Raw genomic sequence first — 56,319 nt, 5'->3', positions numbered from 1 at the left:
ACCGACGTCAACCTGTCGGTTTCGGGGCTGGGGTCGCTGATGCACGGCTTCACCGGATTTCGGCGATTGCGTGCCCTCTTCACACATATGCGCGATAACGGGCAGCTGGGGGAGTGCACCGTTCTCGGACGGCTCGCCGGACATGCCGACCGTGGCCGGCTCAGTGAGGACGAATTGTTCTTGTTCGCCGTGTTGCTGGTGGTTGCGGGCCACGAGACCACTGCGAATATGATCAGCACCTTGTTCTTGACGCTGGCCGAATATCCAGACCAGCTCAGGCTCCTTGCGCAGCGACCAGAGCTGATCCCGTCCGCTATTGAGGAGCAACTTCGCTACCTGGCTCCGGTCCAAAACGTCTGCCGTACAACCCGTGTCGACTACCCCGTCGGAAGCGCCGTCATACCGGCAGGCTCCCGTGTGCTGCTGCTGTGGGGTGCAGCGAATCGAGACCCGCGTCAATACGATGATCCGGATGTCTTTCGTGCCGACCGTAACCCGGCCGGTCATCTCGCATTCGGCTCCGGCATACACTCCTGTCCTGGGACCCATTTGGCGCGGATGGAGGGCCAGGCGGTCCTGCGCGAGATCGTCAACAACCTCGATCGGATAGACGTGGTCGAGCCGCCGACGTGGACGACAAACGCCAACCTTCGCGGCCTGGTCCGGTTGCGTGTAGCCGTTACGCCCCGCGCGGCCGCGTAGAGCTCGTCCACGAGCGATGAAGAACCCCCACATGACATCTCGATTCTCCTGGTGGCACGAGTGGGCCGCGCCGGTGTGGATTGGTTGCAATTTCTCGGCGTGGGCGCGCCTGCTGATCCGTAACCGTTTCGCCGTGCACTGGAGCCGTTGGCACTACGCCGCCCTTTTTACGCTGGTCAGCGTGGTCAACTCCGGTTTGGGGTTGTTGCAGAAGATCTTGTTCGACAGGCGAGTGGCCGAAACGGTGATCGCCGAGCCGCCGATCTTCATCATCGGGCACTGGCGTACCGGCACCACATTGCTGCACGAACTGCTGGTGCTCGACGAGCGCTACATCGGTCCGACGGGTTTCGAATGCGTTGCGCCGCAGCATTTTCTGTTGACCGAGCGGTTGGCGCCGCTGGCGGGATTCATGGTGTCGAAGCATCGGCCCATGGACAACATGGATTCGAGTCTGTACCACCCGCAGGAAGACGAATTCGTATGGATCATGCAGGGGCAGCCGTCGCCGTATCTGACGCTGGCGTTCCCGAACCGCCCGCCTGAGCATGAGCGGTACCTTGATTTGGAGCAGTTATCGCCGCGAGAACTCGAGGCCTGGAAACGGCTCCTGTTCCAGTTTGTTCAGCGGTTGTTCTTCCGTCACCGCAAGACCGTCGTCCTCAAGAACCCGAACCACAGCTTCCGGATCAAGGTCCTCCTCGAGATCTTTCCGGAAGCGAAGTTCATCCACATCGTCCGGGACCCATACGTCGTCTATCCATCCAGCATTCATCTGCTGAAGTCGTTGTCGCGGGTGCACAGCCTGCAGCGACCTACCTTCGAGGGCTTGGACGAGAGAGTTTTCGCGACCTACGTCGACCTTTATCGCAAAGTGGACGAAGGGCGAAAACTTGTTGACCCGGCCCGCTTTTACGAGTTGCGCTATGAGGATCTGGTCGCTGATCCCGAAGGGCAGTTGCTTCGCCTGTACGAGCATTTGGGGTTGGGTCGCTTCGAGCAATACCGGCCGCGCCTGCGCCAGTACCTTGCCGACCATGTGGACTATAAGACGAACAGCTACCACCTGACTCCCGAGCAGCGCAAAGTCGTCACCGAGCGCTTGGGCGAAGTCATTGACCGCTACGGTTACCGTTCGGCTTGCGCGTCAGAGCCGAGCTCATAACGGCGGGGCGTAGTACGCGGTCGACGGATTACGCCCTGGTTTTCTCGAGCTTGCCGCCCACCAACGGGATTTTGACCTCCACCCTCAGGGCCGACAGGCTGCCGCGCCGTCCGGCACGGTGGGCCAGCTCGGCGTTGACGCATCACCGGTGGTTTGACAAGCCATCGCTGGCTAAACGTCGTAGTACAGCGCGTACTCGTATGGTGTCGGTCGCAGGTTGATCGGGGCGATCTCGTACTCGCGCTTGTAGCTGATCCAGGTCTGGATCAGGTCGGGGGTGAACACGCCGCCTTCGGTGAGGTACTCGCTGTCCTCCTCCAGGCGGTCGATGACCGCGGACAGTTGGGTCGGAGCCTGGGGAATCTCCGCTGCCTCTTCGGGAGAAAGCTCGTAGAGGTCCTTATCCACCGGGGGTGGTGGCTCGATCTTGTGCTTGATGCCGTCCAGCCCCGCCATCAGCATCGCGGCGAACGAAAGGTAGGGGTTGCCCGACGAGTCCGGGCACCGGAACTCCAGCCGCTTGGCCTTCGGGTTGGTGCCGGTGATCGGGATACGCACGCAAGCAGAGCGGTTGCGCTGGCTGTAGACGAGGTTGACCGGGGCCTCGAATCCGGGGACCAGGCGCTTGTAGGAGTTCACCGTGGGGTTGGTGAACGCCAGCAACGAAGGAGCGTGATACAGCAAACCACCGATGTAGTGCCGGGCGGTGTCCGAGAGGCCCGCATAGCCATCCTCGTCGTACAGCAGCGGAACGCCGTCCCGCCACAGCGACTGATGGCAATGCATCCCAGAACCGTTGTCGCCGAACAGCGGCTTGGGCATGAACGTCACGGTCTTGCCGGCCTGCCACGCTGTCTGCTTGACGATGTACTTGTACATCTGGTGGTCGTCGGCGGCGTGCAGCAAGGTATTGAACTTGTAGTTGATCTCGGCCTGCCCACCACTGCCCACCTCGTGGTGGCCCTTCTCGAGGTAAAAGCCGGCGTTGGTCAGGTGCGTGAGCATCTCGTCGCGCAGATCGACATAGTGGTCGGTGGGGGCGACCGGGAAGTACCCGCCCTTCGGGCGGACCTTGTAGCCGAGATTGGGGCTGCCGTCGGACTCCGTCTCCTCACCGGTCTTCCACCATCCGGACGTCGCGTCCACCTTGTAGAAGGACGTGTCCGTGCGCGAGTCGAAGCTCACCGAGTCGAAGATGTAGAACTCGGCTTCCGGCCCGAAGTAGGCGGCGTCCGCGATACCGGAGCTGATCAGGTAGTTCTCGGCCTTGCGGGCGACATTTCGTGGGTCGCGCGAGTACAACTCAAGCGTGAACGGGTCATGCACGAAGAAGTTCACGATCAGCGTTTTCGCCGTGCGGAAGGGGTCGATCGTCGCGGTCTCCGGATCGGGAAGCAACAGCATGTCCGACTCGTGAATCGACTGGAACCCGCGAATCGAGGAGCCGTCGAAGGCCAAGCCATCCTCGAACACGTTCTCGTCGAAGGCGTAGATCGGAATCGTGAAGTGCTGCATGGTTCCCGGCAGATCGCAGAAGCGGACATCGACATACTCGATGTGCTCGTCCATGGCGAGTTTGAAGATATCGTCGGGCGTCTTTTCGGGCACGGGATGCTCCTTTGCTCGGTAATCCGGGGGCCGGCACCACACCCGGGAGAACTCGCCTGTGTCAAGGTTTTTCACACCGGTGGCAGTTGCGCGAGAGTTTTCTACGCCTTCACGATTTCGTCCGCGTGACGATCTCAAGTCGAATATGTTGCTTACCAACGGTGTTGACGTCGTTGGTGCGGATTCCTCGGGTGGCGCTTTCCCCGGCGGTGGCCGATAGTCATAGGCATCGAGCGCACCCGCGTGTCAGCAGGGCAGGAGTGACTATGTTGACCACCATCCTACGAGAAGTCCCTGTCCCCGCTGCGGACGCGAAGGACGAGGCCTTTCATCGGGAAATCATCGTCAGCGGCGACGACGCGCTGTCCAAGACGATCGGTGAGGAACTACGCGGCGCCGGTGCTCGGATCATCAAGATCAGCACCGCCGCCGACCTACTCGGGGCGGGCGTGCATCGCGCTCGCGCCGTCGTCTGCGCCGGACCCAATGACGCCGTCAATCTCGAGATCGCCTTGCTGGCACGGGAATACAGCCCGAATGTACGAGTGGTGGCGCGCCTGGCCAACGATGTGCTGCGCGAAGCCGTCACCTCCGTCAACGGCCCGGGTGCCATCCTGGACGTCGCCGACCTCGCGACGCCGTCGCTCGTCGAGGCGGTGCTCTCGCGCAATACCCATCAGTTCGACGCGGCCGGGATCGAATTCGTTGTGTGGGGATCCGAGGCACCGTACAACGCGACGCTGCGCGAGATCTACGCCGACCTGGCACCGGTAGCCGTTGTGCACGGCAAGAACTCACCGTCGCCTGGCGTGGTGGTGCCGTGTCCGGGACGCGACCTGCCGGTCTACGTCGGCGACTGGACCTCGATGATCGGCGTCAAGGAAGAGTTGGAAGCTCGCGGAATCACCCTTCCTCCCACGACCGCGACGCGCTCACACCAATCCCGGGTGCGGCGCGCGATCGACGCCGCACGTGCCATGCGCGACGACGTCAACCCGATGGTGTTCCCCGCGTTGGCGTTCACGCTGCTGCTCATGCTGGGCTCGACAACCCTGGTCCGCTTCACCTACCAGAACCCCCGAATGTCGTGGATCGACGCCCTGTACTTCACCTCGGAAACCATCACAACCGTCGGGTATGGCGATTTCAGCTTCGCCCAGCAATCCCCTTGGCTGCGAGTTTTCGCCGTCGGGTTGATGTTCGGCGGCGTCATCGTCACTGCGGTCCTGGTGGCGTTCCTTGCCGACCTGCTGCTGTCGCGCCGCTTCATTCAACTCGCCGGACGCCGGCGGGCACGCCATATGCGCGATCACGTCGTCGTCGTCGGACTGGGTTCGGTCGGCATCCGGGTCGTGCGGGAGCTGACCACCGCGGGATGCGACGTTCTGGTCATCGAGCAGGACGAGAACAACCGTTTCCTGCCGACCGTGGCCGAACTCGACGTGCCGGTGATCTTTGGAGACCCGACCATGCGCCAAACGCTGGAATCGGCGCGAGTCGATCGCGCCCGCGGGGTAGCGGTCGCGACACAGAGCGACATGCAGAACATCGAGACCGGGATCGTCCTGCTGGAAATCCTGGGGCCCGAGACGAAAGTGCCACTGGTGCTCAGGGTTCAGGGCCGCGCCCTGGGCGCCGCGGTGCATCGCCGGTTCGGCTTCGAGAACGTGCGGTCCATCGTCGATCTGGCCGCCCCATGGTTCATCGGCGCGGCGATGGGCCTGCAGGTGCTGGGGACGTTTTGGGTGGGGCAGCGCTCCTTCATGGTCGGCGCAATGCTGGTGGCGGCGGGCAGCGAGCTGGACGGACTGCGCATGGTCAACCTGTCCACCCAGACGCGCGTCATCGCGATCACTCGGCCGGAAGGACCGGTCAGCCTGCGCCCCCGCCGCGACGCTCGCCTTAGAGCTGGGGACACCGCCTATCTCATCGGCCCGTACCGCGAGCTGATCGCCACGCTGCGCAAGGGCCAGCCCCCGCCGCAGACAGCGATCAACGGCGAGCGCGCGGCGGCGCTGGCCGCGGCGCGTTCCCCGCACCGGAAGCCTGTGCGCCGTCCACGATGGGCGCAGGATACCGACCTCTGACGAACGCGGGTAAGCCGTCGGGCGTGGGGTACCTCGTCTCACCAAGTACCGCCTGCGCGGCTACCCCACGCCCGACGGCGGATCAGAGGATGTAGAGCATCTCCTGGTATGTGGGGAGCGGCCACAAGTCGTCGGCCACAACGCTTTCCAGCGTGTCCGCAGCGGTGCGCACCGCCGCCATCGCCGGCAACAGCGACTGCTGTGCGTGTTCGGCCTCGGCGAGTGCCGTCTCCGCCGAGTGATCGGCCAGCGCCGTCTTCAGCGTCGCCAGCGCATCGGTGAGATCGGCCAGCGGAGCCGAAACCGCTTCCAGCGCAGTCATGTTCGCCTCAACGCCGGCCTTCTTCAAGGTCGCGGCGTTCTGCGCGAGTTCGGTCTGGTAGCGAATGGCGGCCGGCAGGATGATGGTCGTGCCGATCTCGAATGCAAGCTTCGCCTCGACGCCGATGGTCAGCGCGTACTGTTCCAGGCGGACCTCGTAGCGGCTCTGCAGTTCGCGTTCGTTGAAAACCCCGTATTTCTCGAAGAGTTCGACCGACTCCGGCTTGATCAGCTCGGGAATCGCGTCCAGCGTGGTCTTGAGGTTCGGCAGACCCCGCTCTGCCGCCTCAAGCTGCCACTTCTCGCTGTAGCCGTCGCCGTTGTAGACCACCGCGCCGTGCTCGGTGATGACGTCGGTGAGCAGCTTCTGCACCGCCTGGTCGAAGTCCTCGCCGTCGGCGACGGCCTCCTCCAAAGTCGTCGCCATGTAGTCGAACGAGTCGGCCATGATCGTGTTGAGCACGATTATCGGCACGGCCACCGTCTGCCCGGAACCCGGCGCGCGGAACTCGAACCGGTTACCGGTGAACGCGAACGGACTGGTCCGGTTGCGGTCGCCCGCGTCGGTCGGCAACGGGGGCAGCGTGTCGACGCCAATGATCATGGTGCCCTTGCCCTTTGACGACGTCGCCGCGCCCTTGGCGATTTGCTCGAACACGTCGGCGAGCTGCTCGCCGAGGAAGATCGAGATGATCGCCGGCGGCGCCTCGTTGGCGCCGAGGCGGTGGTCGTTGGTGGCGGAGGCCACCGAGACCCGCAGCAGTCCGGCGAATTTGTGCACGGCGCGGATCACCGCGGCGCAGAACACCAGGAACTGTGCGTTCTCGTGCGGAGTGTCGCCGGGCACCAGCAACGAGCCCAGCTCGGAGTTTCCCACCGAGAAGTTGACGTGCTTGCCCGATCCGTTGACGCCGGCGAACGGCTTCTCGTGGAACAGGCATTCCATCCCGTGCTTCTTGGCGATCGTCCTGAAGATCGTCATCAGCAGCTGCTGGTGGTCCGACGCGATGTTGGCCCGTTCGAACATCGGCGCTATCTCGAACTGACCCGGGGCCACCTCGTTGTGCCGCGTTTTGGCGGGGATTCCGAGTTTGAACAGCTCGCGCTCGGTGTCCATCATGAAGCCGAGGACGCGTTCGGGCACCGCACCGAAGTAGTGATCGTCGAACTCCTGGCCCTTGGGCGGCTTCGCGCCGAACACCGTGCGACCGGCGTTGACCAGGTCGGGTCGAGCCAGGAAGAAGTGACGGTCGACCAGGAAGTACTCCTGCTCTGGCCCGCAGAACGAGACGACGTGGTTGAGGTCCGTGTGGCCGAACAGCTTCAGGATTCGCTCGGCGTGGATGCCCATGGCCTGCTGGCTGCGCAGCAACGGCGTCTTGTAGTCCAGCGCCTCGCCGGTCATCGAGACGAAAACCGTTGGGATGCAGAGCGTGTTGCCGTTCGGGTTCTCCAGGACGTAGGCCGGGCTGGTCACGTCCCAGCCGGTGTATCCGCGCGCCTCGAAGGTGCTCCGCAATCCGCCCGACGGGAAGCTGGAGGCGTCGGGCTCACCCTGGATGAGCGTCTTGCCGGCGAACTCGGCTAGCGTCTGCCCGTCGGAAACGGGCTCCAAGAAACTGTCGTGCTTTTCGGCGGTCAAACCGGTCATCGGGTAGAACACGTGGGCGTAATGGGTGGCGCCCTTCTCCAGCGCCCAGTCCTTCATGGCCACCGCGACCGTATCGGCGACCGCGGGATCCAGTTTGGCGCCCTTCTCGATGGTCGCCACCACGGACTTGTACACCGACTTGGGCAGCCGTGCCTGCATTTCGGCCTTGGTGAAGACGTTGGAGCCGAAGACTTCACCGGGAGTCTCACCTGTCACGAAGCTGACGGCCGGGGGAACGTATGCCACGACTTTGTTGATCGCCTGTAGACGGACGGCGTTTCCGCTCAATTTGGGTTCCTATCGCTGAGGGGTCCGCGGCTTGCGCTTTCGGAAGACGGACGGCCCCACGATAGGGGGATTCGATGGCGGATTTATTGCGCGCACGTCAAAGGTAGTGACTCAACGGTTTCGAACGTGAGACGGCTTCCCGGACTCGCTCATGAGACTGAGGGCGCAGTTTTGCACAGCGGTGGGCGCGGCTTCGCCGACTGCGCTGGCATCGCGCACCTGCACCCTCGGGCTCATAACGGCGGAGCGTAATACGCGGTCGACGTATTACGTCTTAACTGTTCTCGATGATCCACGTGGTGGTGAAGCGCAGCATCTCGGGGATGCCCTTGGACAAATCGGATCCGATGGTTTTCTCCAGCTTGCCGCCCACCAACGGGATTTTGACCTCCACCCTCAGGGCTGAGTGCAGTTGTGAACCGCCGTCATCCGTCGGCGAAAGCCGGCTGTCCGCATGGCCCGACCCCAACCCGCCGGACGCCGAGACACTGACGTGCCCGCGGACCTGTCGGTCGCCGTCCGGTCGCCATGTCTCGGTTTGCACGATCTTCACGTCACTGGTGACGAATTTGGCCACCAGCCCGGGCAGGAGTTGACGGCCCAGATGCTGGGTGGTGCGCACCGTCACCGTGCCGTCGGCGTCGGTCACCAGCGAATCCAACGTGGCGTCGGCGGAGCCGGCCGCGATGCGGGCCAGCCAATAGTCCTCGCGACCGAACGCGGCATGTATTTGCTCAACGGTGGCGGACGACTCGGTCGAGACGTCGAATGAGCGAGACATATCCGCCCATTCTTGCAGAGGCCCGGCTCACGGCCGCTCAAAGTGCTGGTAGTCGACGGGCGACGTCCAATCGCCGCCCCACCGCCACCCCCGGTCGGTGAAGACGCGCACCGCGCGGTCCCCGTCGTGTAAGAGCCCAGGGTCGCTGCGGCCGCGGTCCAGATACTCCGCCGAGTTGTGCGGTTGGAAGGTGCCGTCGGCGTAGACGCACGGGTTGAGACGCGGATTCAGATCGATGGCCCGACCGTAGGCGTGTTGCGACCAGTGCTCGCTGCCCGGAATGCCTCGGCAGTTGAACGCCGACGTGTTGTTGTCCTGCATCGAGGGCTCATCGTCGGCGGCCGGATAGCGGTCGGCGGGACGGATCTTCTCGATGGGGAAGCCCAGCCGGTAGAGCTGCGCGAAAATCGCGATGACCTCCGGGACCAGGTCTTGGTGCACGATCAGTTCGCCGCGGTGGTTCTGGCCGTCGAAACCGATGTGGTCCACTTCGACTCGTCGTAGCCGCGCGGGGTCCACCGGACAGCCCGGCCGCCAGCTCGCACCGAGCTCCGCGGCGGTGACCGGTCGAACGTTGCCGCCGGCAGGCGCGGTCGGCGGGCCGGCCGCCGGCGCGGAGGTGGGCGACGGCACCGCCGCAGAGGGAGGTGGCGTGGCGCTGCATTGCGTCAACGTGATCCCGGCAGCCAACGTGCCCGCCAGCACGGCAACCGACCGCCTGACGGAGGCCAATCGGGGCTGGGTCCTCACCGCTTGCTCCATCACGACAGGACCGTCGCGACCAGATGTCGCGAGGCAGGTCCGGTTCAACGGTACTGCAAATCACTCCTAATCTGGTGCGTAGCAGTCGCTTTGCGCCGAAAACACAGTCATGGTGGATGCCGCCAGGCCGTCGACTTACGCTTTCCATATGCCGGTAGTCAGTAGCAGGTGGAAGTTCTGGCCACCCTCGCTACGCAAGACGGTCGTGGTCGCAATTGTGTTGCTCGCCCTCATCGCGGCTTTCCCGTGGGTCCTTACCGCCCATACCCCGGTGGCCGACCGCCAGCAACCCGCGCAGCGACCCGCACCGCAGCACACGCAGGCGCCCGCTGCGGCTCCCGCATTCGACTTCGCGGCCGTCTCCAAGCTGATGAACGATGCGATCGCGGCGGATGGGCTGCCGGGCGGCGTGGTGGTGGTCGGGCACGGCGGCGAGGTCGTCTTCCACCAGGCCTATGGGTCGCGCAAGCTCGCGGGCGAACCGGGGCTGGATGGATCACCCGCACCCGCGGAGCCGATGACCGAGGACACGATCTTCGACATGGCGTCATTGACGAAGTGCCTCGCAACGGCGGTGGCCATCATGCAGCTTTACGAGCAGGGCAAGGTCGCCTTCGACGATCCGGTGCAGAAGTATCTGCCCGACTTCAACGCGACGAACGATCCGCGGCGGGCACAGGTCACGGTTCGCATGTTGCTGACCAACACTTCGGGGGAGGGCATCGACGTCAGCCTTCAAGACCCGTGGGGGCTGGGTGCCCCCGACAAAGCGGAAGGGATTCGTCGCGCGCTCACCACGCCGTTGCAGTCGGGCCCGGGTGAGCTTTTCCGGTACTCCGACATCAACTACATCCTGCTGGGCGCGCTGCTGGAGAAGATCTCGGGCGAGGCTGAAGACGTCTACGTCCAACGCAATGTGTTTGCGCCGCTTGGCCTGGGAGACACCCGGTATCTTCCGGTGGCCAAAGCGTGCGGCCCGCACCTGGTGCGAGGGGCTGCGGTTGCCTGGGCCCCCGCGCCCACCGGAGGTGAGCCGACGGCGTGCCCCGCGGGGACATGGAGCACCAGCCTGCTGCCGCGCATCGCGCCGACGGCGCGTGATGAGGAAAGCAGAGACGACCCCGGTAAGAATCCGGATTTCTTTGCGCTGCTTCGTGGCACGGTGCATGACCCGACGGCGCGCCGGATGGGCGGAGTGGCCGGCAACGCCGGATTGTTCTCGACGGGGCACGATGTCGGCGTCTTTGCGCAGGCGCTGCTCGACCGCCTGGCCGGTCGCCCGAGTGAGTTTCCGTTGCGGCCAGAGACCCTCGAGCTGATGACGACTCCGCAGCAGCCCGGCCATACCGCCGAACAAGTGGCAGCGGCGAATCGTGCCGCGCGACAGGCTCGCACGCCGACCTATCCGGCGATCGCGGGGCAGAGCCTGTTTGGTTACGGCTGGGACATCGACACGGCGTTCTCCAGGCCGCGCGGGACGGTCTTTCCGGTAGGCAGCTTCGGCAACACCGGCTTCACCGGAACCACGCTGTGGATGGACCCGGGTTCGGATACTTACGTGATTCTGCTGTCGAATTCGATCCACCTGCGCGGCAGCCCGCCGATCTCGCACCTCAGGGGAGAGGTGGCCACCGCGGCCGCACAGGCCTTGCACCTCTATGGGGCCGCGCCGCCGAACCCCGCGCCTGCGCCACGGAAAACCCGTTAGCCGCCTGTCATTTCACGCAGGGAATGCCGTCGGCGGTCATGCGCGAGAGATTGGTCACGGCAGGTTCCTGGCCACCGACGCCGGTGGCGGGCACCGTGGTGACCGGCGCCGCGGCCGTGGTTGCCGTCGATTCCGAGGTGGCATTGCGGTGGCGGTCGAACCGGGAGAAATCGGTCCCGACGGTCAGCCGCACCGTGTTGTTGGCGATGGCCTCTGATGCGGTCGCCGTTATGTCGTACTGGTCGGCGAGCTCGGCGGCGGCCACCTTTGCGCCGGCCCCATAGGCGATGCTGCTCGTCTCGGTGGTGGCGTCGGCCGTGCTGACCTTGCCTTCGCTGAATTGCCCAGTTGCCAAGAGCATCTGGATGGTTGCGGCCTCGCCTTGCCGGCCCGATGCGTTGACGACGTCGAGCGCGACGCTGCCGGGGTTGCCCTGCGCGTCGCTGTCCGGTTGCGCCGCCGTGGTGGCGCTGCTGGTGGGTGTCGTCGACGAGTCGGCACCCACCAGGTTGTGCACGATGGAACGGATGGTCGGTATGTCGATGAAGTTCACATAGGCGCCGTTCGAGATTTCGCCGAAGCCGGCGACCGGCAGCGTGTACAGCGCCACTGCTCTATTGGGGAATTCCAACGCATTACGAACGAAATCGTCGAAGTCGAAACCGGCGTCGACGGCGACGTTCTGTTTGGCGACGTCCAGCAGCGCGTGCAGCTTGGTTGGGTCCGACAACGTTCCGCCACGGCGCATCGCACTCACCACCGAGACGATGAAGGCCTGCTGGCGCCGGCTTCGATCAAGGTCGGTGAATGCCGCGTCGTTGGGGTCGCGGCGTTGCCGAACGAAGGCCAACGCCTGAGCTGCGTTGATCTGTTGCACGCCTTGGTGAAAGTCCGCACCGGAGTAGTAGCGGTCCGAAGTGTCCGCGCTGAGGCAGACCGTGATTGGCTCGACCACGCGCGCGATCTGGAAGAACCCGGCCAGCGTCACTTCGATGAAGTGATCGATCGGGATTTGCAGAAGACTCTTGACGGTGCTGATTTCGGCTTTGCGGCCCGCCTCCCGCGCCGCCTGTTCTTTGGCGGTAGCGTCTTGTCCCTGAAGTGCGGTCGTATTCGGCTGCGAGCCGGCCGAGCCGTGGCCGGCCATCACGCGCTGGTAGGCGTAGCTGTAAGCCTCTTTGATCTTGCCGCGGCAATCCGAGGTCGGACATCCGGCAAGGTCGACATAGTCGTCGCGGGGGATCGAGATCGCCGTGGCCGGACCGCCGCCGGCGGGCAGGTGGACCACGATGAGCGCGTCGGAGTCGCCGTCGGCCGAATCCTCGTTGCCCGCGTGCAGCGCGTCATAGATGTCGGGCGGCAGTGGCTGTCCGTGCTGGTCACGGCGGCTATCCAGGCCCATGACCAGGATGTTCTGGTCGCTTCCGGTCGATGCGGGTTCACCGGCCAACGCCTCGGACTTGGTGATGCCCGCCGACGCGCTGCGGTAGGCGTGCCAGGCGATGCCGATGACGGCGACCACCACGAGCGATATCAACGCGGCCAGCATCTTGGCACCGGCCACCATCCTGTGGTTGCGGTGCAGGCGATTCCGGGGCCCGGGTGTCGGCGAATCCGCATCCTGCTCGCCGGACGGGTCCGCTCGACGCGTCATGACAGAACTGAGAATAGCCGGGTAGCGGTACTTCAAACCGGGGACCGCCCGAACGCACTGTTTGCTGGCGGACGCTCGCTACGACTCCGGCTCAATTTCCAACAGCCGCAGGGGATGCAGGCCGTCGACATTGCCGACGAACGGCGGGTGGATGCTGTAGCCGATCATCCGGCGGATGTCATCGGACACTCCTCGTGCGATGTCGCGCGATATCGACAAGGTGTAGGCCTCCATCGGCCGCAGCCATGGTTGGCAGTATTGGGCGGTGACGGCGAGGCGCTCGCGGTCGGTGTTGTTGGCGCCCCCGCCGTGCCACAGGGTGCCCACGAACAAGACGCACGACCCCGCGGGCATCGCGACGGGCAGGGCGTGATCGTCGGGCTGCGGCCGGCGCTTGCCCCAGCGGTGGCTGCCCGGGTAGACCACGGTGGCGCCGTTGTCGGCGGTGAAGTCGTCGATCGCCCAGATCGTCGCTGCCGCCAACGGTTCTCGCGGCCGCGGAATCGGGTAGAAGCCGTCATCATGGTGCGCCAGCTGCGCGGCCTCGCGGGGCTGAATGTTGATGGCCTGCAACGCCGAAAGCAGATAGTTGGGCATCAGCAGCCGATCGAGCACCGCGAGCACCCGGGGGTGGTCGACAAGCCGATCGCAGACCCGGGTCCTGCTCAACACGCTGTAAATGCGCTGGGTGCGCAGTCCCTCGAAAGAGTTGCGTCCGGTGTGTCCCAGCCGGGGCCGCACCACCTCCCGGATCTGTGAGCACTGCTCGGCGGTGAGCAGGTTTTCCCAGACGATGTAGCCGTCGCGATCGAGTGCCGCCATGTCGGCCTCGACGATCGCGCTGTCCACCGAACTCCCACCGGTCGGCGTCCGCTTGTACCGCTGCGCCAGGTCGCCCCGCAGATCCTCCAGCGTGGTGACGGATTCGTCGTCGATGCTCATCGGTGCTCGTCCTTAGTCCACTGGCACTTCTGCCCACCCTAGGCCGAGTTCGCGTCAACCCACACCCGAATCGCCGACCGGTCCACCCCGCAGGCCGGTGATGAACCGCTGCACGCTGCGGGTCAGCGACCGCGGGACATGGTCGGGATCCATCAGGTCGTTCTCGGCCAGCGGGCCCGCCTCGTTGGCGACGGTGCGCTCGGTGAAGGGCCGCAACGTCTTGCCGTCACCGCGAAGTGCCTCGATCGCCCTCAAGACCGACCGGTGTTCGCCGATCGCCGTTTCGAACTCGCCCACCGCGACACCGAGGTGTTCTGCCACCAATTCGCTTCGCGCCGTGGTGATTTCGCGGCGCAGGTCATCGTGTTCGGAGTTGGCCGGCTGCGCCTCGATGGCCACATCGCACTCGCTGTCGAACCCCATCGAGCGGTTGTTGAAATTCGAGGAGCCGATACGCAGCAGCCGATCGTCGACCACCAGCACCTTCGAGTGGACGTAGATCGGCGTACCGCCGTCGGTCACCGGCCAATAGACGCCCAGCCGGCCATGAGTGTCGGCGTCCCACAGCAGTTGGATGAGGAGATGGCGTGCACTGTCCATCGTTCCGCGCTCGAGTGGGTTGTTGCCCCTGCGGGCCAGCACGATGACGATCTCTGGGCCGTCGTCGTCGCGCAGGCGCGCGGCCAGCGCTTCGGCAATGGTTCGGGACGCCAGGTATTGGTTCTCCACATAAACGGTGTCACGCGCAGCCGCGATGGCGGCCAGGTTGAGCGCCTCCACCTCCCGGACCTCGGGGCGATCATCGAGCTGCGGCACGGTGCGTGCAATTCCCACGTCGACGTTGCGCAGACTCGGTTTGAGCTTGCTGGGCCAGGCACTGTGCCTGGCCTGCACCGGCGACAACGATTGGTTGGTCGCGGTCTGCCACCTGGCCAGGGCTTGCTCACCCAGGGCCGCTGCTGCCGCACCGTCGACGGCCAGGCCGACATCGTGTCGCGGCCCGTAGCTGCGCCCCGCCGTCCGGCGGTGACGGCCGTCATGCGCGTGCGCGCGGGTGTCCCATCGTTCCAGCGTCAGATCGATGCCGCCGCAGAACGCCACCACGTCGTCGACGACCACGATCTTCTGATGGTGCACGGAGCCGAGCGGGTGGGCGCCGTCGACGGCGAAATGCATTCGCCTGCTGCTGATCTGGTTCATCAGTGACACAGGGGTGAGGCCAAACCAGATGCCGTCGAAGGCCGGCAGCAGACGCAGATTCGACTTCAATAGGTAGATATCCAGACCCGGCCGCTTCCACAGCATCCAATAGAGGAAGGCGCCCAGCTGGTTCGGCCCGGGAAGTGTCTTCTCGCCCCGTTCGAACGCCACCCTGGAATCCAAATCCCAGCCGATCAGCATGATCCGATGGCGGGCGCGCAGCATCGCCGCCTTGACGTGCTTGAAGTAGTCGGCCGCGTCGATGATGGCGGCGAACCGGTCGGCCCGCGCCGTGCGCCAGCAGGTCTGGCCGGGAATCAGGAGTCGATCGTCGTGCACGCCGGGGCTCTCAACGAGGTCGCTGGGACAGCGCGGACATAGCCACTGTGTACCACATCAACGCCGGGTCCCAGGATTCGTACGGAACCGCCACCCGGCCGCCCCGACGTGGGCGTTTGCCGCGGCTATGCACAGCCGGAGGCGGTTGGCGGGACAGCGCCGCCGATCTATATGAGGATGAAGCGATGCGAATGCTGGTAGTGCTTGCGGGCGGCGCCGCCCTCATCGGTGCGGCCGCGCCCGCGTACGCCGATCCTGTCGCCACGTCCGGACCGGATGCGAGCTTCATCGCCGCGCTCAACCAGGCGGGCATCACCTATCGGGATCCGGCTGCCGCCGTCGGGGTGGGCAAGAGGGCGTGCCAACTGATGGACGAGGGCAGTCCCCAGGTCGAGGTCATCAAGAGCGTGTCCTCGAGCAATCCGGGGTTCACGGTGGACGGCGCGGCGCAGTTCACCATGATCGCGGCCAGTGCGTACTGTCCGCAGCACCTGGGGCAACACGTCACTGCGACACCGCCGGCGCCGGCGCCGCAGTCATCGCCGGTCATCGATCTTCCGCCCCTCACGCCGGGCGCCGCCTAGCGGTCGGCCCGGCCCCAGTCACGTTGTAAGGCAACGGGATTCGCCCGGTCTCGGATTATGCCGCGGCCTCCAGGGTGAGCAGGATGCGTTTGGCCTGCACGCCCCCGAGGTAGCCACCGATCGCGCCGTCGCTGCGCACCACGCGGTGGCAGGGCACCACCACGGGTAGTGGGTTGGTGGCACAGGCACTGCCGACCGCGCGAACCGCGTTGGGATTGCCGGCCAGTCTGGCGACCGCCGCATAACTCGCGGTGTGTCCATACCCGATCTCGGGCAGGTGGCGAAGCACCGTGCCGCGGAATCCGGCCGTCAGGCGCCAGTCCAGCGGCACACTGAACGCCCGGCGCCGCCGGCGAAGTACTCGTCGAGTTGCCTTGCGACCGCGTCGAGACGGCCGGGCGCGAGCAGGATGCGTGGGCTGATCCGGTCGGCGAGGCTCTGCAGGACGGTGTCGTGTCCCTCGCTGGCGTAGGCGACGCGGACCAGGCCGAGTTCGGTGGCGGCGATGAGCAACGCGCCGACCGGGCTGTCAACCACGCGGTAGGCGACGTCCAGCAACCCCTCCGCGGTGAGCTGCGCCAGGTCGCGGGTCAATTCGCGTTCGTTGCTCATCGGTGTTCTCCTGTCCCGGTGGTGCCGGCGGCGACGCCGGGGTATGTGACCGACTTGCGGATGGAATGCTGCGCGATCGGACGGTTTGCTCCTAGGCTCTCAGAGCATGTCCATCGACCGTTTCGGCCTTCTTGCGGGCACCATCCGACTTGCCTCCGGCGTTTCCTTCCTCGTCGATCCGCTACGCGCGAACAAGCTGTGGGGTGACCCGGATGAGCCGACGCCGACCGCGCAACTGTTGTTGCGGTCGATGGGTTATCGCGACGCCCTGATCGGTGGCCTGCTGGCGGCGGCGGCGCTGCGCGGTAAGAACACGCGCGGCTGGTTCCTGGCCTCCGCGGGCGCCGACGTGGCCGACCTGGTCGGCGGGATGAGCGTGCACGGCGAACTGAAGGCCTCGCAGCAGATCATCGGCCTGGGCGGTGCGGCGGTCGGCGTCGCCGCTGGGCTCTGGGGTGCGGTACGTCCGACCCGTCGCGCAACCCGGGCGGTAACCGCAGAACCAGCGCCCTGAGCTAGTCGGTCGAGTAACCAGCCGGAACCAGCCCACCCTGACAGGCGAGCGGTGATGCTGTTGACTGTGCATCATGGGATTCGGTGTGCTGACATTTGTTACCGACGACGGCATTGGCCCGGTGGATTTGGGCAAGGCGCTCGAGCAGCGCGGTTTTGACTCGCTCTTTCTCGCCGAGCATTCGCACATCCCGGTCGACGCGAAGACCCCGTATCCCAGCGGTGGCCCCATCCCGCCGAAGTACTACCGCACGCTCGATCCGTTCGTGGCGCTGACCGCCGCGGCGGTCGCCACGGAACGGCTCATCGTGGGCACCGGGATCGCGCTGGTTTCCCAGCGGGATCCGATCCACACGGCCAAAGAGGTGGCGTCGCTGGATCTGGTGTCGCAGGGGCGTTTTCGTTTCGGTGTGGGTGTCGGCTGGTTGCGCGAGGAGATTGCCAACCACGGCGTGAATCCCGCGGTTCGGGGACGCGTCGTCGATGAGCGGCTGGACGCGATCATCGAGATCTGGACGCACGAAAAGGCGGAATACCACGGCGAATTCGTGAACCTCGATCCCATCTACAGTTGGCCCAAGCCGGTCCAGAAGCCTTACCCGCCGCTCTACCTCGGCGGAGGACCGGCCGGCTTCAAACGCATCGCCCGGCTGAAGGCCGGCTGGCTGTCGATGACGTCGTCCGCGCAAGAATTGTCGGCTCCGCTCGAGCAGCTGCGGGACGTTGCCGGCCGGGACGTGCCGGTGATCCACTTCCACGGCGGCGAGCCGACGGCGAAAGAACTCGAGGCTTACCGCGATCTGGGATTGGAACACCTGCTGGTGGACCTGCCGACGGAGCCACGCGATCAGACGCTACAACGCTTGGATGCGTTGCAGGCCGAGCTCGCCAAGCTGTCGTAAGGTCAGGTACCGCAGAAGGTTTGATACTTGCCGAAGTCCTCGGGGGCGGGCGCGGCGTACCGCTCGAGGCCCGGCCGTTGCGCATAGGGCTCCGTCACCGCGGCGAGCAATTCGTCCAGCGGGCCGAGTTCGCCGGCCGTCGCGGCGGCGAGAGCCTCCTCGACCAGATGGTTCCGCGGAATGTAGATCGGATTGGTGCGGTCCATCGTGTCGGCCTCGGGACCCAAGGCCCGCCAACGCGTCAGCCACGCGTCGAAGCCGGCAAGGTCTGAGAACAATTCGCGGACGGGTTCAGCGTCGGACTTGGCATCTCCTCGTGCCGCGTGGCTGAGCCGGCGGAAGAACGAGGTGTAGTCGACGTGGTTCTGCTTGAGCAGCAAGAGCAGTTCCTCGGCCAGCACCGTCGCGAATTCATCGTCTATTCCGGCGGGTAAGCCGAGTTTGGCGCGCATGCCGGACGACCACACCGCGTCGTAGCGGGTTTGAAATATCCCGAACGACTGCTCCGCGAGCGCGATGGCCTCCTCGGTGTTCTCCGAGAGCAGCGGAAGTAGCGTCTCGGCGAAGCGCGCAAGGTTCCAGCCGGCGACGACCGGTTGGTTTCCGTAGGCATAGCGTCCCCAGAAGTCGATCGAACTGAAGACCGTGTCGGGGTCGTAGGCCTCCATGAAGGCGCAGGGCCCGTAGTCGATCGTTTCACCCGAGATCGTCGTGTTGTCGGTGTTCATCACGCCGTGCACGAATCCGATCAACATCCATTGCGCGATCAGCGCGGCCTGGACGGCGACCACCGCTTCGAACAAGGCGAGGTATGGGTTCTCCGCCTCTGCGGCCGCGGGGTGGTGGCGGGCGATCGCGTGGTCGGCGAGGCGCCGTAGCAGGTCCTCGTTGCCGGTGGATGCGGCGAACTGAAAGCTGCCCACCCGCAGATGGCTGCCTGCCACCCGGGTGAGCACGGCACCGGGCAGTGTTTCCTCGCGATGGACCGGGCGCCCGGTGCCCACCACGGCCAGCGACCGCGTCGTCGGTACGCCCAGGGCGTTCATAGCCTCGCTGATGATGAATTCGCGCAGCATCGGCCCCACCGCGGCCAGCCCGTCACCGCCTCGGGCGAACGGCGTGGCCCCCGAACCCTTGAGGTGGACATCGCGCAGCCGCCCGTCGGCGTCGACCAGTTCGCCGAGCAGCAGCGCGCGCCCATCGCCCAGACGCGGGACGAAACCGCCGAACTGGTGCCCGGCATAGGCCTGGGCCACCGGAGTGGCACCGCTGGGCACCAGGTTGCCGACCAGGAAGCGCAGCCCCTCGGGGCCGCGCAGCCATGCGGCGTCTAGGCCGAGCTCCTCGGCCAGCGGCTCGTTGAGCGCCAACAGCCGCAACTCGGGGAAAGTCTCGGCCTGCCAGCGCACCGCCATTTCCGGCAACTCGCGGAAGAACCGGTCTTGCAGAGCAATGGTGATCTGCGGGGCAACGCTCATCTCATCGAGCCTACGGAAACTCGCGGTCGCGTCGGGTGTGCTATCCGAGGGCTTTGCCGATGAGGTCGCGGGCGCGGTCGAGCATGGACGCGAACGGCCCGAGCGCGAAGTTCAGCTTCGCCGATTCCACCCCGGGATGTGGGCGCGTCGGAGCGATGGCCTCAGCCGCGCGCACCGCCGCCCCCATTCGCTTGAGGTCGTCGGTGTCTACTTCGCGCTCCAGCACCGGGAATTCTTCGGCCTCCTCCTGCCGAGCGTGCTCGAGCACGGCTTCGCGCAGCTTGGTCAGTTCGTCGATGAACTGCTGAGAGGTGATGTCGAGCTTTTCGATCGTCGACAGCAACTCCTTTGCCTCGTGTTCTTCTTGCAGGCGGGCGTCGACGATCGCGTCACCGGCGTCGTCCTCCCGCCGCACGCGCGGATGTACCACCATTTCCTCGGCGGTCTCGTGGACGGCCAGCAATTGGCGCAGCGCCGCAAACGGCTCTTCACGGGCTTTCGGGTCGGTGGCGTGCAGCACCTGGTCGAACATGTCCTCGATGAGGTTGTGCTGTGCTTTCAGGAACGCGACGACTTCGTCGGGTGACTGAATAATCATCTCGGCCATCGCCGGTACCTCCTGTGATGGGAGAGTGGAAAACGCACGTTGGGCTGTGTGCGGCTTGTCGAGGCATACCCGCTGCACAAATGGCCAAACGGCGCCTCGGTGGTCGCGACGCTCCGCGGCGCCCGGTCATCGGATCAGGATCCGTTGCGGCACAACGTGTTCGTAGCTCTGGGTCGACCACCCAGCCAGATCCCCGTCAGCTGCGCCGACGGGGATCTGGTGGTGAGGCGGGGCGGGTTAGACGCCGCGGTCCCGAGTGGTCGCGTGCCCGACGCCAGTGCCGGCGGCGGCGTCCTTGCGGCGCATCAATCCGGCGAGTCCGCCCAGGCCCAGGAGTCCAACCAGGCCCCACAGCCCGGTCTTGTCGTTGTGCTGGTCATTGTTGTTGTCTGCCAACGTCGTTGTGGTCGGCGACGGCGCGGGAGCCCCCGGACCGGCGGCATTGGCGACACCTGCCCCGCCGAACAGCAGTGCTCCGGCGGTTGAAACGATTGCAATGGTCCTACGCATTTTTTCTCCTGATGAGTTTGCCCGGTCGAGCCCGGTTGGCTGATCGACGCGCATTTCGGGACCAGGGTGCTCTAGCCTCCGCGGGAAGCGACGCACGACCGATGGCCGCAACGTAGCGTGGGAGACCTACCCCGGCCGGCGACGCCGAAACCTGATGCCGTGGGCTTTTTCGTTTGCTGGCCGCCGCGGCGGGCCGATCCGCCACTGATTTCTCACCCGTCGGGCTACGGTTAAGGGACCGCAAGTCCAGGAACACACCGACGAGAAGACGACAGATCATCCGATATGTACGAGCAGGTCAATAGCAGCGCGCCGGAGTCCGACGACGTCGTCGGCTTCCGCATCGACCCCGTTCTGGCCCGAAGCTGGCTACTGGTGAACGGTGCACACGACGACCGGTTCCAGTCCGCCGCGCAATCGCGCGCTGACATCGTCGTCCTCGACATCGAGGACGCCGTCGCGCCCAAGGACAAGCACACCGCCCGCGATAACGTGGTGCGTTGGTTGAACGCCGGCAACACGGACTGGGTCCGCATCAATGGCTTCGGCACCCCGTGGTGGGCGGACGACCTCGCCGCGTTGGCCGCCACGCCGGTCGGCGGGGTGATGCTGGCGATGGTCGAATCGGTGGATCACGTCACCGAGACCGCCAAGCGGCTGCCCGACGTGCCCATTGTGGCCCTGGTCGAAACGGCCCGTGGCCTGGAGCGCATCACCGAGATCGCTGCGACCAAGGGCACCTTTCGGCTGGCCTTCGGCATCGGCGATTTCCGCCGTGACACCGGTTTCGGGGAAGACCCGGGCACCCTGGCCTACGCCCGGTCCCGGTTCACGATCGCCGCCAAGGCGGCCAGCCTGCCCAGTGCCATCGACGGACCCACGATCGGCTCCAACGCCTTGAAGCTGATCGAGGCCACCGCCGTTTCCGTGGAATTCGGGATGACCGGCAAGATCTGCCTGACACCGGACCAATGCGGCGTGGTGAACGAGGGACTGTCGCCCTCACACGACGAAATCTCTTGGGCTAAAGAATTTTTCGCAGAGTTTGAGCGTGACGGAGGAGAGATCCGCAACGGTTCCGACCTGCCGCGCATCGCGCGGGCAACCAAGATTCTCGAGCTCGCCCGCGCATACGGGATCGAACCCTCGGAGTTCGACGTCGAAGAGCGGGATCATTCGCCCGCGCCGTCGGACACCTATCACTACTGAGTCTTAGGCCGCATGTCGCGCGAGTGCGACACCGACGCGGATTTCGAGCTTGCTCATGGTGATCGCCGGCGCGCGCGGTGGGGCCATGGATCGGTAGGTTCTGCCGGTTGGCGTGGTGAAAAGCGCTGTATGCGTGTGCATTTCGTCGACGCTAGTGGTTACCCTCCACCCCGCGTTTTCCTTGACGTAGTTGCAACTCTCGCACAATCCGAGGCCGTTCTCCGCGGTTGTCGAGCCGCCGTCGACCCACGGCCGCGCGTGGTCGCGGTGCCTGATCGGCGCATCGCAGTAGGGGGTACGGCACCGTTGATCACGTAGTGCGATGAACGCTGCCAAACCCCGCGGGAACAATCGTGCCTGTGACTCCATCGCCACCAGGGCGCCGGCGCGGGGATGCGTGTAGAGCCTGCGCAGGGTGGCTCGTGAACGTGGGTCGGTCACGGCATTGGCGACCATGTTGCGGGCGACCGCCGCGGGGATGGGACCGTAGCCGCAGATGTCGGCCGGAACATCGTCGCCGCCGAGCAGTGTTTCGTCGGACAGCACCAGATTGACCGCTACCGGGGAGGGGACCGTCGCACACCGGCCGGTGACTCTTTCCACCAAAGTGTCCGCCATGAGCTGGCCGCGCGACCGCCCGTCGCCGCAGGTGTCTGCCTCGCGACGCAACGCCGCATATACCGAAACCCCCTGGGCCACCGGCAATAACGCGGTGAGGTACGTCATCGTGTCGGGCGCCGGCCGAATGGTCACCGTGCGGTCGTTCTCGGCCTTTGCCGCCCGCTCGACGACGGCATGTGGATCGAGCCGGTAGGCTATCGCCCTCGCGGCCGCGGCCACTTGAGCGTCGCCCATGCCGTTCAGGCTCGTCGGAGCGGCACACATTTCCGCGTCCAGGGTGCGGCGGTCCTCGACGTCGAGGCATGCGCTCTCGCGCACGATCAGTGTGGCCCGCCACTCCGACAACACTCCACATTCCAGCGCCGCCAGCGTGTGCGGCATCTCGTGTACCAAGGCCTTGGCGAAGCCCAGATGCCGGCCGCCCCGCGCCGGTGCATCGCGACGCGCCAGAGCGACCTCGGCGGCCACACCCCGACCGCGCCGCGCGGCGGGCACCCCGTGGGCCGCTTCTTTGGCTCGGCGCGCCGCGTCCAGGGCGGCCGCCGCGCGAGCCTGGCCCGCGGCGGCCGCGGACTTGACCGTCTCCAGCTCCGCGATGCGCTCTATCAGCGCCGATTCGTCGGCTTCTGGGTCGATGGCGACCAAGAATTCGAACATATGTTCGACTATACCCTGTTCGCGGGCCCCTGGCTAGCCTGGTGCTGTGAGCGCCAAGGATCTCCGCGAGTGGTACCACCACGATGCGGACCGGTTCGACGAATTCGCGGCACGCTACAAGCGCGAGCTGCGCGACGGCAGCGCCCTCGACGAACTGCGCAAACTCGCCAGAAGCGGTTCCGTCACGCTGGTAACCGCGACCCGCGACCTGGACATCAGCCAGGCGGCCGTCCTGGCCGAACTACTCAAAGGCTCGTCCCATTGACATGACAGACCCGGAACCCATCCTGCCGCGGGAACTGACCGATCTTCCCGAGGCCGTCCTCGGCGTCCCGGCGCCGCCTATCCCGGAATTGCCCGCGCCGTACGGCCTGCGTGTTGCCGACCCGGACGCCGACGCCCAGATGATCTCGGAGTGGATGAGCCGGCCGCATCTGGTGCAGGCCTGGGAGTCCAACTGGCCGGTGGCGCGGTGGCATCGCTACCTGCGGGCGCAACTGGAAGGCGACTTTTCTCGCCCGCTCATCGCCACGCTGGACGGGGTCGACCGTGGATACATCGAATTGTACAGGGCCGCAAGGGATTCCATTGCTCGACGGTATGAGAATGATCCCCACGATCTGGGTTTGCACGTCGCGGTCGCCGATTTGGACTACATCGAACGCGGGCATGTCAGTCACCTGCTGCCGTATCTGGTTCTCAGCATCCTCACCCTCGATCCGCTTTGCCGCCGCATCATGTTCGATCCCGATCACCGCAACGCGTTGGCGCGCAAGTTCTGTGAGCGCAGCGGCTGCGCATTCCTCGGCGAGCATGACATGTCGAATCGGCGGATGGCTTTGTATGCGCTGCCGCGCACGCCCGAAGACGTTCCCCGTCAGCGCGACTCCTGAGCCCTCGCGCCCGTCAAAGCTGCTGTGCGAGCAGCTGTCCGATGCATGCCGCCGCTTCGCCGAGCAGGATGCTCACGACGATGTTGGCCAGTGCGGCGCGCAGTCGGCGTTCCTCGCCGAGCCGCTGCGTCTCGAGCATCCAGGTCGAGAACGTGGTGTAGGCGCCGACGAAACCGGTGCCGGCCAGCAGCGCCATTTCCCTGTCCAGTACCAGGCCGCCGAGAAAACCCAAAAGCGCTGCGCCGCTGACGTTCACGATGAGCGTACCGAACGGAAATGCTCGGGATACCCGGCGCGCCACGGTGCGGTCGACGACGAAACGCAGCACCGATCCGACGCCGCCGAGGAGCATGACGCCGACCCAGACCAGAGCCGTCGTCGCCGTGGTCGCGGTCACCGGCGCACCCGGACGCGGCGCACCAACTTGGTGGCAAGGTGGACGGCCAGCAGGCCCAGCACGATGCTGGTGACGGTGTAGGACACGGCCAGCACCCAGTGGCCGTGTTCGACCATCTTCAGCGTCTCGACCTGCATCGTGGAGAAAGTGGTTAAGCCGCCGCACAATCCGGTGCCGAGCAGTGGCCGTCGATAGCTCGAGGTCGGTAACCGCTCCAGCAGTCGGGTGGTGAAGTAACCCACCAGGAATGCCCCCACGATGTTGACCGTGAAAGTGGGCCACGGCCAACTCGCCGGGTCGCCGCCCGCCAGGGTGCTCAGGGCGGCACGGGCCAGCGAGCCGAGCGCCCCACCGGCAAACACCGCGGCCAATTCGCGAAAGTCCCGCTGAGCCACTGGGTCGATTCCCTTCGTTTGCCGCTGCGCTACGCAGCGTATGGCCGAAGTCCAGACCGCCGCAGCCCGGGGGGACGCGGACACGGGCAGAATTGGTAACCATGGTGGCCAACCCCCGCGCCGGTCAGCCGGCCCAGCCCGAAGACCTCGTCGATCTGCCCCACCTGGTGACGGCGTATTACTCGATTGCGCCCGACCCCGGTGACGTCGCCCAGCAGGTCGCCTTCGGCACGTCGGGGCACCGCGGGTCGGCGCTCAACGGGGCGTTCAACGAGGCGCACATCCTGGCGATCACCCAGGCCATCGTCGAGTACCGCACCGCGCACGGCATCACGGGACCGTTGTTCATCGGCCGGGACACGCACGGCCTGTCCGAGCCGGCCTGGGTGTCGGCGCTGGAGGTGTTGGCCGCCAACGACGTCGTCGCCATGATCGACAGCCACGACCGGTACACGCCGACGCCCGCGGTCAGCCACGCCATCCTCACCTACAACCGCGGCCGCACCGAGGCGCTGGCCGACGGAATCGTCGTGACACCGTCGCACAACCCGCCCGCGGACGGCGGCTTCAAATACAACCCTCCCAACGGCGGCCCGGCGGACACCGACGCCACCAACGCAATCGCCAAGCGCGCCAACGAGATCCTGCGCGACGGGTCGGGGGCCAAGCGCGTTCCGCTGGCCCGCGCCCTGCAGACCGTGCAGCGCCACGATTATTTGGGCAACTACGTCGACGACCTGCCCAGCGTGGTCGACATCGATGCCATTCGCGCGGCCGGGGTGCGCATCGGCGCCGACCCGCTCGGCGGGGCCAGTGTGGATTACTGGGGTGAGATCGCCCAGCGGCATCGCCTGGATCTGACCGTGGTCAACCCGCTGGTCGATGCGACGTGGCGGTTCATGACGCTCGACCACGACGGCAAGATCCGGATGGACTGCAGCTCGCCAGACGCGATGGCCTCATTGATCGCCAATCGCGACCGCTACCAGATCGCGACCGGCAACGACGCCGACTCCGACCGCCACGGCATCGTCACGCCCGATGCGGGACTGCTCAATCCGAACCACTACCTCGCGGTGGCCATCGAATACCTTTACACCCAACGCCCGTCGTGGCCGGGCGGCATCGCCGTCGGCAAGACCGCGGTCAGTTCGTCGATGATCGACCGGGTGGTCGCGGGCATCGGCCGCAAGCTGATCGAGGTGCCGGTCGGATTCAAGTGGTTCGTCGACGGCCTGATCGGCGGAACCATCGGCTTCGGCGGCGAAGAGTCGGCCGGGGCGTCGTTCCTGCGGCGGGACGGATCGGTGTGGACCACCGACAAGGACGGCATCATCCTGGCGCTGCTGGCCTCGGAGATTCTCGCGGTCACCGGATCGAGTCCGTCCCAGCGCTATCAACGGCTCACCGCCGAGTACGGCACGCCGTGCTACGCGAGGGTCGACGCGCCCGCCGACCGGGACCAAAAGGCCCGGCTGTCGAAGCTTTCGGCCGACCAGGTGACCGCGACGGAGTTGGCGGGGGAGCCGATCACCGCGAAGCTGACCGCGGCGTCGGGCAATGGCGCCCCATTGGGCGGATTGAAGGTGACGACGGCCAATGCGTGGTTTGCCGCACGTCCCTCGGGAACCGAGGACGTGTACAAGATTTATGCGGAATCCTTCAACGGGCCTGAGCATTTGGCGGAGGTGCAGGAAACCGCGCGCGAGGTAGTTAATAAAGTCATTGGGTGACCTTTTCCCTCCGTCTTGCCCGGTCGGGGGGGCGTGCGTCCCGATCTGGCCGGCTGCCGCGCGAAGTCTGGATTCTGAGCTGGGCGAATATCATGATCGCCCTGGGCTACGGTGTGATTTCGCCGGCGCTGCCAACCTTTGCACGGAGTTTCGGGGTGAGCATCAAGGCGGTGACATTCTTGGTCACCGTCTTTTCGTTGAGCCGGTTGTGTTTCGCACCGATCAGTGGACTGCTCACCGAGCGGTTGGGTGAGCGTCGGATCTATATCAGCGGTTTGCTGGTCGTGGCGGTGTCGACCGCCGCGTGCGCGTTTTCCCAGGCCTACTGGCAGTTAATGCTTTTCCGGATCTTCAGCGGCGTCGGGTCCACCATGTTTTATGTCTCGGCGCTGGGACTGATGATCCACATCAGCCCACCCGACGCGCGCGGGCGGATTGCGGGACTGTTCACCACCTCGTTCATGGTGGGGGCGGTCGGCGGTCCGGCGGTCGGCGGCCTGGCGGCGGGTTGGGGGCTGACGGCTCCGTTCGTCGTTTACGGCGTCGCCATGCTGGGGGTCGCGGTGGTGCTGTTCTACAGCCTGCGAAACTCGGCGCTGGCCGCGCCGCCGCCCCCAACGCGGTCCACGGTGACGCTGCGCGAGGCGCTGCGGGTGCGTGCGTACCGGTCGGCGCTGCTGTCCAATTTCGCGACCGGCTGGTCGGCCTTTGGCCTTCGGGTCGCATTGGTGCCGTTGTTCATCTCCGATGTCATGGGCCGGGGCATCGGCATCATCGGCGTGGTGCTCGCCGCCTTCGCGGGCGGCAACGCGCTGGCCGTCATCCCCAGTGGCTACCTGTCGGACCGGATGGGGCGGCGCACCTTGTTGATCGTCGGCCTGGTGACCTCCGGGGTGGCGACCGTCTGGCTGGGCTTCGTCTCGTCGCTGCCGGTGTTCATGGTGGCGGCGGCCGTGGTCGGAGCGATGACCGGGATCTACATGTCACCGCTGCAGGCCGCCGTCGCGGACATCCTCGGCAACGAGGCGCGCGCGGGCCTTCCGGTGGCGACGGTGCAGATGATGTCGGACTTGGGCGCCATCGTCGGGTCAATGGCGGTCGGCTGGACCGCCGAGCAGTTCAGCTACATGTGGGGCTTCGTCATCAGTGGGATCGTGCTGCTGGTCGCCGCCATCGGCTGGGTGGTGGCGCCGGAAACCCGGGCGGCGGCGGATCTGGACGCAGACCTACTGGCCTCCGAGTCGGACGTCGAGCCGGTATGAGCAGCAACTTTGATGGACGGTAACCGGTGGTGTAGCTTCGATGGGCACGACTTCTTGGGGCTATGGCGCAGCTGGTAGCGCACCACACTGGCAGTGTGGGGGTCAGGGGTTCGAGTCCCCTTAGCTCCACTCAGGTACCTGCGAATATGGCACGATCCGACGGTATGCCGTCGCGCAGCGAGCTCCCTCTATAGTTGCGCAACCACGCCCCTGCGCGGCTAGCCAGGGTCCTCGACACGATGGCGGCGACACCACGAAACCTCTCGGTGGCGGCATGCGAGCGCAGGCGGTTTCGGTCTCTCGACTCGTCGAGGATGGTGCACCCGTGGGGGCTTTACCTGGCCCGGCCCACAACCGGCAGGGCCGCCGTCGATCTCACCGGCGTTGCACCGACATACGAGCAGATTATCGAGACCCCCACTTGAGTGTCAGTCCGACCACGTCGACGAACACTGGCGGCTACTCATTGACGATGAGCATCGCCATAAGTCGGCGCCGAAATGATCCGGCCTCGCGCGCAGCAGCCTCTCAGTGTCGCGGGTCATCGTTTTCGGTCTGCGACGATAACCTTCCGTCACGTGGGCCGTGATCGCCTGGCTTCGAAGGGCGTTCGGGTGGACCGAGGACATTAGATAAAGGTGGTCGGTCGGCAGTCACACTGGTTGAGGAGGAAGCGGTGGATCGTCCGATTCCCGATGTGCCAGTGACCATCACGATCTTGGTGGTCTCGGTAGCTCTCGTCTTCACCGGGTGGGTGCCGGTGATCATGTATCGGTCTGCGACACGTCATGGCCGGTCGACCCGTGAGTCGCTGAGGCTGGCAGGTGCCCTTATGGCCGTATTCGCCGTTTGGTTCGCCGTGGCCGCGGGATTCTGCCAAGTGGAGGCTTTTCACGATGGTCCACACCGGCCACCATGGTTGGTCTACTTGTTCTTTGCGCTCGTCGGCATTGGACCCATTGTGGTGGCGCGCTGGTCGTCGCTGAATGAGCTGCTGGCCGACCGGCGAACGCTCGCCGAACTGCTCATCACACAGACCGCTCGTTGGTTGGGATGCGTGTTCTTGGTGTTGGAGGTCCGCGGTGAGCTTCCCGGCTTCTTCGCCTACCCAGCTGCCTTCGGCGACATCGCAGTCGGTGTCACTGCCTGCGTCGCCGTGATCGCCCTGATCTGGTCGACGTCGACCAGTATTCCCGTCGCCTGGTCGATGCTCGGTCTGCTCGATTTTGTCGGCGCGGTGGCAACCGGTTTCCTGGCATCCCAAGCTCTCGCCGTGGTGCATACCGACCCACCGACTTCGGTGTTCACCCAGTGGCCGATGGTCCTCTTCCCGGCCTACATGGTGCCCTTCTCGACCATCCTGCACATCACCACGATCCGCGTGCTGTTGGCAAACCGGAGAAACGCGGGCCAGCGGGTAGTCAACCATCAATGTCACAAATAACACCGTGGTTGAACTGCTTGGGCGTGGGCTGCTGGCCGCCCCGCCAACGCGGCCCCGTGTCGATCGAGACTACGTCGACGGTGACGGGCCGGCCGTCGTTGTCATCGCATCTATCGGCCAGACGGCCCACCGCTGCGGGCCGTTAGGCCGGAAATCTCCTACCGGACTCGCGTCGGGGTGTGGTTGTGGTTCGGTTTCGGCGCCGTCGTCAACCCGCTCTCTTTACGAATTCCCTTGTCCAGCAAGGTGGCCGGGGCAAACCTTTTTAGCAACGAGAGCCGGCGCGCCATTGGTCCGGCCGGATACCGCAGTTTTGGCGTGCGGCTGCTGGCCGCCTTGAGGACGACTTGTGCGACCACCGCGGGATCGTCGCCGGCATGCACCGCCTCGCTGAGGGCTTGCTGGACGTGCTCGCGGGTGGCCGCGTAGCTGTCGATCGGTGAGTCGGCATCAAGCGCGTTGGTGTCGAAGGAGGTGTTGGTGTAGGCGGGTTCGACGACCGAGACGCGCACGCCGAAGTCGCGGGTTTCGTGGTCGAGGGATTCCGAGTAACCCTCGACCGCGTACTTGGTGGCGGCGTATAACGCGGCGTAGGGCGCCGGCAGGAATCCCAGCACCGAGCTGATGTTGATGATCCGACCGCTGTTCTGCGCACGCAGATGAGGCAGCACCTCACGGGTCAGCCGCACCAACCCGAAGAAATTGGTGTCGAATATCTGCTGGGCCTGGGTTATCGAACTTTCCTCTGCGGCGCCGAGGACCCCGATGCCGGCGTTGTTGACCAGAACGTCGATGCGACCCGCGTGCTGGATCACCGTTGAGACGGCTCGAGTGACCGAAGCGTCGTCGGTGACATCAAGCTGAATCAATTCCACCCCGGGGATCGGCGCCGTCCTTTGCGGGTTGCGGCTGGTGCCGAAAACCTCAAAGCCCTTCGCCGCCAAGGCGCTCGCAACAGCCTGGCCGATTCCGGACGAGACGCCGGTAACCAATGCCACGGGCGACCCTTGTGTCATGTCCACTCCTGGTAAACCGTGTGGTGTACTTCTGTGGTGGCGACGCTACGCCTCCTCAAGCCCGATGTAAACCGTTCGGTATACTCGAATCATGGGTACGCAGCGTGCTGCGCAGCACACGAAAAACAAGGGCGGCCGTGGCGCGCGCCAGCGCATCCTGGACACCGCTGCCGAGCTGTTCTATCGGGAGGGCATCAACGCCACCGGCGTTGAACGACTGGCAACCCAATCGTCGGTATCCAAACGCACCCTCTACCAACACTTTCCGAGCAAGACAGCAGTAGTCGAGGAGTACCTGCGCAGCATCGAGCAACGTGTCGCCAATTCCATCCAATCGAGAGCGCACGCCGCCGGCCAAACGCCGCGCGAAAGACTACTGGCCCTTTTCGACATTCCCACGGTGGGTGATGCACCCATACGTGGCTGCCCGTTCCACAACGCGGCAGTCGAGGCAGCAGGAGCAATGGCCGGAGTTCAAAGCATCGTTCGTGCAAACAAGCGCAATTTCATCGACGGAGTTACCGAGCTGGCCACGCAGGCGGGCGTCGCCGACCCACGACTACTGGGTAGCCAGCTCGCCGTGCTCTACGAAGGTGCGGCCGCACTAGCCACGTCGCTAGACGACGCATCGCCATGGGCGCTGGCTCGCACGGCAGCTGAGACGCTGATCGACCAAGCGGGCGCCCAGTGACGCTCGAACCTTTGGGCATTCACGGTTACCTTGCCGGTCTTGCTAACTGGTAGCAGCCGACGAAGTTTCTCGCGAGCTGGCGCATGCTGAGTTGTGCGAGCAACCGCGAGGCTTATCGCTGAAGCGCATCGTGGTATCGCTCAAGATCCAGAACGCCGGAGGCAAGCTCGAGAGTCGGCGTCACGGTCAGCTGGTGTTCGACGGTGCCGCGGAGCGGCGGCGGGCTGAGTTTGGTGACAAAGCGGCAGTCATCGTGCGTCTCCTGCGCTACATTCTCGAACTCCTATCCAAGGGTGAAGCGATTACGGCGAATTGGATACGAAGGGCTAGGGGAATAGCCCAACGGGATCGCGTAATCGTGAGCGGTGCTCTAGGTGGCGAGATGGTCCAGTGCCGCAGCGGCGACCGGGGCACCGTGTTCTTGGACGAAGTGGCCTGCTTGCGGAAGCCGAAGCGGCTCAGGGCAGCCGCGGATGAGGCGTTGCATACGGGCCATGATCTCGGGGCCCAGGACGGGGTCGCGTTCACCGATGGCCATGAAGGTGGGCCCGTCCCAGCTGGTGTGCCAGAAGTCGGCAGCTCGGCGGCTGACCTCCACACCGGGCATGTCGGGTTTGGTCATGACCAGCAAGGGGAATCGGCGCACCCCACCCTTAAAGGTCTTGTCTGGGAAGGGCGCATCGTAGGCTGCGGCTTCCTCTTCGGTGAGGGTGGGCTCAGACCGGCGCAGGAGTCGTCCGACGGCCAGGTCGTCGGTGGAGGTGGCGTAGTCCCGCCACGCATCGAAGCCCGGGCCGAGTGGTTCGCCGACCGCCAGCGTCGTGTTCATGATGATCAGCCGGGTGATGCGCAGACGCATTTCCGTGTCGACCGGCAGGGTGAGCCCGAGAAGACCGCCCCAGTCTTGCACCACCAGCGTGATGTCGCGCAGGTCCAGCCGCGTGATCAGGTCGACGAGGCTGCGTCGATGGAACTCGAAGGTGTACGCCGCGTCGTTGACAGGCTTGTCGGAGCGGCCGAAGCCGAAGAAGTCGGGAGCGATGACGCGGCCACCAGCGGATTGGAACACCGGGATCATCTTGCGGTACAGGTAGCTCCAGGTGGGTTGACCGTGGAGGCACAAATAGGTGCGGGCAGCATCGCGGGGCCCTTCGTCGATGTAGGCCAGGCGCAATCCGGGCGACCCGGGTAGATCATCGACGTAGCGCGGTGGGTACCGGAAGTCCGGCAGACTGCCGAAGCGGTCATCGGGAGTGCGCAGAAAGTCCATGAACAGTCCTTGCTGTCGCGCCCGCGGGCCGTCGGGCTTCGTATCATGAATCAAGCTTCCGACTGAACCGTTCGCAACTGGCGTCACGACCGGCCGTTACCCACAATGCCGGACATCATCCGCTCAGTGCCCGCATTGTGTTGTCGCGTGCCGCGATCAGAGCTCATGTCACACGGTCAGCATGCTTCCCGAGTCGAGGTAGCGCTGATGCCACGACAGCGCCTCGCCCAGCAGGTGTGGGGTGTGGCGGGCGTTCGGCCGGGCCGCGAGTGCACGGTCGAAGTAATCGCGCAGCTGATCCCGGAACGACGGATGCGCACAATTCTCGATGATCCGCGGCGCCCGGTCCCGGGGAGCCAGCCCGCGCAGGTCGGCGAGGCCCTGCTCGGTCACGACGACGTCTACGTCGTGCTCGGTGTGGTCGACGTGACTGACCATCGGGACGATCGCCGAGATGGCACCACCCTTGGCCGTCGAGGGCGACAGGAAGAAGCTGCAGAACCCGTTGCGCGCGAAGTCCCCACTCCCGCCGATGCCGTTCATGATCGCACTGCCCATGATGTGGGTGGAGTTCACGTTGCCGTAGATGTCGGCCTCGATCATGCCGTTCATGGCCAGCACGCCGAGCCGGCGCACCACCTCCGGGTGGTTGGAGATCTCCTGACTGCGCAGCAGGATGCGGCCCTTGTAGTCGTCAATGCCGGCCATGAACCGGCGTATGCCGTCGCCGGACAGCCCGAATGACGTGGCCGACGCCGCCCGCAGCGTCCCGGAGTCGAGCAGGTCGAGCATGCCGTCCTGCAGCACCTCGGTGAACGCGACCAGGTCGGTGAACTCGCTGTCATCGAGTCCGGCCAGGACGGCGTTGGCGACGTTGCCGACGCCGGACTGGATCGGCAGCAGCCCCGGCGGCATCCGTCCAGCGCGGATCTCGTGGAGTAGGAAATCCACCAGGTGCCCGGCGATCGCCTGTGAGGTGTCGTCGGGGGGGCTGAACGGCGCGTTGCGGTCGGGGCTGTGCGTCTCGATTACGGCGACGACCTTGTCCTGGTCTACGTGCAGGTATGGCTCGCCGATGCGTTGCACTGCCTCGGTGAGCATGATCGGGCGGCGGTACGGCGGCAGCGCGGTGCCGTAGTAGATGTCATGGAAGCCCTCCAGCTCACGCGGCTGCCAGTGGTTGACCTCGAGGATGACCCGCTCGGCCTGGTCGAGCCAGGTCTTGTTGTTGCCCACCGAGGTGCTGGGCACCAGCAGCCCGTCCCCAAGTGCCGCGGTCACCTCCACGACCGCCACGTCGAGCTTGCCGTAGAAGCCGAACCACATGTGCTGCGCGGCGTGGCTCAAGTGGGCGTCGATGTAGCGGACCTCGCCGGCGTTGATCATGCCGCGCAGCGTGGGGTCGGAGTTGTACGGCAGCCGGGTCGAGATCCCGTGGGCAGCGGCGAGTACGCCGTCGGCGTCGGGTGCCGTCGACGCGCCGGTCCACAGCCCGACCTGGAACTGCCGTCCCTCGTCGTGGGCCCGGATCATGGTTGCGGCCAGCGCGGCGGGGACCGCCTTGGGATAGCCGGCGCCGGTGAACCCGCTGAAGCCCACGTTGTCGCCGTCGTGGATGTGCGCCACGGCCTCCTCGGCCGCGACCACCTTCGCGGCTAGTACAGGGCAACTGATGCGTGACATCGGCCCACCCGCAGCTCAGCTGGCCTCGCGGTTGAGGTTCTTGCCGCTGCCCGCGGGCGCCGCGATGGTCCGCGCCATCCCGCGCTCGACGGCTTCGGCGATCCTCGATCGCAATTCTGTGGGCGGAATGACCGCGTGCACTAAACCCACCCGGCGGGGCCGATCAAAGGCTCCGCCGTGACAGCGCGAGACCACACAGAACACGATCGATCCGTCGAAGTTCACTATGGCTCAGCCGATTTCGGCGCCGGCACGATGACCTCGTCTTCATTCCTGGGTTCATCCGGTGGATAGGGCGAGGCGACATGAAGCACAAAGTCGCGGGCCGTAGACCGCCTCGGGCCATTCATCATCGGACGTGAGATCGGCGACAGTCAAGGTTAGTGTGTCCTAGGCGGTGACACCGGCACACTCCAACACGTCTCGCACATCTCGACCGGGCGGGTGATGCGCCACACCCGACCCGATCGCCGGCTGGAATTCGGGCGACGCCGAAAAGCAGCGCCGCTCGTTTGCTGATTATCGATCGTTGCAGCTGGGTACCCGAGAGACCGTGCGTTTGCTCTACGTCGTCGCCGCGGTCGGCTTAGCCCTTGCGGTCCTGTTTATCGGGCCGGCGGTGATGACGGGGGCGTCCGCTCACGCTGACTACAGCGGCTATCGCAGCTGCGTGGGGAAGATGACCGAACCGGTGGCGGGGCGCGATCCGCAGAACCTGCAGCTCGTCGGCACCATCGAGCAGGACCTCGATTCCGGTGTTCCCCCTGCCGCCGAAGCGCAGAAAGTGGCGCAGATGGGGTTCGATCCCAGCTTTGCCAACGGTATTGTTCGGTGTGTGATTGAAGAGCGCCCATAGCGGAATACGACCGCGGCGCCAACGGATTGCGTTGAAGCGCAATAGTTTTGGAGACTCCCCGTTACGGAGCATGCGGCGGTTGAGGGACGCTTGCGCCGGCGCGACTTGAGACGACTTGAGACGACTTGAGACGCGCCATTTTGGGTACAGCATCCACAAGCCGATCGGAGCGCCCCGATCGGGCTGGCATCACCGCGCACGCGACGACGGCACCATGCGTACGACGAGGGACGGAGTTCTGCCATGCATCGCCCCGACACGATCATCGAGATTCATCGCGAACGTGTGCAGGATCAGACGGCCGAGATGTTCAGCGGCGACAAGTACACGCAGTCCGTCGACGGCACCGGCTACTCGGCCACGGCGACCCTCGACCTCACCCTGGATCGCGTGTGGTTCGTCCTCGACGCCCGCCAGCGGCTGTGGCAGGAGGAAGCCGACGGTGAGCTTCGCGACCCGCTGCGGCACTTCGCGATTGATCTGGTGATTTTCGATTCCAAGATCGTCATCGATTCGGTCACCTGCATCCCGTTGGTAGCGCTGCCACCGGCGACCATCACGATCCCCGATGGTCCGCGGGCCGGACAGTCGCGCGAGATCGCGTACAACGAGATTCCGCTGTTCGGGCGGTTGACAATCCACGATCAGCTCGAGCCGCACCGGATAGAGCCGGGCAAGCAGACGATCGCACTGAACTTCACATCCCAGGATGCTCCCGCGCTGGTGGCCGCCCCGTCGCGGGATCAGTACGCCGGGTGGCTGTTTGGTCCGCACGTCGAGCGGCGTGCGGGCGGCATCACCGTCTTCGCCGGACAGGATCCGCGCATCAGCTGGGAACTCGACTACGCCGAGGCGCACTGGATAACCCACAGCATCGCCGGTGAGCTGATGGTGAACCTGGAGAAACTGCAGCACCCCGGCCTTTCCGACGACGAAGCCAGAACGAGGGTGCTCGACTCGCTTGCCGCGCAAATCGCCGATGCGGTCCGCCCGCAACTCAAGGCTATGGGAGACAACGGGATTCAGTCCCTGTTACCCACGCCGGTGGACGTCGACGCCGAGGCCCGAGACGACAGCACGGTCAAGGAACTCGACGCCGTCGTGCAGCGCTTCGACGTCGGCCCACCGTCCAGGCAGGCCACCGAGGAATCCATGGTGGTGCAGCTTCGGACACTGCGGGAGTTGCCGCCCGGTGAGGAGCTACCCGCATCAGTCCTCGCCGAAAACCCCCGGGAGAGGGCCGCTTTGGCTGTCACCGGGTGGAGCATCCTGCGGCAGGTCCGCGACACCGTGATGAAAAGCTTCGATCTCGACGCGAGCGACTTCGACCCCGATGCGCCGTGCGCGCTGGCCGGGCCGAAGACCATCAACATCGGCGGACAGGAGCGCAGTCTCGATGCCCTCGACGCCGATATCGTGCCGCGCACCGGGGACGGCCGGTTGGTGGTCGACGGCACGGTGAGCGCCGAAACGAAGCTCTACGACTTCAAGGCCAATTTCAAGGTCACGTACGACATGGGTCTCGGCGACATCCCGCGCGACCCGAAGGGCAAGGAGTTGCTCCGCGACGATGTGGACAACATCGAGCTTCTCGAAGAGACGCTGAAGCTCGCCGGCCACAAGAAGCGCACCGGTAATCTCGGCGCCGAGGAATACGAGGCGGAAGTCAAGCGGATCAGCGAGCGATTCGAGCGGCTACCGCGGACCGTGGGGGTGCGACCGGCCCAGAACTCCGAGCCGGATGTGAACGCGGATTTCAGCCTGACCGCCGCGGGCAAAGTGGCCACGGCTGCGGGCGCGGCGGCAGTCGTGGGTCTGCTTGCACTACCGGTGACCTGGGTAGCGGGGGCCGCCGGGGTAGGAGCCGCGGGCGCGGGCGGATTGTTGACCCTCGCGATCGCGCAGTACATCACCACCGTGCTGACCATCGACTGGTTCGGCACCGGCATCGGTTCTCGTCAGGTCAAGAAATCACTGAATGACCACCCAGAGGGCACATCGCTTCCGCCGATCGGCATGCCGGTCGACCTGCAGCTCAACCGCCAGCGCCTCGCGGTGTACTTCCGTCCGGTGCCGGCGAAGTTGTGGATTGATTGCGTCGCGGCCCATGCGGGCGAAGGCGAGGCAGCCGAAGTCGACGGGATTCGGATGGTCGGCGGGCGATGGCCCACCGACGGCCACCCGTGGAGGCTGTCGCAGGATGATGCCGTGTTGTTCGTCGACTCCGACGAACTGCAGCTGTACGTCGGCCAGGGCGGCTCGGGGGGCGAGGCGTTACCCGTTGGCGTTGACATCGACGAAGGCGGACGGCGCCGCCTGCGGGTGCAGAGTGATCCCGACGCGTTGCGCCGGCTTCCGCAATGCTCTCTCGATGTCGTCGAGGCTCGGAATACAGCGAGCGAGACCAAGTCGGACGAGCCGGAGTTCGAGTCGAGCGACTAGTGGCGCGGCGCCGCCACCGATGTCAGCAGAGGGCGGCGGCCGAGAACCAGCCACCGGCCACAAGTGCGATGAGGAGCGCGGCGGTAGTTTGCCCCATCATCGCGGCAGCGATGACGCCCACGATCGCGCAGACGAATACGGTGACGGTCAGGATGGCGACGAGCAGACGGTGCGAATTGACCGCCGCGCCGGAACGTGGGGCGATGACGGCCTTTCTAGAACGATCCACGTCGACCATGAAATCTCCTTTGATGTGACGCCCGCAACATGCCATGCCCATATGTGGTATACATCACATTCTATCGCCGGATAGCCATTTCGGCGCCAAATCCGAGGACGTGGCCCGCGCGCCTCCGTGAGCACGGGCGCCCACGCCAAGCTCCGCGGCCGATTCGGCCAACGTTCCATAACGGTCACTTGGGCTGTCGGCTACGCGATCGGCCCTGTCGGACAACCCATGGGTGGGTTCGCGAAGCATCCCGCCCACGCTATTTGTCGCGCCACAGCCACGGACGAAACCCGGCCGAATCCAAATCACTTGCAGCCGGCCATGATTGACTGGAACAGTTGCAGGCCTGCGCACGGCCGAACATCGCGGCGAGACAAGGAAGTCGAGCTTTGCGGCGGATAGCCGGACGCGACCCGCAATCGCAGACGATTCGCCCGTTATCAGGCCGAGACCGCCGATTAGGTTTTCGCCTCGATGCGCATTACTCTTGCCCGCGGTTCGTTCGCGACTCAGGAAAGCAGCCATGTCTGTTCAGCCCGCTTTGCTGCGCCGTCAATCGGTGCGCAGCGCCCGCCGTCAGCGGGCCGTCGTTCCCCGCGTGAAGTGTCCGATGGTCGGCCAGTGCTTCGATGTCGAAATCGCTCGCGATACGGACGGATGGGCGATCCGGGTTCCCGAGATCGGCAGGACCACCCGCGCCAGCAGCCGGGCCACCGTGGAGCTGGCGGCACGCGAATGCATCGCGACCTGGACCGGCATCCCGATCGGGTACGTCGCCGTGTACGTCGCCAGCGAGACCGGCTAGTCAGCTAGCCGCCCGGCGCGATCGCGATCGATTTGGTCTCGAGGTAGCCGTCGAGCCCTTCCGGTCCGAGCTCGCGCCCGTAACCGCTCGCTTTGACGCCGCCGAACGGCGCAAACGGATCCATGGTGTAGCCCTGGTTGATGCCGAGGGTGCCGGTGTGGATCCGCGTGGCCAGCTCCAGGGCCCGGTCTGTGTCATTGCCCCACACCGACCCGGCCAGGCCGTAGTCCGAATCGTTGGCGATCTCGACGGCCTGCTCCTCGTCGCGGTAGGGGATGACCGTGATGACGGGACCGAAGATCTCTTCGCGTGCGATGCGCATGGTGTTGTCGGCCGCCGCGAACAGGGTGGGCCGGACGTACCAGCCCCGGTCGAGCCCGTCGGGCATGTCGGTTCCGCCCACGATCAATCGCGCCCCCTCCTGCTGGCCGACGTTGATGTAGTCGCACACCCGCTGCTGCTGGCGACGCGACACCAGGGGACCGAGCTGAGTCTCGGTGTCGCTGGGGTCGCCGACGCGAAGGCCGCTCATCTCGGCGGCGAGCGCGTCGACGTACTCGTCGTGGCGGGCTTGGGGGACCAGCACGCGCGTCAGCGCGTTGCAGATCTGCCCGCTGTTGGACAGGCTGGCCGATCGCACTCCGGCGGCGAGCTTGTCCGGCGCCGCGTCGTCGAGAACCAGCGCCGCCGACTTGCCGCCGAGTTCGAGGCTGACCTTGGTCAGGTTGGCCGCGCACGCCGCGGCGACGGCCCGGCCGGCGGTGGTGGAGCCGGTGAAGGACACCTTGTCCACCCCGCGGTGGGCGACGAGGTAGGCGCCGAGCGCGGCGTCGCCGGGAAGCACACTGACCACCCCGGGTGGCAGGCCGGCCTCGTCGAGCATCTCGCCCAAAAGCAGCGCATCCAATGGGCTTTCGGGTGCCGGCTTGACCAGCACGGCGCAGCCGCCCAGCAGCGCGGGCACCAGTTTGGTGACTATCAGGAACTGGGGCATGTTCCACGGCACGATCGCCGCGACGACGCCAACGGGCTCCTTGCGGACCAGCACGTCACTGCCGAAGTACCCGGGCCTGGTTTCCTCCCACTGATGCCGCTCGGCCAGATCGCAGAACGCGCGGATCATGAACGCGGGCAGGCCGACCTGCGCACGCTGGGCGAAACTGGTCGGGGCGCCGATCTCGGCGGTGATCGTCTCGGCCATCTCCGGGCGGCGTCGGTCGTAGATGTCGGCCAGGCGCCGGACGGCGGCGATCCGCTCCGACGGCTCACTGCGGCCCCAGGACGCCATGGCTGCGCGCGCGGCGGCGACCGCGGCATCGACGTCGTGGGGTGCGGCCGCATCGACCTCGGCGATGGGTTCCTCGGTATGTGGTGAGATGACTTGCACGACGTTGCGGTCCATCCGCGCCTCCCGAGGCCAATATCAACTACTTGCTATTGATGGGGTCGAGGATATACCGTCGGCCGTGACGGAGCTCTCAGGGATCGGTGAAACCGGTGCGCAGGTGGTTGTTTTCGCGCAGGCAGGCCTGCAGTGAGTGGCTGGGCGCCGAAGACATTGGTGAGATTGGATTGTTTAAGGAGCGATCATGGCTCGATTCCCCAAACCGCCGGAGGGCAGCTGGACCGAGCACTACCCCGAGCTGGGCACCGATCCGGTGTCGTACCAGGACTCCGTCAGCCCCGAGGTCTACCAGCTGGAACGCGAGGCCATCTTCAAACGTGCCTGGCTCAACGTCGGTCGCGTTGAACAGCTTCCGCGCAAGGGCAGTTATTTCACCCGGGAGCTGAAGGTCGTCAATACGTCGATCATTCTGGTGCGCACGACTTCTGGCGGCATCAAGGCCTACCACAACGTATGCCGGCACCGCGGCAACAAGCTGGTGTGGAACGACATGCCCCAGGACGAGACGCGCGGTGTGTGCCGCCAGTTCACGTGCAAATACCACGCCTGGCGCTACGACCTGGACGGCAACCTCACCTTCGTGCAGCAGGAGGAGGAGTTCTTCAACCTCGACAAGAGCCGTTACGGCCTGGTGCCGGTGCACTGCGACGTATGGGAAGGCTTCATCTTCGTCAACTTCGCCAAGAAACCCGACCAGTCCTTGCGAGAGTTCTTGGGGCCCATGGTCATTGGCCTGGAGGGCTACCCCTTCGACAAGATGACATCCCGCTGGTACTACCGCTCGGAGGTCAAGGCGAACTGGAAGCTCTACATGGACGCGTTCCAGGAGTTCTATCACGCACCCGTGTTGCACGCGAACCAGTCGCCGACCGCGTACTCGAAGGCGGCCGCCGAGGCGGGTTTTGAAGCCCCGCACTACCGGCTGGAGGGGCCGCACCGGCTGGTCAGCACCTCCGGGGTGCGGGCCTGGGAAATGGCCGACGAGATGCGCAAGCCGATCGAAGACATCTGCCAGAGCGGGCTCTTCGGCCCCTGGGACAAGCCTGACCTGGGACCGATGCCCGCCGGGCTCAACCCCGCGAAATGTGATCCGTGGGGCCTGGATTCGTTCCAGCTGTTCCCCAACTTCGTCATCCTGTTCTGGGGCCAGGGCTGGTATTTGACCTACCACTACTGGCCGACCTCCTACAACAGCCACCTCTTCGAAGGCACGCTGTACTTCCCGGCGCCGCGCACCCCGCGCGAGCGGGTGGCCCAGGAACTGGCGGCCGTGTCGTTCAAGGAATACGGGTTGCAGGACGCGAATACGCTGGAGGCGACGCAGACGATGCTCGAATCGCAAGTGATCGACGAGTTCTTGCTCTGCGATCAGGAGATCCTGATCCGTCACCTACACAAGGAGACCGCGGCCTGGATCGACGACTATCGCCAAACTTTGACGGCAGGAGTGTGACTACGATGCCGATGCTGCCGGCAGAGTTCGCCGACCTCGAACGGTTCGCGCAGTGGTGCCTGCCCAGCGAACCCGAACGCTATGCCAAGAGGCTGGCCAGCTCGATGACGGAAATGAAGGCCTTTTACGACGCAATCACCCCGCGGGCCGAAGAGGCTCTGGCGTTCTGCGACAAGTTTTCTCTCGACGACTTGCCCGACGACGTCCAGAATCTGATGCACCTGCTCTATTCGATGATCATGGTGTCGTTTCCGGTGGAATGCTGGAAACAGCCCCGCGTTCCGGACTCGGGCGCGTCGACGCTGGACTGCGTGTCCGAGCCCGCTCCATGACCGATGTGACCGTGTTGCGCGCGGCACGATGGGCCGACGTCGTGACCGGCCAGATCCACCGGCCGGCCGAAGTGGTGATCGACGGCGAACGCATCACTGCGATCAATCCCCAAGAGCCGCTTCCGGATTCGGCCACCATCATCGACCTCGGTGACGTGACGCTGCTGCCGGGCCTGATGGACATGGAACTCAACCTGCTCATCGGTGGGCCCGGAGGCCCCGAGGGTCTACCGGCGCCCATGCACGGCGTGCAGGACGACCCCGCATATCGAACGCTGCGCGGCGCGGTCAACGCGCGCACCACCCTGGAGGCCGGGTTCACCACGGTGCGCAACCTCGGCCTGATGGTCAAAACCGGGGGATATCTGCTCGACGTGGCGCTGCAGCGCGCCATCGATCAGGGCTGGCACATCGGGCCCCGCATCTATCCCGCCGGACACGCGGTCACCCCGTACGGCGGACATCTGGACCCGACCGTGTTCCAGCGGTTGGCACCCGGGGTCATGCCGCTGTCGGTGGCCGAGGGCATCGCCAACGGGGTGCCCGACGTGATCGCCTGCGTGCGTTATCAGATTCGCCACGGCGCCAAGCTGATCAAGGTCTCCGCTTCGGGTGGGGTGATGTCGCACAGCACCGCGCCCGGTGCACAGCAGTACTCCGACGCCGAGTTCGCCGCCATCGCCGACGAAGCCCACCGGGCCGGAGTCCGGGTGGCCGCACACGCTGTCGGAGACAGCGCAATACAAGCGTGCATTCGCGCCGGGATCGACTGCATCGAACACGGCTTCCTGGCCACGGACGAAACGATCCAGATGATGGTCGACCACGGCACGTTCCTGGTCTCCACCACGTATCTGACAGACGCGATGGCCATCGACCGCATCGCGCCGGAGCTGCGCAAGAAAGCGCTCGAGGTGTTCCCGCGAGCAAAGTCGATGCTGCCCAAGGCGATTGATGCCGGCGTGCGGATCGCGTGTGGTACCGACGCGCCGGCTATCCCGCATGGCCAGAACGCCAAGGAACTCGGCGCGCTGGTGCAACGCGGCATGACTCCCGCGCAGGCGATCCGGGCGGCCACCGTGGTGGCCGCCGAGCTGATCGAGGCGGACGACGAGTTGGGCAGGCTGGCCCCGGGCTACCTGGCCGACATCATCGCCGTCCCCGGCGACCCCTTCGACGACATCGCCGCGACCCTCGACGTCCGCTTCGTCATGAAGAACGGGCAGATCTACAAAGCCCCCGCGGCGTGATGGAGGCGGACATGGAACTCACCGACAATATCCTGTGGCTGCTCAAGCAGGCCTTCTACTACTCGCTGACCACCATCAACGAGGCGATGCGCGAACACGGTGTGAGCACCGCCCAGATCGGTGTGCTGCGCCAATTGACCAACGAACCCGGCTTGTCCGGCGCCGAATTGGCGCGGCGCCTGCTGATCAGCCCGCAGGGGGTCCAGCTCGCGCTCACCGCGCTGGAACGCCGCGGCCTGGTGGAAAGGAAGCGGGACCCCCAGCACGCCCGCATCCTGCAGGCCTACCTGACCGCTGAGGGCCGCAAGGTCGCCGAAACGGTGGTCAACGACGCCATCGCCGCTCACCAGGAGGTGTTCGGAGTGCTCACCGAGCAAGAGCAGCGGACCCTGCGGGAATTGCTGGGCCGCGTGGTCGAAAAGGGTACCGGCCATGAGCTGTTCAACGACCACGTCGACGGCTGACTTCGCCACCGCGGCGTGTTCGGGCAACGGCGTGCGGCACGTGTATCTAGTACTTGAGATTAATCGCAAGTAGTTGATACTCTGGCCGGGATGGGTGAAAATCACACCGCCACGAACGTCGGCTCGGCGACGCTGACCGACGCCGGGTCCGGCGGCGTCGACGTCGCCGCGTTGCCGGATGGCTTTGTGCCGCTGCGGATCAAGCGTGTAGTGCCCGAAACCCGCGACGCCGTGTCGATCGTTCTCGACGTCCCGCCGGGAAGCGCCGAACGGTTCGGCTACCAAGCCGGGCAGTTCCTGACGCTGCTTGTCACCGTCGATGGGCGCGAGCACCGGCGGTGCTACTCGATGTCGTCTTCTCCCGCTGTGGGCGAGGACCTGCAGATCACCGTCAAACGCGACCGCGACGGCGTGGTGTCGAACTGGCTCAACGACACGGCCTCGCCCGGCGACCTGCTGCCCGCCCTGCCGCCGCAGGGCCGCTTCGTGTTGCACAGCGGTGATCGAGAGCTGATCGCCTTCGCCGGCGGAAGCGGCATCACGCCGGTGTTCTCGCTGCTGCGTACCGCGCTGATGGACGGCAAGCGCAGGGCGCGACTGTTCTACGCCAACCGGAGCCGTGACTCGGTGATCTTCGACGACGCGTTGGCGTCGCTGAACAGGCGGCACGCCGACCGCTTCGTCCTGCGCCATCATCTCGACGACGACGGCGGCTTCGTCACCCCGGCGGAGATCGAGGCGTTCGTCCAGGACGCCGGAGACGCCGACGTCTACATCTGCGGGCCGAACGAATTCATGGAGACCGTGCGAACCGCCCTGTCGGTGGCGGGCGTGCCGGCCGATCGTCTGCACGTGGAGCATTTCGACGTGGACGACATCGCCGCGGCGGCACCTCCGGGCATCGAAGTGGTGACCGGCGAGGTCACCATCGTGCTGGACGGAGTCACGACCACGGCGTCCTACGATTCGGGCAACACACTGCTGCAGACGGCCCGAATGGCCGGGCTGCGGGCACCGTCCTCGTGTGAGATCGGTTCGTGCGGAACGTGTATGGCCCGCCTCACCGAAGGCAGCGCCCGGATGATCAACAACGACGCGCTCGAGCCGGATGAGGTCGAGGAGGGCTGGGTGCTGACGTGTCAAGCCCTGCCCACCAGCCCCACGGTGCGGGTGGTCTATGAGTGAGGGAAATGGCGGAGCGGAGTCGATGACCAGGGTGGCGGTGGTGACCGGAGGCGCCTCGGGGATGGGTGAGGCGACCTGTCATGAATTGGGCCGGCGCGGACTCAACGTCGCGGTCCTCGACGTCAATGAACATGCCGCACAACGTGTCACCGACGACCTGCGCGCCGGCGGTGTGACGGCGCTGGGGGTGGGCGCCGATGTCACCGACCGGCCCGCTATGGAGCAGGCCTTCGCGAAGGTGCGCGGCGAGCTGGGCCCGGTGACGGTCTTGGTGACCAGCGCCGGAATGTTCGACTTTTCACCCTTTTTGGACATCACCGCCGAAACCTGGTCCCGGGTCATCGACGTCAATCTCACCGGCACCTTTCACTGCTGCCAGGTCGCGCTGCCGGACATGGTGGAGGCGAACTGGGGCAGGATCGTGATGATCTCGTCCTCGAGCGCCCAGCGCGGCTCGCCGTTCGCCGCCCATTACGCGGCGTCCAAGGGTGGGGTGATCACCCTGACCAAGTCGCTGGCCCGCGAATACGCGCCACACGGGATCACGGTGAACAACATTCCGCCCTCGGGCATCGAGACGCCGATGCAGCACCAGGGCCAGGCCGCCGGGTTCCTGCCGTCCAACGAGCAGATCGCCAGCAACATCCCGTTGGGCTACCTCGGCACCGGGGCCGACATCGCCGCGGCCGTCGGGTTTTTATGTTCGGAGGAAGCCAGATACATCACCGGCCAGGTGTTGGGCGTCAACGGCGGAGCGGTGATGTGATTGTGAGGATTCGATGACCAGAGCTGGCAGGCCGCCGGAGGGCTCCTGGACCGAGCACTATCCCGAATTGGGCACCGGGCCCGTTTCTTTCAAGGACTCGACGTGTCGGGAGTTCTATGAACTCGAGCGCGAGGCGATCTTCAAACGCGCCTGGCTGAACGTCGCCCGGGTGGAGGAGCTTCCGCGCGTCGGCAGCTACCTGACCAAGGAGATTGAAGTCGTCGGCGTCTCGGTGATCCTGGCGAAAGGCAAGGACGAGCAGATCCGCGCGTTCTACAACGTGTGCCGCCACCGCGGAAACAAGCTGGTGTGGAACGACTTTCCCGGCGAGGAGACGCGCGGGACGTGCCGGCAGTTCACCTGCAAATACCACGGTTGGCGCTACGACCTGCAGGGCGCCTTGACATTCGTCCAGCAGGAATCCGAGTTCTTCGACCTCGATCGCGCGCAGTACGGGTTGCGCCCGGTGCACTGTGACGTCTGGAGCGGCTTCGTGTTCATCAACTTCGACCCCGAACCGCGGCAGAGCCTGCGCGAGTTCCTCGGTCCGATGATCACCGGCCTCGACGATTATCCGTTCGGCAAGCTGACCGAACGCTACGAGTGGGTCGCCCATAACAACAGCAACTGGAAGATCTTCGCCGACGCCTTCCAGGAGTACTACCACGTGCCGTCGCTGCACTCACAGCAAGTGCCCGCCGAGGTGCGCGACCCCAACGCCGGATTCACTTGCGGGCACTTTCAACTCGACGGCCCGCACCGGTTGGTCTCCACGGCCGGACGGCGCCGCTGGCTGCTGCCACCGGAGTACATGTATCCGATCGAGCGGGCGACCCGCAGCGGGTTGGTGGGTCCGTGGCGAACCCCCGACATCGGTGAACTGCCGGCCGGCGTCAACCCCGGCGGTATCGAGCCTTGGGGCATCAGCAATTTCCAGATCTTCCCTAACACCGAGATCCTGATCTACGGCGGGTGGTATCTGCTGTACCGGTACTGGCCCACCTCGCACAACACGCACCGGTTCGAGGCATCCACCTACTTCCATCCGGCGCGCACCGTGCGCGAGCGTATCGAACACGAGGTCGCCTCGGTGGTGCTGAAAGAGTTTGCGCTGCAGGATGCCGGGATGCTCGGCGGAACGCAGGCGGCACTGGAATACGGCATCGTCGACGAGTTCCCCCTCAACGATCAGGAGATCCTGGTGCGCCATCTGCACAAAGTCGCCGTCGACTGGGTCGAAGCCTACCGGCGCGAACGGGATTCGGTGCGGGTGTGACCATGCATCCCATGCTGCCGAGTGCGTTCGCCGAGCTGGAGGACTACGCCCAAACCTGGTGCTTGGCAACCGAAACCGAACGCTGGAACGCCCGGGTGAACGCGTCGATGCCGCAGCTGCGGGAATTCTACGACGCGTTCTTTCCCCGCCTCGAAGAGGCGATCGACTACTGCGACAAGTTTCCCCTCGACAACGTGCCCGACGACGCGCTCAACCTGCTGCACATGATCTATTCACTGATCATGGTGGCCATGGCGGTGGAGATCATGCATCAACCCGCCCCGGTCGACGCCGCCGACGCGGTCATGATCCGCACCGGCGGGCCGGTGCCCTGACCGCCACGCCCACAGGACGAGCCATACATCCCCCTCCCCGAAAGGAGCGACATGAGTCTGCTCACCATCACCAAACTCACCGAGTCCGTCGGCGCCGAAGTCGCGGGCCTGACACCGGCCGCGCTGGCAGGCGACGACTCGGTCGGTGACGCGGTGCTGGAGGCCTTGGAGGACAACGGAGTCCTGGTCTTCCGTGATCTGCAACTCGACCCCGCCGCCCAGGTCGACTTCTGCCGTCGTCTCGGCGAGATCGACCACTCCTCCGACGGCCACCACCCGGTGGCCGGCATCTATCCGATCACCCTGGACAAGTCCAAGAACGCCTCGGCCGCCTACCTGAAGGCCACGTTCGACTGGCACATCGACGGCTGCACACCGCTGGGCGACGAATGTCCGCAGAAGGCCACCGTGCTGTCGGCGGTTCAGGTCGCCGAATGGGGCGGCGAAACCGAGTTCGCCAATTCCTATGCCGCCTACGACGCCCTGACCGACGACGAGAAGCAGCGGTTCGGCGGCCTGCGCGTGGTGCACTCGCTGGAGGCTTCCCAGCGCCGTGTCTACCCCGACCCGTCGCCGGAACAGGTGCAGCGCTGGCGATCCCGGCGCACCCACGAACACCCGCTGGTGTGGACACACCGCAGCGGCCGCAAGTCGCTGGTGCTGGGTGCCTCCGCGGATTACGTCGTCGGCATGGATCTCGATGAGGGACGCGCCCTGCTGGACGAACTTCTCGAACGCGCAACCGTGCCCGACAAGGTGTATAGCCACAGCTGGTCGATCGGCGACACGGTCGTCTGGGACAACCGCGGGGTGCTGCACCGCGCGGCACCGTATGACCCGGACTCACAACGCGAAATGCTGCGCACCACCGTGCTCGGCGACGAACCGATCCAGTAATGGCCACGGCCGACCACCATCCGCTGCGCCTGACACCGTTGCCCGCCGACGAGTGGGACGAGAGCGCCCGCGCGGCGCTGGCCTCCCTGATCCCGACCGCGCGAGCGAATCCCGTTGGCGCGGGCAATGTTCTGTCGACCATGGTCCGTCACCCCGAGCTCACCGCGGCCTACCTGCCGTTCAATGCCTACCTGCTCACTCGATCGACCCTGTCGCCCCGGGTGCGCGAGGTCGCACTGCTGCGGGTGGTACACCGCAGCAACTGCGGCTATCTGTGGTCGCACCACATCCCGATCGCTCTGCGCGCCGGCCTGACCGAATCCGAGATCGACGACATCCGCTCCGGCCGGTGCGCCGACCGGACCGACCAGGCTGTGATCCGGGCCGTCGACGATCTCACCGGTGACTGCACGATCAGCCAACCAACCTGGGATCTATTGGGCGAGTTGTTCAGTCAGCAACAATGCATGGACCTGACGTTCACGATCGGTGGCTACCTCTTGCTGGCGTTGGCCGTCAACTCCTTTGGCGTCCAGGAAGAGCACTAGTCAGCGGTGCCCGTGGCGTCGGGACAATGCTGAGCTTCTCAGCGACCTCTCAGTGCCGCCGCCCTAGGCTGGGATTCCGGGTCCGGGAGGTCGATGATGAAGGTCGCATCCGTCATCGCCCGCCAGCTGCTGGACTGTAAGGCCCGGCCCCTGCTCGAGGTTGAGATCAGGACGGACACCGGCCATGTCGGCCGCGGCGCGTCACCCACCGGGACCTCGGTGGGTTCGCATGAGGCGTTCGTGCTGCGGGACGGGGATCGGACCCACTACAACGGGCTGGGTGTGCAGCGCGCCATCGCCGCGGTGACCGACGAGATCGCCGCTGCCCTCGTCGGCGCCGAACTCGACGATCCGCGGTCGCTGGACCGGCTCATGATCGACCTCGACGGCACGCCGGACAAACACCGCCTCGGCGGCAACGCGATCTACTCCACGTCGGTCGCGCTGCTGCGGGCGGCCGCGGCCGCGGCCGGCATGCCCACCTACGCGTACGTCGGTGCGCTGCTCGGGCTCGAACCACCGGCCACCGTCCCGGTGCCGAGCTTCAACATGATCAACGGCGGTCACTACGGCGACGTCTGGCAGACGTTCAGCGAGTTCCTGGTCGTGCCGTATCGCGCGGACTCGATCGAATCCGCCGTCGAGAAGGGCGTGGGCGTGTTCGAGACGCTCGGCGAGGTGCTGACCGAACGGCTCGGCCGCGCACCGATGCTGGCGTCGTCGTACGGGTACATCGCGCCCTCCAGCGACCCGCGCGCTGTCCTCGAAGTGCTGGCCGAGGCCGTCGAGCGCGCCGGCTGCGCCGACGTCATGGCGTTCGCCCTGGACTGCGCGTCGAGCGAGGTATACGACAGCGGCTCGGCGACATACGCTTTCAACGGCCAGCGGGTGACCGCGGAGGCGTTGATCGACTATGCCCGGGGACTGTCGCAGGAGTTTCCGATGCTGTTCATCGAGGATCTGCTCGACGGGGATGATTGGGCCGGGTTCGCCAAAGCGGTGCAGACGGTGCACCGTTCGATCATCTTGGGAGACGACCTGATCGTCACCAACCGCGCCCGCCTGCAGCGGGCGGTCCAGACGTCCGCGGTGGACGGGTTCGTCCTGAAACCCAATCAGGTCGGTACCATCGCCGAAGCCCTGGACTGCTTCGAATACGCCACGCAGAACGCCGTTTTGGCGATCCCGTCGGGCCGCTCGGGCGGCGTCATCGATGACGTGGTGATGGATCTGGCGGTGGGCCTGGGTGCGCCCTTCCAGAAGAACGGCGCACCGCGGTCGGGGGAGCGCATCGCGAAGCTCAACTTTCTCTTGCGCGCGGCCGAAGGCATCCCGGATTGTGCGTTGGCCGACGTGGCGGCGTTGGCGCGGTTTTGAGCGCGTTTCGGGTCAGCGGCCGGCGAACAACGTGAGCTCCGCCGCCAACGCGATGCCGCACACCGCCGTCACGATGGCAAGCGCTATCCAGTCGGCTCGTTTCGGGCGCGACGGGGCGGCCGAGATCTGGCCGGTGCCGCCACGGGCGGTGATCGCATCGCCCATCTCGTCGGCGCGCCGCAGTGTCACCGTGATGACCGCGACGACCACGTCGATCACGTCGACCGCCGGCCGCCGCAGCCGCGCCCAGCGGGTTCGCGGCGGCCGTTTGGGCCGCAACCGGCGAGCGGCGAAGAGCACCCGGAATTCATCGATGAGCATCGGGAAGGTGCGCAGCGCGAGGGCCAGTGCGACCGACCAGTCATCGACGGGGATCCGCAGCGGTCGCAGGAAGCGACCCAACGTAGCCACCGCCGGGGCGATCTGGGCGACATTGGTCGTCCACGACACCAGCGCGCTCAAGGCGAGCAACACCACCGAGAGCACGGTAAGGCGCAGAAAGTCCAGCAGGCCACCCACGCCCAGCGACACCGTGCCCAGCTGGATCCGGGGGCTCCCGCCGGCGAAGGCCGCGTTGACACCGGCGAGCACCAGCACGATCCACAGCCAGCGCGGCGCCGACGGCAGCACGCCGCGGGGGATGCGTGCGAGCCGGATTCCCGTCACCGCAAGCGCGGCCGTGAGTCCGATCGCCACCCAGCCCGGGAAGAACGTCAGTAGCAACGAAATGCCAAACACCACAAGAAGTTTGGTTCCCGCCCACAGCTCGTGTATGGGAGAGCTGCCGGGTACCGGCCGCAGCAGCACGACGGGGCGCCGGCGGGCGGCCGCCGGTTTCGCCGGGGCGGCAGCCACCGCATCGTCTCGTACCGCCGGTGCCGGCTGCAGGGAACCGTCTTGCAGGTGCAGGGTGCGCGGGCACAGCTCCTGAAGCCCGGCGAAGTCATGCGAGATGACCACCACGGTCAGGCCGGTGTCACGGCGCCGCTCGGCGAGCAACTGGACGAGGCCGCGCTGGCTGGCGGCGTCCAACCCCGCCAGCGGCTCGTCGAGGATCAACACCCGTGGCGATCGCGCCAGCAGCCCGGCCAGCACCACCCGCCGCATCTGGCCGCCGCTGAGCTGGTCGATGCGTCGCTTCGCCAGCCCGGCATCCAGGCCGACAGCGCCCAGCGCCGCGGTCACCCGGGCCTGGTCGGTGGGCGAAAATCCGGCCGCCGAGGCCACTTCCAGATCCACCCGGCTGCGCATCAACTGCAGCCGGGCCGCCTGGAATTGCAGCGCGACCGCGCCGACCTGCTCAGCGGTCGGGCGCCCGTCGAGCAGGCAGGCGCCGCTGGCCGGCTCCGTCAATCCGGCCATGATCCACGCCAATGTCGATTTCCCGGAACCGTTTCCACCGTGGATCAACAGTCCGTCGCCCTCGTACACCGCAAAGCTGACATCGCGCAGCGCCGTCTGGGCCCACGGGGTGCCGCCGGCGTACGTGTGTCCGACGTGCACGAGTTCGAGCACCGGCGCGCCTGAGCCGAGGCCGGTGGTCACCGTCGGTGCCGGGGCGGTCGCGCTCTGCACCAGATCGGCGTCGACCGAGGCGTCGCCGAGGTTGATTGTGCGGTCGGCGTATTCGGCCTCGTCGTTGTAGTGGGTGATGTGCACCAGCGCCGTCTGGTGGCGTACGGTCAGGCCGGACAGCACGGCGAGCAGTTGCTCCCGGCCCTGCCGGTCGACCATGCTGGTGATCTCGTCGGCGATCAGCAGCGCCGGCTCGCGCGCCAGCGCCGCGGCCACGGCCAGGCGCTGCAGTTCGCCGCCGGACAGGCTGCCGGTGTCGCGGTCGGCCAGTCCGGCCAGGCCGACTTCGCCGAGCAGCCGGGGAATGTCGGTGGTCTTGCCGGGCGGCAGCCCCCAGACCACGTCGTCGGCGACCCGCGTGCCCAGCACCTGGCTCTCCGGATGCTGCATGACGACCGCGGTGCCGCCGAGTTCGCCCAGCCCCACCGCCCCGGGACGCTCGACGGTGCCCGATGTCGGTTCGCGGCCGGCCAGGATCAACATCAGCGTGGTTTTGCCCGATCCGTTGGCGCCGGTGACCGCGATGTGTTCGCCCGTTCGCACGTCCAGGCTGACCGCACGCAGCGCGTCGTGGTCGGCGTGCGGGTAGCGCAGGCGCACCCGGTCCAGTCGCACCGGGACCGGCCGGACCGGGCCGGTGCCGGCGGGCGCGTCCAGCTTGTGCACATCGGGCACCCCGCGTAGGCGCCCCAGCACCCGCGACAACGCCCACCAACCGACCAGCGAGGCGCCCACGATGACGAAGACGGCGTAGCCGAGCGTGACCCACTGCCAGTACTGCAACGCCTCGGCGAAGAACGCCTTGAACTGCTGCGCCGCCCCGCGCAGCTGCGACACCCGCGACACGACCGTCGAGGCCCCGTCCACGGTGGCGCTGGCGGCGCGAAAGGCGAGCTCCCGGAACCGGGTCAGGACGGTCAGCGCGACGACCATCCCGGCGCCGAGAACGACGCCCGCGCCGACGGACACCGCGATGACGGTGGGAGTGCCACGGCGATGCCGTTTGACACTTCCGGCCAGCCCCCCGACATAGGCGCACAGGGCGATCGCACTCACACCGCTCAGGCCGACGACCAGGAAGCCGATCACACCGGCGGCGACCGTCGCCGTGATCAGGACGCGGATCCGGTAGCGATACGCCAGTAGCCCGGTCGGCACGCTGCCAAGCAGGCCCAGCCCCCCGCCATGCGGCAGGACCACGGCGATGATCGCGATCGCCGCGCACAGCGCGCCCATCACCGATGCCTGCGCCAGCTCGCCGGGTCGTAGCGATCCGGCACGAGTTTTGGGCAGCACAGCGCCGGGCGCTTTCACGACACGATTATGCCCGTCGTGGGCGACGCGCCTGGTGTCTCTCTTATTGCCGCGTCGCGGGCAGCGGGCGGGTACGCACCAGCGTGGGCCACCAGAACCACGGCCCGAGGATGCGCAGGATGCACGGCACCACGAACGAACGCACGATCAAGGTGTCGAGCAGCAGGCCGATGCACACCGTGGAACCCACCTGACCAATCGTTCGCAGATCGCTCGTCAGCATCGCCAGCATGGTGAATGCGAACACCAAACCCGCCGATGTCACCACACCACCGGTGCTGCCGAGCGCCCGGATGAGACCGGTGTGAATGCCGCCGTGCAACTCCTCTTTGACCCGGTTGATCAACAGCAGGTTGTAGTCCGACCCGACGGCCACCAGGATGATGAACGTCAGCGGCAGGATCAGCCAGTGCAGGGGCAGGCCGATGAGATGCTGCCAGAAGAGGATGGAAAGCCCGAACGCGCCGGCGTAGGAGAAGGCCACGGTCGCGGGAATGACGAAGGCGGCCACCAGACTTCGCGTGATGAACATCATGATCAGGAAGATCAGCACGAAAGCGGCAATGGCCGCGATCAGCAGGTCCGACATCGCGTATTCCTTGATGTCCTTGTCGTTGGACCCCGAACCACCGATGTAGACCCGCGCGCCGGCCAGCGAGGTCTCCTTCAAGATGGTCTTGATCGCATCGGGGAACTGTTCGACGTGCTCCACCCCTTCGGGGCCCATCGCGTCGCCCTCGTGCGTGACGATGAACCGGGCCGCCTTGCCGTCCGGTGACATCATCAGCTTGATGCCGGTCTTGACGTCTTCGTTGTCGAAGCCCTCGTGCGGTATGTAGAAGTAGTCGTCGCTTCGGGACTTGTCGAAGTCGTTGCCCACGTTGATCGAATCGTCGAAGGTCTGCTCGGTCTGGATGGACTGCAGATCCGCCGACCCGTAACTGTTGACCAGCTTCGACTGCAGCGCCTCGGTGTCGTCGGCGGTGGCCTTCAGCTGAGCGATGATCTGCGGGAAAGCCTTATCCACCTCCACGAGGGAGATTCTGGCGTTCTTGATGTCTTCGGCGAGGTGGTCGATGTGGTCGAGTGCGTCGAACAGCGACCTGAACGACCAGCAGATAGGGATGTCGAAACAGTGTTTCTCCCAATAGAAGTAGCTCTTGATCGGGCGGAAGAAATCGTCGACGTTCGAGATCTCTTCGTTCATCTCGTCGCTGATTCGCTCCAGGTCCTCGACTGTGAGCACCGTCTGATGGAGTTCGTCGGAGACCTTCTGAAAGAAGCCGATCTCCTTGCGCAAGACCGAGACCGAGTGCGCCTGGATTTCGGCCTGCGCGTCGGTGTTGGAGTTCTGCTCCCTGTTGAACGGAAGTTGCTGACCGTTGCCGCTGCCCTGGGTGGTGAACAGGTAGGGGATGCTGGCGTGCTCCAGCGCTCGGCCCAGAGGCCTGGTCATCCCTTGCACCATCGCCACGCCATGCAGACGGATCAGGGCCTTGGCCACCCTGTCTAGCGAGATGAAGTCCGCCGAGTTGCGCATGTCGTGGTCGGTTTCGACCATCAGCATCTCGGAGAACAGCTTGCTCTTGGGAAAGTGCCGATCGGCGGCCTGGAACCCGAGATTCGCGGGCGCACTGCGCGGTTGGTACTGCCGATCGTCGTAGTTCTGCCGGTAGCTCGGCACGAAGATCGCGCCGAGCATGACGACGGCGGAACTTGCCACCAGGATCGGCACCGGCCAGCGCACCACGCTCGCGCCGATGCGCCGATACAGCCGCCCGTGCACGTTGGTCCTCGGGTCGAACATCCCGAACAGGCTGCCGACGGTCAAGACCGCGGGTCCCAGCGACATCGCTGCCGCAATGGTGAACAGCATGGTGATCGCTACGGCCGGCCCCATGGTGTGGAAATAATTCAGCCGCGCGAACGTCAGGCAGTAGCACGCGCCGGCAATGGTCAGCCCGGAGCCGATGACGATGGGTGCGACCCCCTTGTAGGCGATGTAGAAACTGTCCTCGCGGCTTTCGCCGGCTTGGCGCGCCTCGTGATAGCGGCCCATCAAGAAGATGCCGTAATCGGTTCCCGCGCCGAGGGTCAGGGCGATCACAATGTTCACGGCGAACGACGACAGCTCGATGTATCCGAGATGCCCGAGGGTCGAGATGAGGCCCTTGGCGACGAGCATTTCGATGAGAACGCCGAGCAGCGGCACCAGCAGGGTTGGCGGGCTGCGATACACGATCAGCAGCAGGACGACGATGAGGATGATCGTGACGATCGTGACGTTGTTAAGGCTGGCGTTGGCGATGCTGAGCGTGTCGGAGGCCAGCGGAGCCGCGCCGCTGACGTAAACCTTGAGGCCGGGTGGTGGCGTGTCTTTGTTGATGATTTCGCGGACGGCGTCCACGGACCGGTTCGCCTCGATCTGGCCGATATCGCCGGCGAGGCGAAGCAGCACATAGGTGCACTTGCCGTCGACGCTTTGCGCCCCGGCCGCGGTAAAAGGCTTGCCCCACAAGTCCATCACGTACTGGACGTGCTGGGTGTCGTGCTCGAGGCGTTTCATCAGGTCGTCGTAGTACCGGTGGTCCTGGTCGCCCAGCTTCCGGCCCGTCGCCTCGAACACCACCATGGTCAGGTTCGTCGAGTTGGACTCGTGGAATTTTTCGCCGATGTGCAGCAGCGCCCGCTGCGAGGGCGCGTAGTGCGGGACCATCGGTCCGGCGAGCTCTTCTGCGACCCGCTCCACTTGGGGCATAAAGGCGTTCGTGGAGACCGCGAGTAGGCCCCAGAAGAAGATGATCGGAATCGCAAGGGCGCGGACCATCCTGGGGATGAAGGGGCGTTTGACCCTGGGTTCCTCGAGGCGATGTTCGGTCATGCCGACTTCACCCTGCACTGGACGTCGGCGTCCTGATGGTCTGCCGATTGTTCGTCGCGAATGACACCGTCCACCAGCATCCGGCAACCCACCTGACCGCCATGCACATGCACCGAAATGCTGCCGGACGCCACCGTGAGCGTGGTGCTCTCCGTGTGGGACCAGGGCAGAGTGCTGATGTCAACCTCGTGCGGATGGCCGTCGATGTCGACATAGACGAGCTTTCCGCCTTGCCCGGCATCGCCGAACACCTCGTAGGTGATCCGCTTGAGATTGAACTCCTCGGGTGCCTGCGGACCGTTGACGGTGATGACCGGCTCCGGTTCGGAGAACTGGTGCACCTTGTACATGCAAAGCAGACCCACGCCGACCACGACGACCGCGACCAACGGCATCCAGATTCGCGAAAGGACGGTCCGGCCGCCTGAACGAGGGCTCATTCGATCACCTGGCGCGACCCGGTCCGGACATCGTGTTCGTGCCCCCCGCTCTCGCCCTCGCGCCGGTGAAATAGTAGACGCTCATGTGCTTAATTGACACACATCATGGTGCAAACACTCCGAACACCGCAACCCGGACACAGCCGCGACGGGCCGTCGGCCCATCCGCCCGCCGGTGACCGCGCCGGATGCCGGCTTTGTACTGCGTCAGGCCAGTTTCTTCAGCCGCCGCCGCAAGCGGGCGCTGCGACGAATCTGAATGGCCAGGTTCGTCGAGGTCAACATGGGGATCACGCCGAGGAACGTGCGCTCGGAGGGTGTCGCGCCGTGCAGGTGGTACAGGCTGCCGAAGACGAAAAAGCAACCCAACATGAACAAGGCGCCGGGGATGCACAGGGTCATCAACGAAGCGCGATCGGCGACGACCTGCTTCGCGTAGTGCAACTCGTCCTGCGACATCGGTTCGCCTTTGCGCACCTTGTGCAGAACCGTTTTGGCGCTCCCGACTTCTTCGCTGATCGGAGCGGTCGGTCGGCCCTCCAAAGAATTCACGTAGACGGCGGCGACGGCGGCCAACGTCACCGCCAGGCCAAGGGTAAGCAGCGTCAGCAGACCATATAAATGCGTACTCAATTCTCCAGTCCTTGCTCCGCCGTGGGACTACCGATGGCTCGCGGAGAACGCTACCCCAACGACTGGCCGCCGGCAGTCAGCGCTTTCCGGAGTCCCGGTGGTTGATTACATCCCGGACGATCAAGCCCACCAGGACGATCAGGGCGAGCGGCACCAGCAGCTTGAAGACGA

Annotated in this window: 51 protein-coding genes, 1 tRNA gene and 2 pseudogenes (2 of these 54 running past the window's edge); 29 read left to right on the top strand and 25 right to left on the bottom strand. The window is 65.7% G+C overall.

The window, feature by feature from the left end:
* Positions 1–702, top strand: the end of a protein-coding gene (locus ACIUM1_RS07630) for a cytochrome P450 (RefSeq protein WP_406816599.1). It extends 759 nt beyond the left edge of the window; only the last 702 of its 1,461 coding nucleotides appear in the window; its start codon lies beyond the left edge, outside the window; the stop codon is at positions 700–702.
* A gap of 16 nt (positions 703–718) precedes the next feature.
* Complete coding sequence (locus tag ACIUM1_RS07625; RefSeq protein ID WP_406816598.1) at positions 719–1,867, top strand: sulfotransferase family protein; 1,149 nt, start codon at positions 719–721, stop codon at positions 1,865–1,867.
* 171 nt (positions 1,868–2,038) lie between these two features.
* On the opposite strand, the gene glnA is transcribed toward ACIUM1_RS07625, so the two are convergent.
* Positions 2,039–3,475: a type I glutamate--ammonia ligase gene (gene glnA, locus ACIUM1_RS07620; protein ID WP_406816597.1), complete on the bottom strand. Its 1,437-nt coding sequence runs from the start codon at positions 3,473–3,475 to the stop codon at positions 2,039–2,041.
* A gap of 266 nt (positions 3,476–3,741) precedes the next feature.
* On the opposite strand from glnA, the gene ACIUM1_RS07615 reads away from it, so the two are divergent.
* A complete protein-coding gene (locus tag ACIUM1_RS07615) occupies positions 3,742–5,562 on the top strand; it encodes an NAD-binding protein (RefSeq protein ID WP_406816596.1) in 1,821 nt (606 codons plus the stop codon).
* Positions 5,563–5,644: 82 nt separating this feature from the next.
* Here ACIUM1_RS07615 and ACIUM1_RS07610 read toward each other — a convergent pair whose 3' ends face one another.
* The 3 genes from ACIUM1_RS07610 to ACIUM1_RS07600 all read right to left on the bottom strand — a co-directional run bounded on the left by ACIUM1_RS07610 (position 5,645) and on the right by ACIUM1_RS07600 (position 9,365).
* Positions 5,645–7,822, bottom strand: a complete 2,178-nt coding sequence (locus ACIUM1_RS07610; RefSeq protein WP_406816595.1) for a glutamine synthetase III — start codon at positions 7,820–7,822, stop codon at positions 5,645–5,647.
* 274 nt (positions 7,823–8,096) lie between these two features.
* The gene (locus ACIUM1_RS07605; RefSeq protein ID WP_406816594.1) at positions 8,097–8,603 is read right to left on the bottom strand and encodes a DUF2505 domain-containing protein; all 507 of its coding nucleotides are present in this window, start codon (positions 8,601–8,603) and stop codon (positions 8,097–8,099) included.
* 27 nt (positions 8,604–8,630) lie between these two features.
* Entirely contained in the window at positions 8,631–9,365 is a 735-nt protein-coding gene (locus ACIUM1_RS07600) for a M15 family metallopeptidase (protein ID WP_406817584.1), read from the bottom strand.
* Between the two features lie 148 nt (positions 9,366–9,513).
* Here ACIUM1_RS07600 and ACIUM1_RS07595 point away from each other — a divergent pair, with 148 nt between their 5' ends.
* The gene (locus ACIUM1_RS07595; protein ID WP_406816593.1) at positions 9,514–11,073 is read left to right on the top strand and encodes a serine hydrolase domain-containing protein; all 1,560 of its coding nucleotides are present in this window, start codon (positions 9,514–9,516) and stop codon (positions 11,071–11,073) included.
* Positions 11,074–11,080: 7 nt separating this feature from the next.
* On the opposite strand, the gene ACIUM1_RS07590 is transcribed toward ACIUM1_RS07595, so the two are convergent.
* The 3 genes from ACIUM1_RS07590 to ACIUM1_RS07580 all read right to left on the bottom strand — a co-directional run bounded on the left by ACIUM1_RS07590 (position 11,081) and on the right by ACIUM1_RS07580 (position 15,208).
* Positions 11,081–12,640 carry an LCP family protein gene (locus tag ACIUM1_RS07590; RefSeq protein ID WP_406817583.1) on the bottom strand — a complete coding sequence of 520 codons (1,560 nt, stop codon included), beginning with the start codon at positions 12,638–12,640 and terminating at the stop codon, positions 11,081–11,083.
* A 165-nt stretch (positions 12,641–12,805) separates the two neighbouring features.
* On the bottom strand, positions 12,806–13,669 hold the full coding sequence (locus ACIUM1_RS07585; protein ID WP_406816592.1) for a phytanoyl-CoA dioxygenase family protein: 864 nt from the start codon (positions 13,667–13,669) through the stop codon (positions 12,806–12,808).
* Between the two features lie 54 nt (positions 13,670–13,723).
* Complete coding sequence (locus tag ACIUM1_RS07580; RefSeq protein ID WP_406816591.1) at positions 13,724–15,208, bottom strand: phospholipase D-like domain-containing protein; 1,485 nt, start codon at positions 15,206–15,208, stop codon at positions 13,724–13,726.
* 185 nt (positions 15,209–15,393) lie between these two features.
* Between ACIUM1_RS07580 and ACIUM1_RS07575 the strand changes: the two genes are divergently transcribed.
* Positions 15,394–15,792 carry a DUF732 domain-containing protein gene (locus ACIUM1_RS07575; protein WP_406816590.1) on the top strand — a complete coding sequence of 133 codons (399 nt, stop codon included), beginning with the start codon at positions 15,394–15,396 and terminating at the stop codon, positions 15,790–15,792.
* A gap of 55 nt (positions 15,793–15,847) precedes the next feature.
* Here the strand turns inward: ACIUM1_RS07575 and ACIUM1_RS07570 are convergent.
* Positions 15,848–16,404: pseudogene (locus ACIUM1_RS07570) on the bottom strand (methylated-DNA--[protein]-cysteine S-methyltransferase).
* A 106-nt stretch (positions 16,405–16,510) separates the two neighbouring features.
* On the opposite strand from ACIUM1_RS07570, the gene ACIUM1_RS07565 reads away from it, so the two are divergent.
* Together ACIUM1_RS07565 and ACIUM1_RS07560 are read left to right on the top strand one after the other, a co-directional pair.
* Positions 16,511–16,918, top strand: a complete 408-nt coding sequence (locus ACIUM1_RS07565; protein WP_406816589.1) for a DUF4267 domain-containing protein — start codon at positions 16,511–16,513, stop codon at positions 16,916–16,918.
* A gap of 73 nt (positions 16,919–16,991) precedes the next feature.
* The gene (locus ACIUM1_RS07560; RefSeq protein WP_406816588.1) at positions 16,992–17,819 is read left to right on the top strand and encodes an LLM class F420-dependent oxidoreductase; all 828 of its coding nucleotides are present in this window, start codon (positions 16,992–16,994) and stop codon (positions 17,817–17,819) included.
* Positions 17,820–17,821: 2 nt separating this feature from the next.
* On the opposite strand, the gene ACIUM1_RS07555 is transcribed toward ACIUM1_RS07560, so the two are convergent.
* The 3 genes from ACIUM1_RS07555 to ACIUM1_RS07545 all read right to left on the bottom strand — a co-directional run bounded on the left by ACIUM1_RS07555 (position 17,822) and on the right by ACIUM1_RS07545 (position 20,414).
* Positions 17,822–19,297, bottom strand: coding sequence for a protein adenylyltransferase SelO (locus ACIUM1_RS07555; RefSeq protein ID WP_406816587.1), 1,476 nt, complete (start codon positions 19,295–19,297; stop codon positions 17,822–17,824).
* Between the two features lie 40 nt (positions 19,298–19,337).
* Complete coding sequence (locus ACIUM1_RS07550; protein ID WP_406816586.1) at positions 19,338–19,904, bottom strand: hemerythrin domain-containing protein; 567 nt, start codon at positions 19,902–19,904, stop codon at positions 19,338–19,340.
* A 237-nt stretch (positions 19,905–20,141) separates the two neighbouring features.
* On the bottom strand, positions 20,142–20,414 hold the full coding sequence (locus ACIUM1_RS07545; protein WP_406816585.1) for a WGxxGxxG family protein: 273 nt from the start codon (positions 20,412–20,414) through the stop codon (positions 20,142–20,144).
* A 285-nt stretch (positions 20,415–20,699) separates the two neighbouring features.
* Here ACIUM1_RS07545 and ACIUM1_RS07540 point away from each other — a divergent pair, with 285 nt between their 5' ends.
* On the top strand, positions 20,700–21,623 hold the full coding sequence (locus tag ACIUM1_RS07540) for an HpcH/HpaI aldolase/citrate lyase family protein (protein ID WP_406816584.1): 924 nt from the start codon (positions 20,700–20,702) through the stop codon (positions 21,621–21,623).
* 3 nt (positions 21,624–21,626) lie between these two features.
* On the opposite strand, the gene ACIUM1_RS07535 is transcribed toward ACIUM1_RS07540, so the two are convergent.
* A complete protein-coding gene (locus ACIUM1_RS07535; protein ID WP_406816583.1) occupies positions 21,627–22,901 on the bottom strand; it encodes a DUF222 domain-containing protein in 1,275 nt (424 codons plus the stop codon).
* A gap of 52 nt (positions 22,902–22,953) precedes the next feature.
* Here ACIUM1_RS07535 and ACIUM1_RS07530 point away from each other — a divergent pair.
* A pseudogene (locus ACIUM1_RS07530) lies at positions 22,954–23,166 on the top strand (DUF488 domain-containing protein); the annotation flags it as partial.
* A gap of 1 nt (position 23,167) precedes the next feature.
* The gene (locus ACIUM1_RS07525; RefSeq protein ID WP_406816582.1) at positions 23,168–23,794 is read left to right on the top strand and encodes a GNAT family N-acetyltransferase; all 627 of its coding nucleotides are present in this window, start codon (positions 23,168–23,170) and stop codon (positions 23,792–23,794) included.
* Between the two features lie 13 nt (positions 23,795–23,807).
* Here ACIUM1_RS07525 and crcB (ACIUM1_RS07520) read toward each other — a convergent pair whose 3' ends face one another.
* On the bottom strand, positions 23,808–24,191 hold the full coding sequence (gene crcB / locus ACIUM1_RS07520; RefSeq protein ID WP_406816581.1) for a fluoride efflux transporter CrcB: 384 nt from the start codon (positions 24,189–24,191) through the stop codon (positions 23,808–23,810).
* Positions 24,188–24,586, bottom strand: a complete 399-nt coding sequence (gene crcB / locus ACIUM1_RS07515; protein WP_406816580.1) for a fluoride efflux transporter CrcB — start codon at positions 24,584–24,586, stop codon at positions 24,188–24,190. The genes crcB (ACIUM1_RS07520) and crcB (ACIUM1_RS07515) overlap by 4 nt, the downstream gene beginning before the upstream one ends.
* A 101-nt stretch (positions 24,587–24,687) precedes the next feature.
* Here crcB (ACIUM1_RS07515) and pgm point away from each other — a divergent pair, with 101 nt between their 5' ends.
* The 4 genes from pgm to ACIUM1_RS07495 all read left to right on the top strand — a co-directional run bounded on the left by pgm (position 24,688) and on the right by ACIUM1_RS07495 (position 29,025).
* Positions 24,688–26,319 carry a phosphoglucomutase (alpha-D-glucose-1,6-bisphosphate-dependent) gene (pgm, locus tag ACIUM1_RS07510; RefSeq protein ID WP_406816579.1) on the top strand — a complete coding sequence of 544 codons (1,632 nt, stop codon included), beginning with the start codon at positions 24,688–24,690 and terminating at the stop codon, positions 26,317–26,319.
* Positions 26,320–26,411: 92 nt separating this feature from the next.
* Complete coding sequence (locus tag ACIUM1_RS07505) at positions 26,412–27,581, top strand: MFS transporter (RefSeq protein ID WP_406816578.1); 1,170 nt, start codon at positions 26,412–26,414, stop codon at positions 27,579–27,581.
* Between the two features lie 56 nt (positions 27,582–27,637).
* A tRNA-Ala gene (locus ACIUM1_RS07500) sits at positions 27,638–27,710 on the top strand.
* Between the two features lie 625 nt (positions 27,711–28,335).
* The gene (locus tag ACIUM1_RS07495; protein WP_406816577.1) at positions 28,336–29,025 is read left to right on the top strand and encodes a hypothetical protein; all 690 of its coding nucleotides are present in this window, start codon (positions 28,336–28,338) and stop codon (positions 29,023–29,025) included.
* A 158-nt stretch (positions 29,026–29,183) separates the two neighbouring features.
* On the opposite strand, the gene ACIUM1_RS07490 is transcribed toward ACIUM1_RS07495, so the two are convergent.
* A complete protein-coding gene (locus ACIUM1_RS07490; RefSeq protein WP_406816576.1) occupies positions 29,184–30,041 on the bottom strand; it encodes an oxidoreductase in 858 nt (285 codons plus the stop codon).
* 91 nt (positions 30,042–30,132) lie between these two features.
* Here ACIUM1_RS07490 and ACIUM1_RS07485 point away from each other — a divergent pair, with 91 nt between their 5' ends.
* A complete protein-coding gene (locus ACIUM1_RS07485; RefSeq protein WP_406816575.1) occupies positions 30,133–30,732 on the top strand; it encodes a TetR/AcrR family transcriptional regulator in 600 nt (199 codons plus the stop codon).
* Between the two features lie 370 nt (positions 30,733–31,102).
* Here ACIUM1_RS07485 and ACIUM1_RS07480 read toward each other — a convergent pair whose 3' ends face one another.
* The 3 genes from ACIUM1_RS07480 to ACIUM1_RS07470 form a co-directional block, all read right to left on the bottom strand.
* Positions 31,103–32,002: a haloalkane dehalogenase gene (locus tag ACIUM1_RS07480; RefSeq protein ID WP_406816574.1), complete on the bottom strand. Its 900-nt coding sequence runs from the start codon at positions 32,000–32,002 to the stop codon at positions 31,103–31,105.
* A 168-nt stretch (positions 32,003–32,170) separates the two neighbouring features.
* Complete coding sequence (locus tag ACIUM1_RS07475; RefSeq protein WP_406816573.1) at positions 32,171–33,685, bottom strand: acetyl-CoA hydrolase/transferase family protein; 1,515 nt, start codon at positions 33,683–33,685, stop codon at positions 32,171–32,173.
* A gap of 15 nt (positions 33,686–33,700) precedes the next feature.
* Positions 33,701–33,910, bottom strand: coding sequence for a hypothetical protein (locus ACIUM1_RS07470; protein WP_406816572.1), 210 nt, complete (start codon positions 33,908–33,910; stop codon positions 33,701–33,703).
* 328 nt (positions 33,911–34,238) lie between these two features.
* On the opposite strand from ACIUM1_RS07470, the gene ACIUM1_RS07465 reads away from it, so the two are divergent.
* Positions 34,239–34,541 carry a hypothetical protein gene (locus ACIUM1_RS07465; protein ID WP_406816571.1) on the top strand — a complete coding sequence of 101 codons (303 nt, stop codon included), beginning with the start codon at positions 34,239–34,241 and terminating at the stop codon, positions 34,539–34,541.
* 243 nt (positions 34,542–34,784) lie between these two features.
* On the top strand, positions 34,785–36,983 hold the full coding sequence (locus ACIUM1_RS07460; protein WP_406816570.1) for a hypothetical protein: 2,199 nt from the start codon (positions 34,785–34,787) through the stop codon (positions 36,981–36,983).
* A 22-nt stretch (positions 36,984–37,005) separates the two neighbouring features.
* Here ACIUM1_RS07460 and ACIUM1_RS07455 read toward each other — a convergent pair whose 3' ends face one another.
* The gene (locus ACIUM1_RS07455; protein ID WP_406817907.1) at positions 37,006–37,221 is read right to left on the bottom strand and encodes a hypothetical protein; all 216 of its coding nucleotides are present in this window, start codon (positions 37,219–37,221) and stop codon (positions 37,006–37,008) included.
* A gap of 601 nt (positions 37,222–37,822) precedes the next feature.
* Between ACIUM1_RS07455 and ACIUM1_RS07450 the strand changes: the two genes are divergently transcribed.
* Entirely contained in the window at positions 37,823–38,017 is a 195-nt protein-coding gene (locus ACIUM1_RS07450; protein ID WP_406817582.1) for a long chain fatty acid-CoA synthetase Faa4p, read from the top strand.
* Positions 38,018–38,021: 4 nt separating this feature from the next.
* Here ACIUM1_RS07450 and ACIUM1_RS07445 read toward each other — a convergent pair whose 3' ends face one another.
* Positions 38,022–39,419 (bottom strand): aldehyde dehydrogenase, encoded by a 1,398-nt coding sequence (locus ACIUM1_RS07445; protein WP_406816569.1) that lies wholly within the window; start codon positions 39,417–39,419, stop codon positions 38,022–38,024.
* Between the two features lie 187 nt (positions 39,420–39,606).
* Between ACIUM1_RS07445 and ACIUM1_RS07440 the strand changes: the two genes are divergently transcribed.
* The 11 genes from ACIUM1_RS07440 (at position 39,607) to ACIUM1_RS07390 (ending at position 49,305) form a co-directional block, all read left to right on the top strand.
* Entirely contained in the window at positions 39,607–40,875 is a 1,269-nt protein-coding gene (locus ACIUM1_RS07440) for an aromatic ring-hydroxylating dioxygenase subunit alpha (RefSeq protein ID WP_406816568.1), read from the top strand.
* Positions 40,872–41,207, top strand: coding sequence for a hypothetical protein (locus ACIUM1_RS07435; RefSeq protein ID WP_406816567.1), 336 nt, complete (start codon positions 40,872–40,874; stop codon positions 41,205–41,207). The genes ACIUM1_RS07440 and ACIUM1_RS07435 overlap by 4 nt, the downstream gene beginning before the upstream one ends.
* Positions 41,204–42,457, top strand: coding sequence for an amidohydrolase family protein (locus tag ACIUM1_RS07430; RefSeq protein WP_406816566.1), 1,254 nt, complete (start codon positions 41,204–41,206; stop codon positions 42,455–42,457). The genes ACIUM1_RS07435 and ACIUM1_RS07430 overlap by 4 nt, the downstream gene beginning before the upstream one ends.
* A gap of 11 nt (positions 42,458–42,468) precedes the next feature.
* Positions 42,469–42,921 carry a MarR family winged helix-turn-helix transcriptional regulator gene (locus ACIUM1_RS07425; protein WP_406816565.1) on the top strand — a complete coding sequence of 151 codons (453 nt, stop codon included), beginning with the start codon at positions 42,469–42,471 and terminating at the stop codon, positions 42,919–42,921.
* Positions 42,922–43,011: 90 nt separating this feature from the next.
* On the top strand, positions 43,012–44,106 hold the full coding sequence (locus ACIUM1_RS07420) for a 2Fe-2S iron-sulfur cluster-binding protein (RefSeq protein WP_406816564.1): 1,095 nt from the start codon (positions 43,012–43,014) through the stop codon (positions 44,104–44,106).
* 22 nt (positions 44,107–44,128) lie between these two features.
* Positions 44,129–44,872, top strand: coding sequence for an SDR family NAD(P)-dependent oxidoreductase (locus ACIUM1_RS07415; protein WP_406817581.1), 744 nt, complete (start codon positions 44,129–44,131; stop codon positions 44,870–44,872).
* 13 nt (positions 44,873–44,885) lie between these two features.
* Positions 44,886–46,148, top strand: coding sequence for an aromatic ring-hydroxylating dioxygenase subunit alpha (locus ACIUM1_RS07410; RefSeq protein WP_406816563.1), 1,263 nt, complete (start codon positions 44,886–44,888; stop codon positions 46,146–46,148).
* Positions 46,145–46,483 carry a hypothetical protein gene (locus ACIUM1_RS07405; RefSeq protein ID WP_406816562.1) on the top strand — a complete coding sequence of 113 codons (339 nt, stop codon included), beginning with the start codon at positions 46,145–46,147 and terminating at the stop codon, positions 46,481–46,483. Before ACIUM1_RS07410 ends, ACIUM1_RS07405 begins: the two co-directional genes overlap by 4 nt.
* Positions 46,484–46,534: 51 nt before the next feature.
* Positions 46,535–47,380 carry a TauD/TfdA dioxygenase family protein gene (locus ACIUM1_RS07400; protein ID WP_406816561.1) on the top strand — a complete coding sequence of 282 codons (846 nt, stop codon included), beginning with the start codon at positions 46,535–46,537 and terminating at the stop codon, positions 47,378–47,380.
* Positions 47,380–47,928: a carboxymuconolactone decarboxylase family protein gene (locus ACIUM1_RS07395; RefSeq protein WP_406816560.1), complete on the top strand. Its 549-nt coding sequence runs from the start codon at positions 47,380–47,382 to the stop codon at positions 47,926–47,928. Before ACIUM1_RS07400 ends, ACIUM1_RS07395 begins: the two co-directional genes overlap by 1 nt.
* Before the next feature lie 93 nt (positions 47,929–48,021).
* Complete coding sequence (locus ACIUM1_RS07390) at positions 48,022–49,305, top strand: enolase C-terminal domain-like protein (protein ID WP_406816559.1); 1,284 nt, start codon at positions 48,022–48,024, stop codon at positions 49,303–49,305.
* A 12-nt stretch (positions 49,306–49,317) separates the two neighbouring features.
* Here ACIUM1_RS07390 and ACIUM1_RS07385 read toward each other — a convergent pair whose 3' ends face one another.
* The 5 genes from ACIUM1_RS07385 to ACIUM1_RS07365 form a co-directional block, all read right to left on the bottom strand.
* Positions 49,318–52,194 carry an ATP-binding cassette domain-containing protein gene (locus ACIUM1_RS07385; protein WP_406816558.1) on the bottom strand — a complete coding sequence of 959 codons (2,877 nt, stop codon included), beginning with the start codon at positions 52,192–52,194 and terminating at the stop codon, positions 49,318–49,320.
* Between the two features lie 43 nt (positions 52,195–52,237).
* Positions 52,238–55,075 carry an RND family transporter gene (locus ACIUM1_RS07380; RefSeq protein ID WP_406816557.1) on the bottom strand — a complete coding sequence of 946 codons (2,838 nt, stop codon included), beginning with the start codon at positions 55,073–55,075 and terminating at the stop codon, positions 52,238–52,240.
* Positions 55,072–55,515 (bottom strand): MmpS family transport accessory protein, encoded by a 444-nt coding sequence (locus tag ACIUM1_RS07375; protein WP_406816556.1) that lies wholly within the window; start codon positions 55,513–55,515, stop codon positions 55,072–55,074. The genes ACIUM1_RS07380 and ACIUM1_RS07375 overlap by 4 nt, the downstream gene beginning before the upstream one ends.
* 207 nt (positions 55,516–55,722) lie before the next feature.
* Complete coding sequence (locus ACIUM1_RS07370) at positions 55,723–56,148, bottom strand: hypothetical protein (RefSeq protein WP_406816555.1); 426 nt, start codon at positions 56,146–56,148, stop codon at positions 55,723–55,725.
* Between the two features lie 76 nt (positions 56,149–56,224).
* Positions 56,225–56,319, bottom strand: partial view of a hypothetical protein gene (locus ACIUM1_RS07365; RefSeq protein ID WP_406816554.1) — the 3' portion only. Its footprint extends 91 nt past the window's final position; only the last 95 of its 186 coding nucleotides appear in the window; its start codon lies beyond the right edge, outside the window; it ends in the stop codon at positions 56,225–56,227.

The sequence above is a fragment of the Mycobacterium sp. M23085 genome (assembly GCF_045343915.1).
In the GTDB taxonomy this organism is placed as follows: Bacteria; Actinomycetota; Actinomycetes; order Mycobacteriales; family Mycobacteriaceae; genus Mycobacterium.
Note: the sequence above shows the minus strand (reverse complement) of the source record. Positions and strands in the feature narration are given on the sequence as shown.

What these genes read in the sequence shown, in the direction of transcription:
- ACIUM1_RS07625 (WP_406816598.1), top strand. Translation starts at nt 719, where the DNA reads ATGAAGAACCCCCACATGACATCTCGATTCTCCTGGTGGCACGAGTGG.
- ACIUM1_RS07615 (WP_406816596.1), top strand. Translation starts at nt 3,742, where the DNA reads ATGTTGACCACCATCCTACGAGAAGTCCCTGTCCCCGCTGCGGACGCG.
- ACIUM1_RS07605 (WP_406816594.1), bottom strand. Translation starts at nt 8,603, where the DNA reads ATGTCTCGCTCATTCGACGTCTCGACCGAGTCGTCCGCCACCGTTGAG.
- ACIUM1_RS07600 (WP_406817584.1), bottom strand. Translation starts at nt 9,365, where the DNA reads ATGGAGCAAGCGGTGAGGACCCAGCCCCGATTGGCCTCCGTCAGGCGG.
- ACIUM1_RS07595 (WP_406816593.1), top strand. Translation starts at nt 9,514, where the DNA reads ATGCCGGTAGTCAGTAGCAGGTGGAAGTTCTGGCCACCCTCGCTACGC.
- ACIUM1_RS07590 (WP_406817583.1), bottom strand. Translation starts at nt 12,640, where the DNA reads ATGGTGGCCGGTGCCAAGATGCTGGCCGCGTTGATATCGCTCGTGGTG.
- ACIUM1_RS07585 (WP_406816592.1), bottom strand. Translation starts at nt 13,669, where the DNA reads ATGAGCATCGACGACGAATCCGTCACCACGCTGGAGGATCTGCGGGGC.
- ACIUM1_RS07575 (WP_406816590.1), top strand. Translation starts at nt 15,394, where the DNA reads ATGCGAATGCTGGTAGTGCTTGCGGGCGGCGCCGCCCTCATCGGTGCG.
- ACIUM1_RS07565 (WP_406816589.1), top strand. Translation starts at nt 16,511, where the DNA reads ATGTCCATCGACCGTTTCGGCCTTCTTGCGGGCACCATCCGACTTGCC.
- ACIUM1_RS07560 (WP_406816588.1), top strand. Translation starts at nt 16,992, where the DNA reads ATGGGATTCGGTGTGCTGACATTTGTTACCGACGACGGCATTGGCCCG.
- ACIUM1_RS07555 (WP_406816587.1), bottom strand. Translation starts at nt 19,297, where the DNA reads ATGAGCGTTGCCCCGCAGATCACCATTGCTCTGCAAGACCGGTTCTTC.
- ACIUM1_RS07550 (WP_406816586.1), bottom strand. Translation starts at nt 19,904, where the DNA reads ATGGCCGAGATGATTATTCAGTCACCCGACGAAGTCGTCGCGTTCCTG.
- ACIUM1_RS07545 (WP_406816585.1), bottom strand. Translation starts at nt 20,414, where the DNA reads ATGCGTAGGACCATTGCAATCGTTTCAACCGCCGGAGCACTGCTGTTC.
- ACIUM1_RS07540 (WP_406816584.1), top strand. Translation starts at nt 20,700, where the DNA reads ATGTACGAGCAGGTCAATAGCAGCGCGCCGGAGTCCGACGACGTCGTC.
- ACIUM1_RS07535 (WP_406816583.1), bottom strand. Translation starts at nt 22,901, where the DNA reads ATGTTCGAATTCTTGGTCGCCATCGACCCAGAAGCCGACGAATCGGCG.
- ACIUM1_RS07525 (WP_406816582.1), top strand. Translation starts at nt 23,168, where the DNA reads ATGACAGACCCGGAACCCATCCTGCCGCGGGAACTGACCGATCTTCCC.
- pgm (WP_406816579.1), top strand. Translation starts at nt 24,688, where the DNA reads ATGGTGGCCAACCCCCGCGCCGGTCAGCCGGCCCAGCCCGAAGACCTC.
- ACIUM1_RS07505 (WP_406816578.1), top strand. Translation starts at nt 26,412, where the DNA reads ATGATCGCCCTGGGCTACGGTGTGATTTCGCCGGCGCTGCCAACCTTT.
- ACIUM1_RS07490 (WP_406816576.1), bottom strand. Translation starts at nt 30,041, where the DNA reads ATGACACAAGGGTCGCCCGTGGCATTGGTTACCGGCGTCTCGTCCGGA.
- ACIUM1_RS07485 (WP_406816575.1), top strand. Translation starts at nt 30,133, where the DNA reads ATGGGTACGCAGCGTGCTGCGCAGCACACGAAAAACAAGGGCGGCCGT.
- ACIUM1_RS07480 (WP_406816574.1), bottom strand. Translation starts at nt 32,002, where the DNA reads ATGGACTTTCTGCGCACTCCCGATGACCGCTTCGGCAGTCTGCCGGAC.
- ACIUM1_RS07475 (WP_406816573.1), bottom strand. Translation starts at nt 33,685, where the DNA reads ATGTCACGCATCAGTTGCCCTGTACTAGCCGCGAAGGTGGTCGCGGCC.
- ACIUM1_RS07460 (WP_406816570.1), top strand. Translation starts at nt 34,785, where the DNA reads ATGCATCGCCCCGACACGATCATCGAGATTCATCGCGAACGTGTGCAG.
- ACIUM1_RS07455 (WP_406817907.1), bottom strand. Translation starts at nt 37,221, where the DNA reads ATGGTCGACGTGGATCGTTCTAGAAAGGCCGTCATCGCCCCACGTTCC.
- ACIUM1_RS07450 (WP_406817582.1), top strand. Translation starts at nt 37,823, where the DNA reads ATGGTCGGCCAGTGCTTCGATGTCGAAATCGCTCGCGATACGGACGGA.
- ACIUM1_RS07445 (WP_406816569.1), bottom strand. Translation starts at nt 39,419, where the DNA reads ATGGACCGCAACGTCGTGCAAGTCATCTCACCACATACCGAGGAACCC.
- ACIUM1_RS07440 (WP_406816568.1), top strand. Translation starts at nt 39,607, where the DNA reads ATGGCTCGATTCCCCAAACCGCCGGAGGGCAGCTGGACCGAGCACTAC.
- ACIUM1_RS07430 (WP_406816566.1), top strand. Translation starts at nt 41,204, where the DNA reads ATGACCGATGTGACCGTGTTGCGCGCGGCACGATGGGCCGACGTCGTG.
- ACIUM1_RS07425 (WP_406816565.1), top strand. Translation starts at nt 42,469, where the DNA reads ATGGAACTCACCGACAATATCCTGTGGCTGCTCAAGCAGGCCTTCTAC.
- ACIUM1_RS07420 (WP_406816564.1), top strand. Translation starts at nt 43,012, where the DNA reads ATGGGTGAAAATCACACCGCCACGAACGTCGGCTCGGCGACGCTGACC.
- ACIUM1_RS07415 (WP_406817581.1), top strand. Translation starts at nt 44,129, where the DNA reads ATGACCAGGGTGGCGGTGGTGACCGGAGGCGCCTCGGGGATGGGTGAG.
- ACIUM1_RS07410 (WP_406816563.1), top strand. Translation starts at nt 44,886, where the DNA reads ATGACCAGAGCTGGCAGGCCGCCGGAGGGCTCCTGGACCGAGCACTAT.
- ACIUM1_RS07400 (WP_406816561.1), top strand. Translation starts at nt 46,535, where the DNA reads ATGAGTCTGCTCACCATCACCAAACTCACCGAGTCCGTCGGCGCCGAA.
- ACIUM1_RS07395 (WP_406816560.1), top strand. Translation starts at nt 47,380, where the DNA reads ATGGCCACGGCCGACCACCATCCGCTGCGCCTGACACCGTTGCCCGCC.
- ACIUM1_RS07390 (WP_406816559.1), top strand. Translation starts at nt 48,022, where the DNA reads ATGATGAAGGTCGCATCCGTCATCGCCCGCCAGCTGCTGGACTGTAAG.
- ACIUM1_RS07380 (WP_406816557.1), bottom strand. Translation starts at nt 55,075, where the DNA reads ATGACCGAACATCGCCTCGAGGAACCCAGGGTCAAACGCCCCTTCATC.
- ACIUM1_RS07375 (WP_406816556.1), bottom strand. Translation starts at nt 55,515, where the DNA reads ATGAGCCCTCGTTCAGGCGGCCGGACCGTCCTTTCGCGAATCTGGATG.